Below are 57,671 nucleotides of genomic sequence, written 5' to 3'. Positions count from 1 at the left end.
GCGCCGCGACGTAGTGGTCGAGGAACTCTGCCGCGCCATCGCGACTGAGTACATAGTCTTTCACCTCGGCATCAACGCCGGTTAGCGCCCGCAGGTCGGGCTCCCAGAAAGGATTGGGCAGAAAGCGCATGTCGGCCATCAGGTCGACGTCGGTGGGAGCACCATACTTGAAGCCGAAGCTCACGACCGACAGTTGCAGGCCCGGCGTATCTTCGTCTGAGAAGAGTTCGCGCGTGGCCGTCGACAGATCGTGCACGTTGTAACGTGACGTGTCGATCACAACATCACTCGACGCACGCAGCTCTTGCAGCCGCTCACGCTCGAGACGGATTCCCTCGAGCAGGCTGCCCGATTCACCCTGCAGCGGGTGGGGCCTGCGCACGGCCTCATAGCGGCGTACGAGTATCTCGTCTGTCGCGTCGAGAAACACGACACGCACGGTGGCGGACTCACGCAGCTGCGTCACGGTCGCTTGAATATCTGCAAACAGGTCGCGGCCACGCACGTCAATGACCGCCACAATGCGCGGTAGCGCACCTCCTGAGCGGTCGGCCATGTCTGCGAGCGTCTTCAACATGGCCAGCGGGAGGTTGTCTACGACGTACCAGCCCAGGTCCTCAAGGGTGTTGGCGACGGTGCTGCGACCGGCACCAGACATGCCGGTGACGATAAGAATCTCCTGTTTTGAGACCGTCTCGTTCACTCAGCACCTCCCTCGTTCGTTTCTAATGCTTCGTCAATCTTAGCGTCAGCTGCGCCGTCGCGCGCGCCGGTTTCACTCAGGTGGCTAAGAACTGCATCTGCAAGCGCTTGTCCGAGGCCCGGCACGGAGCCCAGTTCTTCGCGTGAAGCGGCGCGCAGTCGGGCAACTGACCCAAAGTGTTTGAGCAGCGCTGCCACCCGTTTGGGCCCGAGCCCCGGCACCTCGGCGAGCTGACTGGTGATCGCGGTACTGCGACGCTGCCGCTGGAAGGTGATGGCGAAGCGGTGCGCTTCGTCACGCACGCGCTGCACAAGAAACAGCGCCTCGCTCGTGCGCGGCAGGATCACGGGGAACGGATCGGCGGGCAACCACACCTCTTCGAGGCGCTTCGCGATGCCGCACAGCGCAACATCATCGATGCCGGCTTCTGCGAGCGCGCGGGCGGCGGCTTTGACCTGCGGTTCGCCACCGTCGACAATGAGCAGCTGCGGCCTGTCACGATAGATTCCGGTGGGCGCTTCGCCCGCCTCACGAGCCTGGTTCAGCTGCGCGGCCCGGCGCGAGACCACCTGATAGATCGAGTCAGTGTCGTCGGTCGTTTCTTCGATGCGGTACTTGCGATAGGCGCCCTTTGCGGGCAGCCCGTCTTCAAACACCACGAGCGAAGCCACGACTCCCGTGCCCTGCAGGTGCGATACGTCGATGCACTCAATGCGCAGCGGCGGTTCGGTCATATCGAGTGCCTGCTGCAACTCTGCGAGCGCGTCGGTGCGGGCCGTAATATCGGCCGCACGCTTCAGCTTGTACCGAATGAGGTGCTCCCCCGCGTTGAGCACCGCGCGTTCGAGCAGCTGCGCCTTGTCACCGCGCTCGGGCACGTGCACGCTCACTCTGCCACCGCGAGGCCTGCGTGCGCTGAGCGCTGCCTCGAGCTCGGGCTGGTTCGCGGGCCCTCGCGGCACGAGCACCTGCGCGGGCGGCACCCGGTCGCCGTCATAGGCCGACTGGATCACCTGTTCAAGCAGCGTCGCGGGCGAATCATCGAGCTCGACATCGACGATCCAGCTGCGTTCGCCCCGGATCCGGCCGCCGCGCACGATGAACTGGTGCGCGGCAGCCGCCAGTTCGTCTGAGCGCAGCCCAAACACGTCGACGTTCACGTCGTGCGCGAGCACGATCGCGTTCTTTTCGAGCACGTGCTCGACCGCGCTCGCCTGGTCGCGCAGGCGCGCCGCATCTTCGTAGCGCTGTTCGGCCGCAGCGTCGCGCATGCTGCGCTGCAGCACTCGCAGGTGGCTTTGGTCGCCGCCGTTCAAGAAGGCGACGAGTTCTTCGACCCGGGCACGGTGCTCTTCGATCGTGGTGAGCTGCGAGCAGGGGCCCGCGCAGCGGCCGATTTGCCCGGCGAGACAGGGTTTTCCTGAGCGCATGGCGCGCTTGTAGTCGGCGTCGTTGCAGGTACGAATGGGAAACGCCTGCTGCAACAGCGCCGTCGTCTCTTTGAGCGCCCACACCTTGGGGTACGGCCCGAAATAGCGCGCACCTCTGATTTTCTCGTTGCGGGTAATGATCAGCCGGGGGGCCTCCTCTCGCAGCGTGACCGCGAGGTAGGGGTACGTCTTATCGTCTTTAAACTGCACGTTGAACGGCGGCTTAAACTCGGTGATCCAGGTGTGCTCGAGCACGAGCGACTCGGTGTCGGTAGCGACGACTGTCCAGTCCACGCGCGCCGCGAGCGCCAACATGCGCTGGGTGCGGGGCTGCAGCGCATGCAGCGGCTGAAAGTAGTTCGACAGGCGCGCGCGCAGGTTCTTGGCCTTGCCGATATACAGCACACGACCGTGACGGTCACTGAACCGGTAGACCCCCGGGCTAACGGGAATCTCACCCTGGGCAGGGCGAAACTCGTGACGCCGGTCGATCTGCCCAAAAATACCGGTCGCGGGAGCGTCGCTCACGCCGACGCTTTCGCCCGCCCGTGCAGCACCTCTGCCAAGAACCTGCCGGTGTGGCTTTCGGGGTGCTTCGCGAGCTGCTCTGGTGTGCCCTCTGCGATGATCATGCCGCCGCCCGAGCCACCCTCGGGGCCGAGGTCAATGACCCAGTCAGCGCTGCGGATCACGTCGAGGTTGTGCTCGATGGTGATGACCGTGTTGCCCTTGTCAACCAGACCATTGAGCACAAGCAGCAGCTTGCGTACGTCTTCGAAGTGCAGGCCCGTCGTGGGCTCGTCGAGCACATAGATGCTGCGACCGTTCGAGCGCTTCTGTAGCTCGGTGGCGAGCTTTACGCGCTGCGCTTCACCACCCGAGAGCGTCGTCGCGCTCTGCCCAAGGCGCACATAACCGAGCCCCACGTCAACGAGCGTCTTCATGAAACGGTGAATCGACGAGATCGGCTCAAAGAACTTCTCGGCCTCCGCGATGGGCATGTCGAGCACCTCAGAGATGTTCTTGCCCTTGTATCGCACCTGCAGGGTCTCGCGGTTATAGCGCTTGCCGCCGCACGACTCGCACGCCACATACACGTCGGGCAGAAAGTTCATCTCGATCTTGAGGGTGCCGTCGCCCGAGCATGCCTCGCACCGGCCGCCCTTCACGTTGAAACTGAAGCGACCTGGCAGGTAGCCGCGGGTCTTCGCCTCGGGGGTCTCTGCAAAGAGGTTGCGGATCTTGTCAAATACGCCCGTGTAGGTCGCGGGGTTCGAGCGCGGGGTGCGCCCGATGGGAGCCTGGTCGACATGCACGACCTTGTCGAGGTGGTCGAGTCCGGTGACGCGCGTGTGTTTGCCGGGCACGAGCCGTGCACCGTTGAGCTGGTTGGCGAGCACGCGGTAGAGGATGTCGTTCACGAGCGTGGACTTGCCCGAGCCAGACACTCCCGTCACGGCCGTCATGATGCCGAGCGGAAACACGGCGTCGACGCTCTGCAGGTTGTTGGAGCGAGCACCCACAACTTTGAGTTCGCGCTGCTTGTCACGTTTACGTCGCTTCTTCGGCGTCTCGATCTCGCGCCTACCAGACAGGTAATCAGCGGTAATCGAGCGCGTGTTATCGAGCAGCTCGGCGTACTCCCCCGAGTGCACGACCGTGCCGCCCTCGACACCGGCCCCCGGCCCAATGTCGACGATCCAGTCGGCCGCCTCAATCGTTTCTTCATCATGCTCAACCACGATCAGGGTGTTGCCGAGGTCGCGCAGCTTAATGAGGGTTTCGATGAGGCGCCGATTGTCGCGCTGGTGCAGGCCGATAGAGGGCTCGTCGAGCACGTAGAGCACGCCGGTGAGGCCCGATCCGATCTGAGTAGCCAGGCGAATGCGCTGCGCTTCGCCGCCCGACAGCGTGCCCGCACCGCGGGCAAGGGTCAGGTAGCCGAGGCCCACCTCGATCAAGAAGTCAAAGCGAAGCCGGATCTCGCGCAGCACCTGTGCGGCGATCTTCGCTTCCCGCTCGGTGAGCGTGACCTCGTCAAAGAAGCGCTTCGCGTTTTCAAGGCTGAACTCGCCGACCTGCGCGATCGACTCGTCGTTGACGGTAACCGCAAGCACCTCGGGCTTGAGCCGCTGACCGTGGCAGGCGTGGCACGGTACCTCGCGCAGAAACTCGCGCCACCTGTCACGCTTCGTGTCACTCTCGGCTTCGGCGTACTGCCGCTCAATGAACGGGATCACACCCTCGAAGCCCGAGCTGTACTTCACCTCGCGGCCAAAGCGGTTCTTCCACCGCACGTTCACCTTGAAGTTGTTGCCGTAGAGCACGGCCTGCGTTACGTCTTCGGGCAGCTCGCTCCACGGCGTATCGAGCGAAAATTCTAGGTCGTTCGAAAGCCCCACGAGTAGCTTCTCGTAGTACTGGTACAGGCTCTTGCCCTGGCTCGTCCACGGCACGATGACACCCTCAGTGATCGCGAGCTCGGGGTCCCCCAGCACCAGGTCTTCGTCCACTGACATGCTGGTGCCGAGGCCCGAGCAGGTGCCGCACGCGCCAAACGGAGCGTTGAACGAGAACGTGCGCGGCTCGATTTCGGTGAGCTGCACGGGGTGCTGGTTGGGGCACGACAGGTGCTCGGAGTACTGCTGCGTGCGATCCGGAGCCTTGGCATCGAGATCGACATAGTCGATCGTGACGATGCCGCCCGCCAGTTTCAGCGCGGTTTCGAGGGAGTCAGTGAGGCGGCCGAGCACGTCGGGGCCCGCGACGAGCCGGTCGATCACGACCGAGATCTCGTGCTTGACCTGCTTCTTGAGCTTGGGCGGGTCAGACAGCTGCACGAGCTCGCCGTCGACAATCGCGCGCGAGTAGCCGCTTGCAGCAAGCTCTTGGAAGAGCTCTACAAACTCGCCCTTTTTCTTCACCACGACGGGCGCGAGCACCTGGAACCTGGTGCGCTCGGGCAGTTCCATGAGCTGATCTGCGATCTGCTGCACGGTCTGCGACGCGATCTTCTCGCCACACTGGGCGCAGTGGGGCACGCCGATGCGCGCCCACAGCAGGCGCATATAGTCGTAGATCTCGGTGATCGTGCCGACCGTTGAGCGCGGGTTGCGGTTGGTCGATTTCTGATCGATCGAGACCGCGGGGCTTAAGCCCTCAATAAAGTCGACGTCTGGCCTGTCGACCTGGCCAAGAAACTGGCGCGCGTAGGCGCTGAGGGACTCGACGTAACGCCGCTGCCCCTCAGCAAAGATAGTGTCGAACGCGAGGCTCGACTTGCCGCTGCCCGAGAGCCCCGTAAACACAACCATCGAGTCGCGTGGAATCTTAAGGTCGACGTTTTGCAGGTTGTGCACCCGCGCTCCCTGCACGCTAATCTGCGCGTGCGCGGCAGAGGAACGAACGGGAGTGGGGCTGGCTTGAGTGCTTCGCGAGGTCACCGCTCTATCTTATGCCGCCGGGCCTGAATGGTCGAACATATTTCCTATTCGGTTGCGCACGGTCCCCAATCACGCCACTCCGACCCGTCCCGCCCTGCCGAATTCTTCTCGTAGCCTGCAAGCGCTCGAAAAGTCTGCGCGTATCAGAATCGACCGCATACCGCGCACTGGCGATGACGTGGTGACACATCCGCTTCAAGTCAGAACGCACTTCTAGCTTGCGCAGTATCACCCAAAGAGAAAGCGTCATATCGTCCTCTGACACCTCATCGCCCGCTTGCGCTCGACCCTGGTCGTCAAAATGAGCATCTTCTTCAAGCATCGGCACGCGCGGCAACAGTTCTACCTCGATCAGATTCGCAAACGCGGGCTCCCATGCCGGATCAGAACGCCCCGATTCGTTCTCCTGCAAAATGCGAAAGCGGCACCAGTCGTCTGGCAGGTGCAGCCACATTTCGGAGCTAAAGAAAACTTCGATACTGCAGCCGACGCCCAAAGCTTGAAGTCGGGCACACGCAAACGCGCGTGCCGCATCCAGTCATCCAGTCATACAGTCATCCAGGATTTGAGGCGCACCGTCGTCGGAGCGTATGTCAAGGTCGTCGCTGCGCCGGTCAAACCGGGTCGAAAGGTAGGCGGTGGCCTCCCAAAATTCCTCGTCCGTGAGTGACGCCGCAGCAAGCAGCCGGTTTGCGCGTCCCCGTGAATAGGTTGATTCAGACATGCCCCAAGTGTGACTCACGCGACAGTCGCACATAAGGGGGTTTAGGGAATCTGTGGAGAACGGGTCGAATCCGCATCAAACCTGCGCCTGTGAGCGACTCGCTACGGTCATTCCAACAGCGCTCGCCCCGGGTGCCCTGCGGCGAGCGCTGTTGACTTTCTGCCTTACAGATGCCCCGCCGCGTCCATGCTGCGCAGCTCGCGCTTCAGTTCTGACACCTCGTCGCGTAGCCGCGCGGCGAGCTCGAACTTCAGCTCGTCGGCCGCGGCCAGCATCTGCTCGGTCAGCTCCGAGATGAGCGTCTCCAGCTTTTCGGCTCCTTCGCCCGCGATCGCCCCGGCGCGCGCCGCTGCCTTGCCCTTGGCGCGCTGCGGTGAACCACCCTTGCGCTGTGCGTGCGCGCCCGAGCGCGAGAGCACATCTTCGGTGTCGGCGGCTTCGCGCGCCAGCATCTCGGTGATGTCGCCGATCTTCTTGCGCAGCGGCTGCGGGTCGATGCCGTGCTCGGTGTTGTACGCCACCTGAATCTCGCGGCGCCTCGTCGTCTCGTCGATCGCCTCGCGCATCGAGCGTGTGATCTTGTCGGCGTACATGTGCACCTGGCCCGAGACGTTACGCGCGGCACGGCCGATCGTTTGAATCAATGACGTCGACGAACGCAGGAAGCCTTCTTTGTCTGCGTCGAGGATCGCGACGAGCGACACCTCGGGCAGGTCGAGCCCCTCGCGCAGCAGGTTGATGCCGACGAGCACGTCGTAGACGCCGGCGCGCAGTTCGGTCAACAGTTCGACGCGGCGCAGCGTATCGACGTCGGAGTGCAGGTAGCGCACGCGCACGCCCGCCTCTTCCATAAACGTGGTGAGCTGCTCCGCCATTTTCTTGGTGAGCGTGGTCACGAGCACGCGCTCGTCACGCTCGGCGCGCGCCCGCACCTCCTCGAGCAGGTCATCAATCTGTCCCTCAGAGGGTTTCACAATGATCTCGGGGTCGACGAGCCCGGTCGGGCGAATGATCTGCTCGACGACGCCGTCTGCACGCTCCATCTCGTACTTGCCCGGGGTGGCCGACAGGTACACGACCTGGCCCACCCGGTTCTGAAACTCAGAGAATTTGAGGGGCCGGTTATCGAGTGCGCTGGGCAGCCGAAACCCGTGATCCACCAGCGTGCGTTTGCGCGACGAGTCGCCCTCGTACATGGCCCCGATCTGCGGCACCGTTACGTGTGACTCGTCGATCACGACCAAGAAGTCGTCTGGGAAGTAGTCGAGCAGGCAGTGCGGCGCCTCCCCTTGTTTGCGGCCGTCGATGTGACGCGAGTAGTTCTCGATGCCAGAGCAGAACCCAATCTGCTCCATCATTTCGAGGTCAAAGGTGGTGCGCATGCGTAACCGCTGCTCTTCCACGAGCTTGTTTTGCTGCTTCAGTTCGCGCGTGCGCTCATCGAGTTCGGCAGAAATGGTGCCCATCGCCCGGTTCATCACCTCGCGGCTCGCGACATAGTGGGAGCCGGGAAACACCGACACCGTCTCAACCTGCTTCACGACGTTACCCGTCACCGGGTGCAGGTAGTACAGCGCCTCAATCTCATCGCCGAAAAACTCGATCCGGATCGCGAGCTCCTCATACATGGGGATGATCTCGACCGTGTCGCCTCGCACGCGGAAGTTGCCGCGCACGAACTCAATGTCGTTGCGCTGGTACTGCATGTCGACGAAGCGGCGCAGCAGCACATCGCGGTCGAGGCGGTCGCCGACGACGAGCGGCACCATCGCCTCGTAGTATTCCTCGGGCTTGCCGAGGCCATAAATGCACGAGACGGTCGACACGACGACGGTGTCGCGGCGACTCAGCAACGCGTTGGTGGTCGAGTGCCGCAGCCGCTCGACTTCGGCGTTCACCGACGAGTCCTTCTCAATGAAGGTGTCGGTCTGCGGCACGTACGCCTCGGGCTGGTAGTAGTCGTAATAGCTGACGAAGTACTCGACCGAGTTGTTGGGCATCAGCTCACGAAACTCGTTCGCGAGCTGCGCCGCGAGCGTCTTGTTGTGCGCGAGAATCAGCGTGGGCCGCTGCACCTGCTCGATCAACCACGCCGTCGTCGCAGACTTACCCGTTCCGGTCGCTCCGAGCAGCACCACGTCGGTCTCGCCGGCATTAATGCGCTGCGCGAGCTCTGCGATCGCTTTGGGCTGGTCGCCACTGGGTTCGTACTCAGAGATAACCTCGAACGGCCGTACGCTGCGTGTGGGCTCCATGCTTTTGAGCTTACTCTGCCCATGCCGGCAGGGGCTACATCGTTGAATTGATGCGGTTCTTGCTCATATCGTTGCGGCGTGGGCGCAGAAGCGCCGGCAACGCTCCGTAACCGATGCCCGCCATTGTATATAACGCCCCGATCCCCATGGGTAACCCCAACGCATCCGGCTGGTCAAGGGCGCTCTGTGCTGCACTAATCCACGTGGCAGACGAGGTGGCCGCCATCGACCCCCCGAGCGCGATCACCCACCGTGATGCCAGCACACCAGGGCCCGTCACAAAGTACCCGACAACCGCGATCAGCAGACCAACCAAAGCCACAACACCGCAGCTGACGAAGCGGTGCTCTGGTCGTGTGCGGGCCTGCGATCGTCGCGCTCTCTCCCAGTGACGACAGTTCTCATTTGCTAGGCGCCCTTCGCGGGGATGTCGCCCGTTTGCCGGTCTGCCGACTCGAGAATCTCGTCTAGCGCTCGCCGCGAGACGCGAGAGTGGCGCACCGCACCGACCGTGGTGTCGAGGTGCTCGCGCACACCGTCAGCGACCTCTTGCACAACAAGCCTGACCCTTTCTGGGTCAAGCCCCGCGTCGACAGCTGATTCGGTCCAATCATCGGGCGTGATGGTCAAGAAGTGGTCCATGTACCCGACCGGCATTGCGAGTGACTGGCCGTATTCAGGGAACATGCCGATCGGTATGGCGTCGTACAGGGGTGACAGGGTGATGCTTCCTTCTTGGTGCAGCAGCGAGTAGTTCTTGCCGTGCGCGTCGGCGTTACCGATGATCGCGTTAAATGCGTACTGCCGATAGAACTCATACCCCAGCTCGTCGTCACCGGTCTCGCGCCGCAGCATCGCGGTGATTTCGTCAGGCCCGACCAGGTACTTCTGATCCGGCGAGACCCCGAGTGCTTGGGTCATGTCTTCGGCGTGGATCCGACGACCTAACTCCTCTGACTCAGCGAAGCGGTCAAAGCGTGTGATCTGAAAGGTCGTCTCACCCGCAAACTCCACCTGCGCCGACCTCGGGGCAGCCACACCAGACAGATTAGCTAGACGCAATGTGGCGGACTCGATCTGTTCAAGCCCGCTGTGTTCACGCGACTCCGGCTTGAGTATGTGCGTTGAGGGCGTCCAAGCGTCCGACCAAAAGTCCCCGAAAGAAGTACGAGTGAGCGCGAACTTGGATTGCGCACCCGCGAGAGAAAACCTCGGCGGCACACCTGAACGAGCGAAACCCGTGCCGCCCCGGCGGATCTGAGCAATGCGATCCGCTATCTCATCTTCAGTAGCCGCGTACAAGAATGGCTGCCCCTGCACCGGGCCCACCAAGTCAGAGTGCAGCACGATTCCACCGGGCAGGTCCCCTCCGATCGCCGTGAGGAGATCCCAGGACGACGTACTTCGCGCGCCGGTCGACGCTTGAATTGCATCGCGAGCAGCTCCACTTTCAGGCAACAGTGCCTCTAAGAAATTGTCTGCCGCCTCGGGCGAGACCGCTTCGCCATACGGGAGTGAGATAGACAGTCGAGCGTCAGACCCAGAGCTGTAAACAAACCTCGATCGCTGAAACGCACCTGATGCACGTTCAAATCGGCCTATCAGCTCCCCACAAACCCAAGCATGCAAAACTTCTGACATCAGAGCCCCCGAGATACGTTCATTTTTGTTACGGGAATGTCGAGAGCGCGCGCGATTCTCCACGCGATAGGTGGGCTCATAGCCTCATAGGTTCCCCGCTCGATTTGTCGCACCTCGTATGCAGAGAGCCCCATGCGCACAGCAAGCTCCTCGGACGAGACACCTCGCAGAATCCTAAAGTCCACGATGCGCTGCCCAAAGTCTCGAGCCGAGCGAATATGGATCACCGGCCGTCTACTGATCGTCAGCCTCACTTCTTCGTCCAGGTGCATACGAGCCGCGAGCACAACTGCCGCCCCAGCAGGAGCCGTGGGCAACGCTTGCCCATCGAAGTAATCACGAATCAAAGCTGCAGGGTTGCTTGACTGATGCAGTTGACGCACAACACTCGCTAACCGCTGCTTGCGCATCCCTGTCGCGTGACTCAAACTTCGGGTAAGGAAGAATTGCGCCAGGTCGGCTTGAGTGTTCGCACCGAGCGGGCGACGGGTCTTCTTAGGCGCAGAAGCCGACTCAACAACCCAGGCTCCCCCTACTCCCTTGTGGGCAGGCACTTTGCCGGCACGCGCTAGCCTGCGAGCGTGCTGAACCGTTACGCCCCGACCCCGCGCGAAGTCAGCAATGGTTGTAGACATAACACTTATCGTTCCACGCAACATTGGGAACGTCAAGTGTGACGCCTGCGCCCACAGGGCACTCGCGGCGTGTTCGAATAGACATTCGACACACCTTGCCGCCACACTGAACTCATCATGATGGGCTACAACCACGCACTCTCGGGAGCGGCCGCCTGGGTCGCTATCGCCAGCAGCGCCTCCTCTCTCCCTGCTCTCGGCCTCGTCGAAATGTCGCCGTGGCAGTTGGCGGCGGGTGCAGTCGTGTGTGCGGGTGCCGCCCTGCTACCCGACACCGACCACCACAGCGCCACCATCGCCCACTCCATCCCCATCGCGGGGCGGGCCGCGACAGCCCTCGTGGGCTCAGTCTCTGGCGGGCACCGCAAGGGCATGCACTCGCTTCTTGCCGTGATCGGCTGCTGGTACCTGAGCGGCTGGGTCGGAACCTTCCCCGTCGCGGGGTCAGTTGCGATCGCCGCTCTTCTGGCGTTCGCCATCAAAACCATTGGAATCGTCAAGAAGTGGTGGCACGCGTGGGCGCTCGGCGTGCTCGCCGCAACCGCCTTTGCAGTCTTACTGCCGCAGCATGCCGACTGGTTTCAACCCGGCTGGTTTCAACTCTGCGTCACCGTCGGGTTCGCCGCCCACATCGTCGGCGACTTTCTCACCACCGAGGGCGTGAACTGGACCTGGCCTCTGACGTTCAAGGCACCCCGCGCCATCAGCCGCACTCCGGGCCTGGGTCTCATCTGGAAGCGCAACGGCTACCTTGCGCTGCCCATTCTCGGCAAAACCGGATCACGGCGCGAAAAGATTCTCGGTTCCTTACTCGGCCTCTATGCGGTCTGGGGCATCACCGAGAGCGTGATCGTGAGCGCCAGCTCCGCGATCGGCGCGCACTAGCAACTACCTAGAATTCTTGCCAGGCCTCAGCCTGGGCAAGCAGCGCCTTCCGTGCCGTCTGATTGAGCCCTACGCACCACGCCGGGTATACGCGAAAACCTCGCTTGCCCGGTCTGCCCGGTGCACTGGAGACCCCGAGCCGAGCCAGGTGCTCGGCCGTGAATCGAAACCGGCCGCGTCTGTCTCCCTCTGCCAAAAACACGAGCAACCCGGCCACCGGCTCGGCCGACGGGAACGGCTCGGTGTCGCCTCGCTCGCCGCGCCGCCACACGGCAACGAACCCGCCGGGCTTCACCGGGGTGACCCTCGCCGTGCGCAGCCGCCACCGCTCGGGGCCGATATGCGCGAGCCCAGCTTCATAATCACTTCCTTGTTCCTCGGGGGTGACGTGAATGTCTACCGCCGAAAGCTCATCCCTAGAAGACAGGAAAGCTGCAAACGCGGGGTATGAAGTGAATGACACCACACGAATCTAGCACCGCCCGAACACCCCGCCGTTTAGATCCACACTGTAACTAAGTGCTACTGTCACAGTCATGGAGCCCACTATTCTTGACCGTATTTTGGCGGTTGAGGCAATGTTTGAACGCGAAACCCAGCTGGTGTTTGCCGACACAGGCCTCACTGAAACCCGCGTGCACGCGCTTCGCGTACTGCACCACGGCGGAGCTTCAACCCAGCAGCAGCTTGCCAAGGTTCTGGGCACCACTCCGCGCAGCGTCTCAGCTCTCGTCGACGGGCTCGAGGCGGCCGGATTCGCCCGCCGCAACCCGCACCCGACCGACCGGCGGGCCGTACTTGTAACGCTCACCGAACAAGCCGAGCGCGCCATGCTGCAGGTCCAGGCCAGCCGCGAGTGGCTCGCCCGTGAGCTGCTCGGCGCAGTCGCGCCGGAAGACCGTGACGCGTTCGAGCGTGGACTCAACGCCGTGTTCTGGCACATGAACAGTCGCGCGCAGCAACTCCACGACGAGCCGGACTCGCAGTCGTAACACGCTAGCGGCGCGGCGCGCGAGCTGCTTATATATGCGTATGAGACGGTTCGTGCTGGCCGCGGGTCTCACCGCGGCCCTCTTCACTCTGACAGGCTGCGCGAACACCACGGCTGAGCCATCGGCACCTTCCGTTCACCACAGCTCGCCCGAGAGCGGCCATGAGACACCGAAGGCTACAGACGCCGCGCTTAGCGCTGCGTTCGAAGAGGCGCTCACGTCCGCCGGAATCCCCGGTGGCACGCTCTACGTCACCACGCCTTCCGGCGACATAACTGATTCCTGGGGTACCGCCAGTGTCAGCCCCGATGCGCGTGTGACAGCCGGCACCGTCTTCGCCTACCGCAGCATCACTAAGTCGTTCATCGGCACCGTCATGTTGCAGCTCCAAGACGAGGGTGCGCTTTCACTCAGCGACCCCATCGCAAAGTACGTCCCCGGCGTGCCCGGCGGCGATGAGATTACCCTCGATGATCTCGGTCGCATGCGATCGGGGCTCGCCAACTACACCACACTGCCCGCGCTCCAAGAAGCGCTCGCGACGCGGGCTGCCGATCCGGTCCCCACCGACACCCTGCTCGAGTGGGTCTACGCGGCGTCACCAGATTTCGCGCCCGGTGCGCGCTACGAGTATTCAAACACCAACACGGTACTGCTCGGCCAGGTGATCGAGGCCGTCACCGGTGGCTCCTGGTTTGACGCGGTGAACACGCGCATTCTCGATCCGCTCAAGCTATCGAGCGTCGCCGACGGGTTCACAGCGCGAGAGCACGATGCCACGGGTTTCAACGTGACCGCCGATGCTGATCCGGAGCCGCTGCCCACGGTAGCGCCCGAGTGGTTTGGGGCAGCGGGTGCGCTCACGGGCACCGCGCAGGATCTTGCCGCGTGGGGCGCCGCGCTCGGTGACGACGAGCTGGTGAGCGAAGCGAGCGGGCGCGCCCGCGTCGAGTCGCTCGCCCCGACAGGCGAAGACGCCGCGAGCCCAGCGTACGACCGCTACGGGTTCGCGCTCGGCGAGATCAGCGGCTGGCTAGGCCACACGGGAACGGGCCTCGGGTTTCAGTCGCTCGTGATGCATGACGCCGCTACCGACCGCACCGTCGCGATCTTGGTGAACGGCACCGGTGACGACCCCGACGCCCCCGCGCATATTTTTAAGGGCCTGCTCCCCCTGCTCGATGAGCAGAAGTAGCAGGCCCAACTACTCAGCTACTGCGGCGTAGGTACCGCGGTTCAGCTACCGCGCGTCGTTCCACGACCAGATGTCGTCACCGCGCAGTGTCGCATCGGTGCCGCCATCGCAGTAGATCGTCTGGCCCGCACAGTGCGAGTTCTCGACGCTCGTGAGCCAGATCAGCAGGTCTGCGATCGTCTGAGCCGGCTGGTGGTAGTTCAGCGGCATCGGCGTGTGCGCGTCAACCATCGCAGCGCCCTCGGGCGTCGACAGCATCTCCTTCGTCATGGGGGTGATGACGACGCCGGGCGCGACGGCGTTGAGGGGAATGCCGTTGCCCGCCCATGCCTCGCTGATCGACTCGCGCCTGATCCAGCGCGAAACGCCGCGCTTTGAAGTCGAGTACATCTGGTAGCCGATGCGCGGGCCCTGAGCTTCAAGGCCGGCCGCAATCTCGAGCGCCCGCTCCTCGTCGCCCGAAAGCTGCGCCTCGAGCAGCTCCTCTGACACGGGCTGCATGGTCGCGATCGATGAGACCACCGCGGCGCGAGGTGCCTTCGACGCACGCAGCGCCGGCAGCATCGCCGTAAGGAACTCGGTCACTCCGAAGTAGTTGATCGCGCACGTCTTGGCGATCGGGGCTGAAATGCCGGCGCACGCGATCACGCCGTCCACGACGCCGCCCGCAAGCTCGGTCGCCTGCGCTGCCGCAGCGAGGCGGCCCGCGGGGGTCGAGAGGTCACCCGTCACCTCGACGTCTTTCAGGTCGACCCCGATCACACGGTGACCGCGCTCACGCAGCGTTTCGGCTGTCGTGGCGCCGATTCCTGAGGCTGCTCCGGTGACTACATAGGTACGCGACATGGTGTGGCTCCGTTTCTACACATGACTGGGCGCAAGCTCCGCCCACGCATGCGACTGTACGCCCCCGCCATCTGAGCGCATCTCACCCCGTTCTCAGTCAGATGCTTTACACCTGCAGCGAGAGGTTGCCCACCCCCGAAGTTCGCACATCGGTGAGCCCTTGCCACCGGGCGGCCTGGGTGAGCAGCTGGTTCGCCACCTCGGGCGTGTGCGCGGGCGCCCCTGGTTCTTGCCAGGCGGCCTGCACGAGCAGGGCTCGCTTAGCCCGATCTGCTTTCAGGTCGATGCGGCCGACCAGGCGGCCGCCCACCATCAACGGTAAGCAGTAGTAGCCGTACTTGCGTTTGGCCGCGGGGGTGTAGATTTCGATGCGGTAATGAAACCCAAACAGCCGCTCGGTGCGAGGGCGAAACCACACGAGCGGATCAAACGGGGTGAGCAGCGCGTGCGGGGCAAGCCGCGCTGGTACCCGGGCCTCAGCGTGCATCCACGCTTTCTCGGGCGCGCCGCGCCCCGTCACCCAGCCCGCCACCTGCACCGGCACGAGCACCCCCGCTTCTTGCAGGTCGCGCACGGCACCTCGCGCATCGCTCAGGCGGATCCGGTGGTAATCGGCCAGGTCAGCGAGCGTCGCGACTCCTAGCGACCTGGCAGCGCGCTCGATGAGCACGCGCTGAGCGTCAGCGCGCGGCACGTCGGCCAGAGCGGCCCCCGGCAGCACGTCTTCTGCGAGCGCGTAGCGGCGCTGAAAACCGTAACGCCCGGCCGACGCCACTTCGCCGCGCGCAAAGAGCAGTTCGACGGCGCGCTTCGTGTCGCTCCAGTCCCACCACGGGCCGCGCGCGCCACGAGGCCCCGCTTCAAGCTCGCGCACGAACTGCGGGCCGGCGTCACGCAGCTGCGTGCGCACCCGCTCGATTTCGGGCGCGAGCGCCTCGGCCCGGTCTGCGTGGCGCACACGAAACTCGCTCATGCGCCACTGAAACAGCGGCCTGTCATTCACCGGCACAAACGCTGCTTCGTGCGCCCAGTATTCGGTGTACTCGCCGCTTTCCCACAGGTGCGCATCGAGCGCATCGGTCGGGTATTCACCATGACGTGAAAAGACCGGCAGGTAATGGCTGCGCGCAAACACGTTGACCGAGTCGATCTGCAGAACGTGCAGCCGGTCAAGTGCTTGGTCGAAGGGCCGCCGGGTACGCAAACGGGGCGCAGCGGCGGTAAACCCCTGCGCCCCGAGAGCGATACGGCGTGCTTCAGCGGGGCTCAGTGAAAGAGTGCCCCGGGCGGTCACGAGCTTAGGCGAACCACAGCCCGAGCTCACGCTCGGCCGACAGCGTCGAGTCAGAACCGTGCACAAGGTTCTGCTGCACGGCAAGGCCCCAGTCGCGGCCCAGGTCGCCGCGTATCGTGCCGGGCGCGGCAGTCGTCGGGTCTGTCGTGCCGGCGAGCGCGCGGAACCCCTCAATCACACGGTTGCCCGTCGCGCGCACGGCCACAACCGGGCCCGATGACATGAATTCGACGAGCGGCTCAAAGAACGGCTTGCCCTCGTGCTCGGCGTAGTGCTCGGCCAGCAGCTCGCGGCTGGGCGTCACCATGCGCAGGTCGGCGATCTCGTAGCCCTTCGCCTCGATGCGGCGCAGGATCTCGCCGGTCAGGCCCCGGGCGACGCCGTCGGGCTTCACCAGGATCAGGGTTTCTTCTGCAGACATGCATACTCCTTTTTCAATACAAGAGGTCGGTTTGATTCTATCGGCGCGAGGCTACCGCTCGCGTGCGGGCTACTGTGCGGCGAGCCACGCGGCGCGGTCGCGGTCGATCTTCGCGCCCTTCACCATGCAGAAGATCCACAGCGCGGTGAAAATACCGCCCACAAAGAACGCCATCGGCACGAGAAAGCCCGTCGCGAGCATGAGCGCGTGCAGCACCCAGCCGGTGATAATGCCGGCCCGGCCCACGCGCATCAGCGCGAGCCCCACGATGGTCACTAGGCCCAGCACCCCACCGATCACGAGGCCCAGTGCGCGCGGCTCAAGCGTGCCGAGCCCAAACAGGGTGAGCCCGATCAGCACGACGATGATCAGCTCGAAACCGAGCACGATCGACGCGAGAGCCTTCTGCGTGCGCATCGCGGTATCGCCTGCCGCGGCACCCGAGATGCGCAGTGCGGCGTTGTGCGCCGAGGCTTCTGACGGCGAGAGCGTCAGATCCTCGGGCGCCCGGTCTTGACGCGCCCGGTTATCTCGCTCCGGATCGCCCGGCACGCCGTCTGCGTTTCGCTTCACTTCTCGTTCCACCCTTCGCTGCGGGCGAAGTCAATCGCTTCGCCCGCGAGTACGACCGAGCCCACGACGAGCACGGCACGGCCGCCCGCGCCAGCGGCCCACGCGTAGGCCGCATCGAGCGCCTCGGGCAGCGAGTGTGCCACCTCGATGGGGGTGCCAGGAATCTCGGTCTCGGCGAGAGCGTACAACGCTTCAACGTCGCTCGAGCGGGGCGACGCGACCGGGGTCAGCGTGACCCGGTGCGCGATCGGCGCGAGCTCACGCATCACACCCGCCGCGTCTTTCTCCTCGAGCACACCGATCACGAGCGCGAGCTCGTCAAACGCGAACGACTCTTCGACGGCGCGGGCGAGCGCCCGCGCGCCGTGCGGGTTGTGGGCGGCGTCGACGTACACGATCGGGTCGGCGCTAATCAGCTGCAACCGGCCCGGCGATGTGAGCTGGCCGAGGCCCTCGTCGAGCACCTCACCCGGCAATGGCCGGTCGCTGCCGAAGAACGCTTCGGCAGCGGCAATTGCGAGGGTCACGTTCTCGGCCTGGTGCCCGCCGTGCAGCGGCACAAACGCGGGGTCGTACCCGACGCCCGAAAGCCCGCGCACGTCAATCTGGCGGCCCCCGACGGCCAGCCGGTCGTCCACGAGCGCAAAGTCGCGCCCCAGCACGTGCAACGGAGCGCCATTGGCCTCTGCCGCCGCGGTGATCTCGGCGAGCGCCTCGGGCTCTTGCACGGCCGACACCACAGTTGATGAGGCCTTGATGATGCCTGCCTTGGTGCGGGCGATGCCCGCCAGGTCGTCGCCCAAAATGGCGACGTGGTCGAGGCCGATCGGGGTGAACACGGCGACCTGCGACTCAACAATGTTGGTCGCGTCCCACTCACCGCCCAGCCCCACCTCGATGACCGCCACCTCGACGGGTGCGTCTGCGAAGGCCAGGAATGCGAGCACCGCGAGCGCCTCGAAGAAGGTGATGGGACCGTGGCCGGCGGCCTCGAGCTCGGCATCGACCACCTCGAGCGGCAGTTGCAGCTCACGCCACGCCGACGCGAGTTGCTCTTCGTCGATCGGCTCACCGTCGACCATGAACCGCTCGGTGAAATCGACGAGGTGGGGGCTCGTAAAGAGCCCCGTGCGCAGGCCGTGTGCGCGCATAATCGATTCGATTGCGCGGCTCGTCGACGTCTTACCGTTCGTGCCCGCCACGTGAATCACGGGGAAGTCGAGCTGCGGGGAGCCCGCGAGCTCGGCCAGCCGGCGCACCGGCTCGATCCGGGGCCTGGGGTTCGCCTCGCCTACGCGCGTGAGCAGCGCGTCGTAGACCTCAGTCGCCGCGCTCATCGAGCACCCCCAGCCTGGCTTGCCGCGCCGGTCGCGTCGATCGTGATGATGAACGGCGCCTTCGCGGTGCCGAGCGCCTTTGCGCCGGTGATGAACACGCCGCCGCCGGGCGACGCGATGTCGTCGACGATCGCGTCGATGCCAATCGCCTCTTGCACCGCGATGCCCTCGGCGAGCGTCTCGGCCGCGATCAGCGCGCTGTGCGCGAGCAGTGCGTCGGCGTGTGCGGGCTCGGCGTTCAGCGCGAGCACGATGCGATCGCTCACATCGAGACCCGCGTTCTTACGCGCCTCTTGCACGGCCCGGATCGCATCGCGAGCGATGCCCTCGGCCTCGAGTTCGGGGGTCGTTTCGGTGTCGAGCAGCACGAACCCACCGCCCGCGATGAGCGTAAGCGCCGTCTCGTCATCGTCGCCCGCACGCAGGGTCAGCTCGTACTCGTGGGGCTCGAGGGCGATGCCACCGGCAACGATGACACCGTTCTCTTCGGCCCAGTCGCCCGATTTGGCGGCCTTGATGGCCTGCTGTACCTGCTTGCCGAGGCGAGGGCCCGCCGCCCGCGCGTTGACGGCGAGCTGCTGCACGATGCCGTGCTCGCTCGCACTGTCTTCGTTTTGCTGTGTGAGCGTGACACGCTTCACGTTCAGCTCCTCGCGCAAGATGGCTGCGAAGGGCTCGAGCGCGGCAGGGCGCTGGGTGACGACCGTGAGCTCGGCCAGCGGCAGCCGCACGCGCAGCTTGCGCGCCTTGCGCAGCGCGAGTGACTGTGACGTGATCTGACGTACCTCGTCCATCGCGGCGACGAGCTCATCGTCGACGGGAAACTCGCTCGCATCGGGCCAGTCGGTCAGGTGCACCGAGCGGCCTCCCGTGAGTCCGCGCCACAGCTCTTCAGTGACGAGCGGCGACATGGGGGCCGCAACCCGCGCGACCGTCTCCAGCACGGTGTAGAGGGTGTCGAAGGCCTGCTTGTTCTCGGGCTTGCTGTTTGCGCCGTGCACGCCCTCCCAGAACCGGTCGCGCGAGCGGCGCACGTACCAGTTGGTGAGCACCTCGGCGAAGCCGCGCAGCGCGTCTGCTGCGCTCGTCGTGTCGAGTCCCTCGAGGTGATCGCCCACCTCGCGCACGAGCTGGCCCGTCTTCGCGAGAATGTAACGGTCGAGCGGGTCACTCGAGTCGGTGCGGCGCTCGGCCGTCACGCCGTCGGCGTTCGCATACAGGCTGAAGAAGTACCAGGTGCTCCACAGCGGCAGAATGAACTGGCGCACGCCCTCGCGGATCCCCTCTTCGGTGACGATCAGGTTGCCGCCGCGCACCACGGGTGACGCCATCAAGAACCAGCGCATCGCGTCTGAGCCGTCGCGCTCAAACACCTCGTTCACGTTGGGGTAGTTCTGCAGCGACTTCGACATCTTGTTGCCGTCGCTGCCGAGCACGATGCCGTGGCTGATCACGTTCTTGAACGCGGGGCGATCAAACAGGGCGGTCGCGAGCACGTGCTGCACGTAGAACCAGCCGCGCGTCTGCCCGATGTACTCGACGATAAAGTCGGCGGGCTGGTGCGTGTCGAACCACTCCTGGTTCTCGAACGGGTAGTGCGCCTGCGCGAACGGCATCGATGCCGAGTCAAACCACACGTCGAGCACGTCTTCGATGCGGCGCATCGTCGACTTGCCGGTGGGGTCGCTCGGGTTGGGGCGGGTGAGGCTGTCGATGTAGGGCCGGTGCAGGTCGATCTCGCCGTCGGCATTACGCGGTAGCTCACCAAAGTCGGCTTCGAGCTCGGCGATCGAGCCGTAGACATCGATGTGCGGGTACTCGGGGTCGTCGCTCTTCCACACCGGAATCGGGCTGCCCCAGTAGCGGTTGCGGCTGATCGACCAGTCGCGTGCACCCTCGAGCCACTTGCCGAACTGGCCGTGCTTCACGTTACTCGGCACCCAGTTGATGTCTTCGTTGGTCTCGAGCAGGCGATCCTTGATCTGCGTGACGCGCACAAACCAGCTCGAGACGGCCTTGTAGATGAGCGGGTTGCGGCAGCGCCAGCAGTGCGGGTACGAGTGCTCGTAGCTCGCTTCGCGCAGCAGCCGGCCCGCGGCCTTCACCATGCGAATCAGCGGACGGTTGGCATCCATCCACAGCGCGCCTGCGACGTCGCTCACCGCGCTCAAGAAGCGGCCGCCCTCATCGAGGCTGAGGATCGTGGGAATGCCTGCCGCCTGCGCGAGTCGCTGGTCGTCTTCACCGTAGGCCGGGGCCTGGTGCACGATGCCGGTGCCGTCGGTCGTGAGCACGTAATCGTCAACGAGGATCTGCCAGGCCGAATCGGTGCCCCACTCCTCGGTGTCGGTGTAGTAGTCAAACAGCGGCTCGTAGCGCACGCCAGCGAGTTGCGCGCCCGTGACCGTGCCAGTGATGGCTTCGGCGGCCTCGGCGGCGTTCTCGTAGCCCAGCTCTTTTACGTGGTTCGCCACGAGATCTGATGCGAGCAGGTACGAGGCGTTGCCTGCCTCCCCGCCGTCTGCGGCGCCCGCTGGCCCAGCGGGCACCACAACGTACTCGATCTGCGGCCCGACCGCGAGCGCAAGGTTCGTCGGCAGAGTCCAGGGGGTCGTCGTCCACGCGAGAGCGCGGGTGCCCGCAAGCCCCAGCGCTTCGGCCTTTTCACCCGTGAGTGGGAACGTCACCGTGACCGACGGATCCTGACGCATCTGGTACACGTCGTCGTCCATGCGCAGCTCGTGGTTTGACAGCGGCGTCTCATCGCGCCAGCAGTAGGGCAGAATGCGTGAGCCCTCATAGGCCAGCCCCTGGTCGTACAGCCGTTTGAACGCCCACAGCACGCTTTCCATGTACGACAGGTCGAGGGTCTTGTACCCGCCGTCGAAGTCGACCCAGCGCGCCTGGCGCGTGACGTACTCTTCCCACTCCTTCGTGTACTGCAGCACTGACTCGCGGGCCTTCGAGTTGAACGCGGCGACGCCCATATCTTCAATCTCAGACTTCTCGGTGATGCCGAGCTGCTTCATGGCTTCAAGTTCGGCGGGCAGCCCGTGAGTGTCCCAACCAAACTTGCGGTCGACGTGGCGGCCGCGCATCGTCTGAAACCTGGGAAACACGTCCTTCGCGTAGCCCGTCAGCAGGTGGCCGTAGTGCGGCAGCCCGTTCGCGAAGGGCGGGCCGTCGTTAAACACCCACTCTTCGCAGCCCTCGCGCTGGCGCAGCGACTCGGCAAAGGTGTCGTCTTTTGCCCAAAAGTCGAGCACACCGCGTTCGACTGCAGGAAGCGACGGTGACGGAGTCACGCTGTGGGCGTGGCCCTCGCCGGGAAGCGCGGCGTCGCCGGTGGGCTGCTGGGGGTACGGCATGTGGATCCTCACTCGGTGCTGTTCGTGCCGCACGCGGGGCGTGCGGTGTTTCGCGCCGGGACGAGTGAGACTGTGCGCATCACCCGCGGTACCACCCCGCTTGCAGTGCCGCCGCCGCTTTCGCGGCCGCAACACTCACCACTTCATTCGGCGATAACGGGCCGTGACCGTCTGAATCTACTGAGTGAGCGGGGCGTATGCCTCGCTCACTGTTCTGCCAGAAACTCCCCGGTGATTGCCGGATCAAAGTCGTATGCGTGCAGTCTACCAGTGCTGCAATCGACCGCTTCAATGTAACAACGGGGTAACGATCAACGAGTATGAAAATACCTGATCACAGCCCCAAGTGAGTGTGCTACGCGCGCCCGAACAGCCCAGCACCCCTTGCGCCCCGGCAACAAGCGTTGTTAGCGTCGAAGACAGCGTTGTGTGCGAAGGGTGTGATTCATGCCACTCGTCCGCGGGCCGAATCGTCGAGAGCCGGCGACCCGCGTGTGACCCCCCCGGTCAGCGAACACCTTTTGCCCCGCAATACAGATTCAGGTTTTTTGAGAAGCCTGCGCCGTACGCCGCGCACGTCTGCCTGGCGAGCGCGAATTTGGCGTACCCATCAACCATTTAGAAACCGCGGCAAGTGCCGCGCAGGAGATCACTATCGTGACCAACACATCACCCAAGAGCGCATCCCATGCGCCCGATTCGCCCGCGATTGAGGTGACCGGGGCATATAAGGTCTTCGGCCGCCGCGCGAAAGAGGCCGTCAAGCGCCTGCGCGCGGGCGCCTCACGCGAAGACGTCAAGCAGCTCGGCACCGCCGCGGTGATCGACGCAAGCTTCAGCGTGCAACCCGGCGAGATCTTCGTGGTCATGGGCCTTTCAGGCTCGGGCAAGTCGACACTCATTCGCATGCTCAACGGCCTCGGCGAAACCACCGGCGGCTCCATCTCGGTGTTTGGGCACGAGATCGTAGGCATGAACGCGGCAGAACTGCGCGCGGTACGCCGCGACCGGCTCTCAATGGTGTTTCAGCACTTCGCTCTGCTTCCCCACCGCACCGTGCTCGACAATGCCGCATACGGCCTCGAGATCCAGGGCGTCGGCCTCTCAGAACGCCGCGAGCGGGCACAGCACTGGCTCGAGCGCGTCGGCCTCGCAGGCTGGGAAGATCACCTCCCGGGCGAACTCTCGGGCGGCATGCAGCAGCGCGTCGGCCTCGCCCGCGCGTTCGCCGCGGACACCGAGATCCTACTCATGGACGAAGCGTTCTCGGCGCTCGACCCACTGATCCGGCGCGAGATGCAAGAGCAGCTCGTCGAGCTGCAGCAGGAACTCGGCAAGACGATCGTGTTCATTACGCACGACCTCAACGAGGCGATGTTTCTCGGCGACCGGATCGCGGTCATGCGCGACGGCCGGATCGTGCAGGTCGGCACCCCCAATGACATTCTCACCGACCCGGCGAATGACTATGTGGCGCAGTTCGTGCAAGATGTCGACCGCGCACGCGTGCTCACCGCGGGTGACGTCATGGAGCCACCGCGCGCTGTCGTGCCCGCGACCGCTGGCCCCCGCGCCGCGCTGCGCATGATGCGCGACCTGCAAACCTCGGCCTGCTTCGTGACCACGGGCAGCCGCAAGCTGCTCGGTGTCGTGCGCGACAAAGACATGCTGCGGGAGGTGCGCGAGGGCGGCACCGATCTCACCGAGAAGCTGCGCCCCACGCCCTCAATCGTGGGCCGCGACCAGTACATTGCCGACCTCTTTGAGCTCGCGGTCGAGAGCCCCCTGCCCGTGGCAGTCGTCGACGACCAAGACCGACTCATTGGCGTCGTGCCGCGCGTGACGCTGCTCGCGTCGCTCACGAACGTGCCCGCAGTCACCACGGAGATTCCCATTATTGAACCGACGCCCGATGTACCGAAGGCGGTGATCACCGAGACGCTCGCGCAAACACACCCCGGGCAGCCGCTCGGCGACGCGACGCCCGGCCCGGCTGCAACGAGTGAGGTGGCACAGTAATGACTGACTTCAGACTTCCCCTGGGCGACGGCGCGAACGCCGTCGTCGACTGGCTGACGAGCTCGGCCGACGGTCTATTCACGGTGATTCGCTCGGTGTTGAACTCGGCATACGCCGGCCTCGACTTCGTGTTTGCGACTCCCCCGTTCTGGGCGATCATCATCGTGCTCGCGGCCATCGCGTGGCTTGCAAAGGGCTGGAAGCTCGCGCTCGGCACCACGATCGGCCTGCTCGTGATCGTGGGCGTTGACCAGTGGGACGAGGCGATGAGCACGCTCGCGCTCGTGATTCTCGCGAGCGTGATCGCGCTACTGATTGCGATTCCACTTGGTATTCTCGCCGCCCGCAATGACTCGGCATCGAAGGTGATTCGACCGATTCTCGACTTCTTGCAGACGATGCCGGCGTTTGTGTACCTGATTCCTGCGCTCATGTTCTTTAGCGTGGGTGTTGTGCCCGGCATCGTCGCCACGATCGTGTTTGCGCTCGCCCCCGGTGTGCGCCTGACCGAGCTGGGTATTCGCGGCGTTGATAGCGAGGTCGTTGAAGCGGGCTACGCGTTTGGTTCGACCCCCGGCCGCATTCTGCGCCAGATTCAGCTGCCGCTTGCGATGCCCTCGATTATGGCGGGCGTCAACCAGGTGATCATGCTGTCGCTGTCAATGGTCGTCATCGCCGGCATGGTTGGCGCGGGCGGGCTCGGCGGTGAGGTCGTCAAGGCCCTCAACCGCATCGACATTGGGCTCGGCTTTGAAGCCGGCGTCTCTGTCGTGATTCTCGCCATGATTCTCGACCGCACCACCGGCGCACTCGGCACACGCAAAAAGAAGCGTAAAGCCCCCACTACTTCCAGTACCCAAAACGAGCCGGTCGCAGCGTAACCGCTGCGATTCGGATACGAAAGGAACACCATGAAGAAGCGTTTTCTCACCGGAGCAATCGCACTCGGCGCCGCCGCGGCGCTCGCGCTGACGGGCTGCTCGGCGGGCGACTCGGGCGACTCTGACAGCAAGGCCGGCGGTGACGACAAGGGCACCGTCACCATTGGTATGTTCAACTGGGACGAAGATATCGCGGTAACGCACCTGTGGAAGACCGTGCTCGAGGAGCAGGGCTACGACGTCAAGATCGAAGCGGCAGACCCCGGCCCCGTGTTCCAGGGGCTCGCCGACGGCGCCTACGACACGGTGCTTGATGTATGGCTGCCGCTCACCCACGCGAGCTACCTCGAAAAGTACGGTGACGACATCGTCGAACTGGGCGCCTGGAACGACGAGGCGAAGCTGACCATCGCGGTCAACGCTGACGCCCCGATCGACTCACTCGACGAACTGGCAGAGAATGCCGACCTGTTCGACAACAAGCTCGTGGGCATCGAAGCGGGTGCCGGTCTCACCGAGACCACTGAGAACGCCGTGATCCCTGAGTACGGTCTCGAGAAGATGGACTACATCATCTCGTCAACCCCGGCAATGCTGACCGAGCTTGACTCGGCCATGTCGAAGGGCGACAACATCGCCGTGACGCTGTGGCGCCCGCACTGGGCTTACGATGCGTACGACATCAAGGATCTCGAGGACCCGAAGGGCGCGCTCGGCGAGGCAGAAAGCCTCTACTCGTACGGCAGTAAGACCTTCAAGGAGGACTTCCCCGAGGTCGCCGAGTGGATCTCGAACTTCAAGATGAGCTCTGACCAGCTGCACTCGCTCGAGAACATGATGTTCAACGAGTACGACGGCGACGACTACGAGCCGATCATCGCAGACTGGATCTCGCAGAACCAGGACTACGTGGACTCGCTGACGAAGTAGTTCGCACGAGACCAACGAATATGCTGCCGCGCACCTGCGCGGCAAGGAAGGGCGCCTCCCGCGTAGCCATGCTCGCGGAAGGCGCCCTTCGCCGTAGAAACGCAATGCGCCTGTGGCGCGGGAAACGAAAAGGGTACGACGTCACCATCGACGCGGCAGACTTGAGCCCGGTGTTCATTGGATTGGCCGATGGCAGCTACGATTTTGCGACCCAGGTCACCCTGCCCGAAATTCACAAGTCATTCGTAGACGAGTATGGCGACAATCTCGTCGACCTCGGGGCTTGGTATGACCAGGTGCAGATCACCGTCGCGGTCAACGAAGACGCCCCGATCGACTCGCTTGCGCAGCTTGCTGAGCACGCCGATGAGTTTGACAATAAGATCGTGGGCATCGAGCCGGGCGCGGGCCAGACGATCCTTATGGATGAGACGGTCATTCCGGGTTACGGTCTTGAGGGAATGGACTTTGTAACCTCTTCGACCGCGGCCATGCTCGCGGCGCTGGAGGGCGCGACGAATGCGGGCGAGAACATTGCGGTCTCGCTGTGGGAGCCGCACTGGGCGTACCGCGAATATCCGATCAAGAATCTCGAGGACCCCGAGGGCCTGCTCGGTGAGACCGAGTCTGAGCACGTGTTCTCGAGCACCGAGCTGCCCGAGCGCGAACCCGAGGTTGCCGAGTGGTTACGCGCGTTCAGCATGACGCCAGAAGAGCTGACCGAGCTCGAACACGAGGTCTTTGTGACGCACGCTGACGAAAAACCCGCGGTGGGCGTCGCTGCGTGGGCCGAGAAGAACCCCGAGTTTATGAAGCAGCTCACCCAGTAGGCCTTGTGGCCTCACCGTCCCCGCGTGCCACACCAGCTGTGTAGCACGCGGGGACGGTAGACTAGTGGGGTTGACCATTAGGCACCCCGGCCCTGCATGCCGACGACACGGTGCCGCCTACATCGAACCGACTACACGTCGAGACCGGAGCAGCACGCATGAGCGCGATCCCCGACAAGCCGAAACTCGAAGGCCTCGAGGAGAAGTGGGGCACCGTCTGGGACGAAGCCGGTACCTACGCGTTTGACCGCAACGGCGCAGGCGAGGTGTACAGCATCGACACGCCCCCGCCCACCGCCTCAGGATCACTGCACGTCGGTCACGTCTTCTCGTACACGCACACCGACACCGTGGCCCGCTATCAGCGCATGCAGGGCAAGCGCGTCTTCTACCCGATGGGGTGGGACGACAACGGCCTGCCCACCGAGCGTCGCGTGCAGAATTACTATGGCGTGCGCTGCGACCCGACGCTCCCCTACGTCGATGGTTTCGTGCCCCCGCACGACGGCGGCACCGGCAAGAGCATCAAGGCCGCCGACCAGCAGCCCATCTCGCGTCGCAACTTCATTGAGCTGTGCGAGAAGCTGACGATCGAAGACGAGAAGCAGTTCGAAGACCTCTGGCGCACCCTCGGCCTGTCGGTGGACTGGGCGCAGACCTACCGCACCATCGGCCAGGACTCGCTGCGCGCCTCACAGCTCGCGTTCATTCGCAACGTCGAGCGTGGCGAGGCCTACCAGGCGCAGGCTCCTACCCTGTGGGACGTCACGTTCCGCACCGCCGTCGCACAGGCCGAGCTTGAGGATCGCGAGCAGCCGAGCGCCTACCACCAGCTTGCCTTCCACCGCACCGACGGTGGCGGTGACATTCTGATCGATACAACACGCCCCGAACTGCTGGCGGCCTGTGTCGCGCTCGTGGCACACCCCGATGACGAGCGCTTCCAGCCACTCTTTGGCACGACGGTGCGCACGCCGCTCTTCGACGTCGAGGTGCCCATCATGGCGCACCACCTGGCGCAGAAGGACAAGGGCACGGGCATCGCCATGATTTGTACGTTCGGTGACGTCACCGACGTGGTGTGGTGGCGCGAGCTGCAGCTGCCCAACCGCGCGATTCTCGGTTTCGACGGCCGCATCATCTCTGAGGCCCCCGAGGCGATTACGAGCGAGGCTGGCCAGGCCGCCTTCGCCGAAATCGCTGGCAAGACCGTGTTTAGTGCGAAGCAGATCGTGGTCGATAAGCTCACCGAGTCGGGCGAGCTCGTGGGCGACATTCGCAAGATCACGCATCCCGTCAAGTTCTTCGAGAAGGGCGACAAGCCCCTCGAGATCGTGTCGACGCGTCAGTGGTACATCAAGAACGGCGCGCACGACGAGGGCGTGCGCGAGCGGCTGCTCGCGCACGGCCGCGAGCTCGACTGGCACCCCGACTTCATGCGCGTGCGCTACGAGAACTGGGTCGAGGGGCTCTCGGGTGACTGGCTGATCTCGCGCCAGCGCTTCTTCGGTGTGCCGATTCCCGTCTGGTACCCGCTCGACGCCGACGGCAACCCCGTCTTCGACCAGCCGATCATTCCCGCCGTCGACCAGCTGCCCGTCGATCCTTCGAGCGATGTGCCCGCGGGTTACACCGAGGAGCAGCGCGGCAAGGCTGGCGGTTTCCAGGGCGAGGTCGACGTCATGGACACCTGGGCGACTTCTTCGCTCACCCCGCAGCTCGCGGGCGGCTGGGAGCGCGACCCCGAGCTGTTCGCACAGGTCTACCCCTACAGCCTGCGCCCGCAGGGCCAAGACATCATCCGTACCTGGCTGTTCTCGACGCTCTTGCGTTCGGAGCTCGAGTGCGGCCAGCTGCCGTGGAAGAACGCGGGCATCTCGGGCTGGATCCTTGACCCCGACCGCAAGAAGATGTCGAAGTCGAAGGGCAACGTCGTCACGCCCGCGGGCATGCTCGCGCAGCACGGTTCTGACGCCGTGCGCTACTGGGCTTCGTCCGCGAAGCTCGGCACCGACGCTTCGTTCGATCCGCAGAATCCCACGCAGATCAAGATCGGCCGTCGCCTCGCGATCAAGCTGCTCAACGCGGCGAAGTTCACGCTGAGCTTTGACGCTTCGGGCGCCGGATCAGTCACCGAGGCGATCGACCGGTCCATGCTCGCGAGCCTCGCGACCGTGATTGAGAACGCGACCCGCGCGTTCGAGAACTACGATCACGCCAAGGCGCTCGAGCTCACGGAGTCGTTCTTCTGGACGTTCTGTGACGACTACCTCGAGCTCGTCAAGGAACGCGCGCACAACGCGACCGGGCAAGATCAGGCCTCCGCCGTTACGGCCCTGCGCACCGCGCTTGGCGTATTCGCGCGCCTGTTTGCACCGTTCCTCCCCTACGCGACCGAAGAGGTGTGGTCGTGGTTCAATGAGGGTTCGGTGCACCAGGCAGCCTGGCCCGTCGCGTCTGAAGCGGCAGACCTCGCCGGTGATGGCGCAGACGCTGGCCTGCTCGACCTCGTGGGCGGCGCGCTGATTCGTGTGCGCGGCGCAAAGACTGACGCGAAGGCGTCGCAGCGCACCCAGGTCACGCTCGCCGTCGTGCAGGTGCCCGCCGCTGATCGCGATCGGCTCGCTCTCGCGGCCGGCGATCTTTCGGCTGTCGGCCGCATCACCGAGCTGCGCATCGAGGTGGCCGACGTTGATCACGTCACGGTCGCCGAGATTCAGCTCGAGCAGGCAGAGGGCTAGACCGTGCAGCTGGGGGCGCGTTGGCGCGCAGGTGATGCACCGCACCGCGGCGTGCCCCCGGTGCTGTACTCGGCCATCGCCGAGCAGGAGGCCGCCTATCCCGCGGCCTCCGCGTGGACGCTCACCTTTCTCGAGGGGCGCCCGCGGTGCACGCTAGACGATGCGGTCACGGTGGGCCTCGATGCGGCGGGCGCCGTAACCGTCGAAGCCGTGCAGTCGCTTACCACGGGTGGGTCTGCACCTGGATCCGGAGCAGCAGCTGACGCTTCGACAGTGAGCGGCGTCCCAGACGACGATGACGACGATTGGCTGAGCTAGTGGCGGAGGTGGCGCCTGCCGCGCGGGGCCCATTCGCGCTCGTGATTGGTGAGGCGCTCATCGACATTGCCGAGCATGAGGCCTCTGACGCCGCTCCCCTAGAGTACGTCGGCGGCAGCCCGGCCAACGTCGCGATGGGGCTCGCGCGCCTCGGCCACCCGGCGCTGCTCGCCACCCACCTGGGGGCAGATGCGCGCGGCGCCCGGATCCGTGACGCCCTCACTCGCGAGGGTGTGCAATGTAGTGCCGGATCTTTCCAAGCTGCCCGCACATCGACCGCGCGCGCCATCATCGACGCCGCGGGCGCGGCCCGCTATGAGTTCGACATTGACTGGCGGTTCGACGCCGCTACGGTGGTGGCCGAACATGGCGCTGTGGCGAGCAGCACTCTCGACTACGCGCTCGTGCACACCGGATCGATCGCGCTGTTCCTTGAGCCTGGCGGAGCCGATGTAGTTCACTACCTCGAGGCGCTACCCGGTGACGTTGTCGTGACGCTTGATCCCAACGTCAGACCAACGCTGATGCCCCCGCACGAGACCGCGCTTGAACGCTTCGAGCGTGCGGCGCGCCGCGCACAGATCGTCAAGCTCAGCGACGAAGACGCCGAGTGGCTCTACCCTGGCCTCTCTCCTGAGTCTGCTGCGAGGCAAATCCTTGCGCTCGGTGCCGACGTGGTCGTCGTAACGCTGGGGGCCGCTGGCGCCCTCGCAGTGACAAAGACTCAGCGCATCGAGGTTCCCACAGCGGCGACCCGCGTCGTCGATACGATTAGCGCTGGCGATTCGTTCATGGCTGCGCTCATTTCAAGCGCGCTCGAGCTCGGCGTTGCAGGGCTGACATCACACCTGGACGCTGTGATGGATCGCGCTTCGCGCGCTGCCGCGATTGCGGTGTCACAGGCGGGCGCGAATCCACCGCACCGCGCACAGCTCGACGCCGATTAGCCTGGTCATTCTGCGCAACCTCACCCGTCATTCTGCGCAACCCCACCCCGTCATTCTGCGCAACCCCACCCCGTCATTCTGCGCAACCCCACCCCGTCATTCTGCGCGACGAAGGAGTCGCAGAATCCAGTCTTCACCCTTCGGCGCTCTCGCCCTCGAAGGGTCACGGCTGATGCCTGCGCTTCTACTGGTTGCGGTCAGGTGGAGGGCGGCTTCGAGCACACCTGTGGGCAAAGGTTGAATCTCACTATTCACCCGGGTGCCAGCGCCCACCCGCGTCACGAGTAAGCCCTCCTCCTCTAGCGCCTTGTACGCCTTCTCGACGGTGCCGGGAGCAACACTAAGTCTGACGCAAGTTGCCTCACTGATGGCAGACGCTCACCAGAGGCCAATACGCCCACCGAAATGAGCCCCAAGAGCTGATCCCTGATTTGCTCGCTCAGGCCCAGAGCCCGTAGCAAAAGAAGGCCCCTCTTGGCATCAGCACCTCGGACTCAAGTGGACACGCTTCCTTTCGTTACACCACACAAGCCCCGCCCTTCGCCACACTGCGCGAGCACGCCCCCTATGGCCACGCGGTGCGAGTGCACCCCCTATGGTCATGCTGCCACCCCCTATGGTCATGCTGCGCGACGAAGGAGTCGCAGTACCCATTCCACTCCCAGATCGGCCGCTGCCCGCCTTCCGACGCACATCAGGTCGAGTCGTCCACAGCCCCCTGTTTCGACCGAAAATTGGCGTGATTACGCCAAATCTGTGGATAACTTCACTCGAATAAATCTACGATCCGTGAAACAATAGGGTATGGAAGCCAAACCCTCACCACAGCACGAAGAACCCCTCGCGGGCCTCTTCACTGAGGGCGAGGGCGCTGGCACTGGGGCGGGCGCGAACGACCCCGCCACAGACGGTGCTCCGGCTACGAGTGCTACTGCGGGCGGGCTCGGTGGTGCCACCGCGGGCGGGCTGGGGATGCAGGCGAAGTGTGACGAGATCGTGCAGCTCGTGGCGCACGTGCAGGCCCTGTTCCCAGCTGACTGCCCCGGCTCCGACGCCCGTGCGGTCGTGAACGAGCTCACCGACGAGGGTGTCATCGATTTCGTGAAGATCGTGGCGCAGGTGATGCGTCGATGTGCAGAGCTCGAGGCACTCAGTGCGGGGGCGGTGGGTGCGCGGTCGGTGAAGCGGGGCGGGCGGCCCGGGGTGGCGCAGGCGAGTGGTTTTAAAACGAGTGTTGAGATGATGCAGTACCTCACGGGGAGTTCGTGGGGTGAAATGTCTCGCAAAGTGCGGGTGGGTCAGAGCATGCTCGCTGGTGAGACCGCGGAGCGAGAAGCCCGTGTACAGCGTGAAGAATTGGCGAGGCTCGCCCGCGAAGCAAACGGCAGCGACGGCGACAGTGACAGCGATGGTGCTGATGGCGATGCGGGTGCGTCCGGTGTTGACGCTGAAGCAGCCGCGGCGGCGGCCGCCGAAAGAGCGGCGGCAGAAGCGGTGCTGGTGTTGGCGGTGCCGTGGCATACGGTGCTTGACCGGGCTGTGTCGCGTGATCTCCTCACCGACCCGCAAAACGATGCGATCAGGCAGGGCCTCGGTGCGCCGCCGCGCGCCCCCGAACCAGACACCCACACTGCAGACGCCCCCACAGGCGCCACGGGTGCTACGACAGGCGCCGTGGCAAACGCTGCAGCAAGCAGCACTACATCTGCCGCCGCGGCGGCTGCGGTAGCGCCAGCGTGTGCGTTCCACACGGCCGCCTACGCGGCCCTCCACACTTCCCACCCCCAAAACAGGACTGCCGGCAATCCCGCCGACGGCACTACCGAGAATCCCGCCGGCGGCACTACCGATGGCACTGCCAACGGTTCTACCAGCGCTTTTCTCACCACGAGTGCGGGTTTCTTTGACGCGGGCTCGTGTGGGGGCCGATGTGAAGCGGCCCTGCTGGTGTTGTGGTGGCAGGCCGGGCTCGACCTGATCGGGGCGGCCCAGCACACCCGGGTGGAAGAGCTACGCCGGCAGGCGCGAGCGATTCGTGATCTCCTCGACCCCGACGGGGCCACCCTGCGCCGTAACCAACGGTACGAGGCGCGCTCGTTCAGGTGGTGGACGGATCAGAAGGGGCAGTTCCATGCCCGCCTCACCTGTGACGATGACGCGGGGGCGTGGATTCAGACGATCTTTGCGAGCGCGCTGCGCCCCCGCCGGGGCGGGCCCCGCTTCATCGACCCCGACGAGCAGGCCGCGGGCGAAGAACTCGTGCAAGACCAGCGCAGCCACGAACAAATCTCACACGACCTCCTCATCGACCTGCTCCAGTCGGGCGCGGTCGCTGATCAGAAGACCGTGTTTGGTACCCGGCAGGTGGGGGTGCGGGTGGTGCAGGTCGTGAACCGTGAAGCATACCTCGCCGAGCAGGCTGAGGCCCGCGCCGCTGAAGCGGCCGCGCCGCTGAAGCGGCCGCGGAAGCCGCGAAGGCCGCGAAGAAAGCGGCCCGGCAGGCGGCCCGCGGCAAGACTCCCGCAGCTCCGGCGGCTCCAGCGGATCCGATCGGGGTGGTCGCCTGGTACGAAGACGGCCTCACCATCACTTCTGACGCGGTTGTCGCGCGGCAGCGCTGCAACGCCGGTGTCGTGTACGTCACGGTCGACGAAGACTACAACCCCCTCGACGTGGGGCGCGAACAACGGCTCTACAACGGGTCCCAACGCATCGCCCTCGCCACCCGTGATGGCGGGTGTCGCTGGCCGGGCTGTGACCGGCCCTCTTCCTACTGTGAAGCGCACCATATTGACCACTGGCACTCCGACCAGGGCCGCACCGACATCGATCGAGGGATCGCTCTCTGTAAAGCGCACCATTTGCAGCTCCATAACTACGGATGGAAGATCACCCGCGACGGGCGCGGCCCCTTCATGCTCCATCCACCACCAGACACCGAGGGGACAACTCCGCCCATCATCCTCGAAAACCCACCCCCATCAGTCACCCGGTCACCACAATCACCACCGGGCGCGACCAGGCGACCCGACCTCGCCGCGGCAGGGGCAGGGGCGGCAGGCGTAGGAACAGGCGCAGCAGGAGCATCCGCAGGGGCAGCCGCGGCCCGAGCGGCAGCACCCACCTTCGAGCTCACCCAGACCGAGCTCGCGACACCACTTCCCCTCACCTACGGGATGCAACTCGGCGCCGCGAGAGCGCGGCGCTTCAAACCAGCCGACCAGCGGGCCTACGCACAAGCCAACGGGTACGCATAGGCGCGGGCGGGCAACAACGAGCTATCCAATCAGGCACGAGCAGACACCAGCAGGCACCAGCAGACACCAGCAGACACCAGCAGACACGAGCAGACACGAGCAGACACGAGCAGACACAGGCGCCCGAGCCGGCATAGGAGCTTACGACTTGCAGAGTCCAGGTTCAAGGCTCAAGCTTTGGCTACAGAGGCTCGCAAGCCCCGTGCGCTCATCCGCCCGAGGCAAGAGACGCTGGCACATCATGGTTCCGACTCCCCCTACACAGAATGCCGAACCCGGGCATTGCCGAGCCGCCTTGCAGCGTGGGATAGCCTCTGGGCTGATCCTGCAGAACGACGATGCAAATCGCACCACGCGGCGCGCGTTCACGCCATCGCTCCCCTTCACAACAGGCCCCACGAGCATGCACGAAGCTTCGCATCACGTTCACGCGCCACGCACCCGACGTCCGCCTTAAAGTCGCGAGCGCGACATCTCACTTGGACAGACTAATCAGGTCTTAGACAATCCGAGAGAGGGCAACATGCCGCAGTCGATTCGCACCACCGTTCGCAGTTCCATCATCGCCGCGTCAGTCCTTGCAGCGATCACCCTGACGGGCTGTCAACAAGCGGCGGCACCGTCCGCCATGAGTGCACCAGCAGGCGCCGCTGACATCGGCGAGGTGTCAGTCACCACGCCCCGCCTCAAAACCGCCGACAACTTTCGTGACGTTGCCGGCACCGACACCGCGCTCGGAGTACCCGGCGGGTACCTCGCTTCTGGCGTAGCGTACCGCTCTAACGCCTTAGACGTCGACGATAGCGATCTTGCTACCTTGAGCGACCTCGACATCGACACAATCATCGACCTGCGCACCCCCGAGGAAATCACGAAGCAGCCCGACCGGGTTCCTGAAGGCACCAAGTATGTGAACATCGATATCTTGGGCGGCAGCACTACCGCAGCCAACCCCAACGCTGATTTTGCAGTAAGCACGCCAGAAGACGCAGCCCAGAAACTGATCGATGTCAACAACGGCTTTGTGCGAGACGCAGGTCAACGTGCCCGGTTTGGTGAAGTTCTCACCACCATCGCCGAGACCGAGGGGCCCGTGCTGTTTCACTGTACCGCAGGCAAAGACCGTGCCGGTTGGACAAGCGCCCTTCTCCAACTCGCCGCTGGCGCCGAAGAAGCCGATGTCATGGACAACTACTTGGCCACCAATGCATACTCCGCTGAGCGAGTCGCAGCCACCAAAGAAAAGGTCGTTGAATCGCGTGGCCCTGAGGCAGCCGAAGCCATCGGGGTGCTGCTGGGAGTGCAATCCGAATTCCTGCAAGCCAGCCTCGACGCCGTACACGACGAATTCGGCGACATCGATGGCTACCTGACCGACGGCCTCGGTCTTTCCGATGAGACCGTGACTCAGCTGCGTGAAAAGCTCACCGTTTGACGCGATCACACAAACATGCCCCGGTTCACCGCTGTGTTGCGGCGAACCGGGGCGCGCTAATTCTAGGTGTTCGCTAGTTAGGCGCTCTCGCGCCCCAGCTGATGCGACTCGATCACCCGCGGGGCCGCTTCGCCCAACACTGACTCCCGCGTCACGATGACCTTCGTCACGGTGTCGCTGGAGGGCACCTCGAACATCACCGGACCAAGTAGGTTCTCGAGGATCGCGCGTAGACCGCGTGCTCCGGTCTTGCGTGCCACCGCGAGCTCGGCGATCGCCTGCAGCGCCTCGGGCTCGAATTCAAGGCTGACGCCGTCAAGCTCGAACATGCGCTGGTACTGCTTCACGAGCGCGTTCTTAGGCTCCGTCAAAATCTCACACAGTGCCGACACATCGAGCGGGTCCACCGTCGCGATCACGGGCAACCGCCCAATGAACTCGGGAATCAGCCCGTACTTATGAAGGTCCTCAGGCTGCACCTGTGAGAAGAGCCGGTCGCTGTCACGCTTGCTGGCGACCGTCGCACCAAACCCGATACCGCCCTGCCCCAAGCGCGAGCCGATAATCTCTTCGAGGCCAGAAAACGCGCCCGCGACGATGAACAATACGTTGGTTGTGTCCAGCTGCAGAAACTCTTGATTGGGGTGCTTACGCCCACCTTGAGGGGGGATCGATGCGACCGTGCCCTCAAGTATCTTCAACAGGGCCTGCTGCACGCCCTCACCCGACACGTCACGCGTAATCGAGGGGTTCTCGGCTTTGCGAGTGATCTTATCGATCTCGTCGATGTAGATGATGCCCGTCTCAGCCCGCTGCACATCGAAGTCTGCCGCCTGCAGCAGCTTCAGCAGGATATTCTCTACGTCTTCGCCGACGTAGCCCGCTTCAGTTAGGGCAGTCGCATCTGCTACCGCGAAAGGTACGCCCAGTTGGCGAGCAAGGGACTGCGCGAGGTAGGTCTTGCCACAGCCGGTCGGGCCGATCATCAGAATATTCGACTTCGCGATTTCGACCTGTTCCGCGGCACTCTCAGCGCTCGTCAGGGTCGAAAGCGCACGCACGCGCTTGTAGTGGTTATAAACCGCTACCGCGAGCGACTGTTTGGCCCGCTCCTGACCCACAACATAATCGTCGAGGAAGTCAGAAATCTCGCGGGGCTTATGCAGAGTGAAGTCAGAGGGCTCAGCGGGTTGATTCTCGGTCAGCCGCTCTTCAATAATCTCGTTGCACAGCGCGACACACTCGTCACAGATATAGATCTGCGGGCCGGCTATCAGCTGCTGTACTTGCTTCTGCGACTTACCGCAGAAGGAGCACTTGAGCAGGTCGCTGCTTTCGCCGATCTTCGCCATGCGGAGGCTCCTTTACGCTCAAACGAGAACTACTGAAGACACTAGCGCGCACCGCCGACAAAGCCAGACGGCACGCCGCGGGCCCGGGAGCACGCTCCCGGGCCCATCGACTTATTCTCCCAGAACCGGCTGAGGGTTCTTGCGGCTCGTCAACACCTGGTCGACCAGACCGTACTCGAGAGCCTCCTGGGCGCTGAGAATCTTATCGCGGTCGATATCGGTGTGCACCTGCTCGGGGGTACGCTTCGAGTGCTTCGAAAGCGTCTCCTCGAGCCACTCCCGCATACGCATAATCTCGCGCGCCTGAATCTCGATGTCCGAGGCCTGGCCGTGACCACCCTGCCCGGTCGAAGGCTGGTGGATCAGCACGCGCGCGTTCGGCAGCGCGAGGCGCTTGCCCGGCGTACCACCCGCGAGCAGCACGGCAGCGGCCGAGGCAGCCTGGCCGAGGCACACCGTCTGCACGTGTGGGCGAATGTACTGCATCGTGTCGTAGATCGCCGTCATCGCCGTAAATGACCCACCGGGCGAGTTGATGTACATAGTGATGTCGCGCTCAGGGTCCTGGCTCTCCAGCACGAGCAGCTGTGCCATCACATCGTCGGCCGAGGCGTCGTCCACCTGCACACCGAGGAAGATGATCCGGTCCTCGAAAAGCTTCGCGTAGGGATCCTGGCGCTTGTATCCGTACGCTGTGCGCTCCTCAAACGTGGGCAGCACGTAGCGCGAGCCGGGCATTTGCAGCTGCGAGCCGCCGGAACTTGGCATGTGGTTCATGTTCATAGAATCTTCTGTTCCTGTTCTGACTACTTGCTCGTACCGCCGCCGCCGATGACGTCGGTAGCGGAGTCGCGGATGAAGTCAACGAAACCGTAGGCGAGAGCCTCATCGGCCGTAAACCAACGATCTCGGTCGCCGTCTTCGTTGATCTGCTCGACCGTCTTGCCGGTCTGAGCAGCCGTGATCTGTGCGAGGCGGTTCTTCATCGACGTGATCAGCTGAGCCTGCGTCTGAATATCGCTCGCCGTGCCACCAAAGCCACCGTGGGGCTGGTGCAGCAGAACGCGCGCGTTCGGCGTAATGTAGCGCTTACCCTTGGTGCCTGCCGTCAGCAGGAACTGCCCCATCGAGGCGGCCATGCCGATACCAACGGTAACAATGTCGTTGGGCACAAATGACATCGTGTCGTAGATCGCCATGCCAGCGGTAATGGAGCCACCGGGCGAGTTGATGTACAGGTAGATATCGGCCTCGGGGTCCTCGGCCGCGAGGAGCAGGATCTTGGCACAGATCTCGTTCGCGTTATCGTCGCGAACCTCTGACCCGAGCCAAATGATCCGGTCCTTGAGCAGTCGTTCAAACACGCTGACCGGTGGTGTCTGTTCAGCCATTCGGCGCTCCATTCGTTGTCGTCTGGTACGAGAGTATCGAGTTCTTCGGGCCGAAACGGGCATGTTCGCCGTCGGCACACACGCCGCTGACGCGAGAATCCCCCGCCCCGATACCGGGGCGAGGGATTCTCGAACTACTGCGGCGTCAAGCAGATGCTTACTCTGCAGCCTTCTCAGCCTCAGCGGCCGCCTTCTTGGCAGCGCGGGTTGCTGCAGCCTTCTTGGCTGCTGCCGAACGAGCGGCCTTCTTCGCGGCCTCCTCGTCTGCTGCAGCATCTGCTGCGGGTGCTTCTTCAGCCGGAGCCTCAACCGGAGCTTCGGCAGCTGCCTCAGCATCTTCGTCGGCGTCGTCCTCAACGGGATCGTTGTCGACAGCCGTGAACTCGGTCAGATCGACCTTGTTGCCAGCCTGGTCGACTACCTCAGCCTTTGCGAGCGCGATAGCCAGCGCCTTGTTGCGGGTAACCTCGCCGAGGATGACACCCATCTGGTTGCCCTGGCTGATCGCCTGGAGGAACTGGGTGGGCTCCATGCCGTACTGCTGCGCCGACTGGAAAATGTACTGCGACAGCTCGTTCTGCGTCGGGGTCACTTCTTCAGCCTCGACGAGCGCGTCGAGCAGCAGCTGCAGCTGGATCTGCTCTTCAGCCTGCTTACGAACCTCTGCACGGTGCTCGTCGTCCTCGAGACGACCCTCACCCTCAAGGTGACGGTGCACTTCTTCTTCCACGAGCTCCTCAGAGATCGGGATACCGGCCTGCTCGATGAGCGTAGCGGTGAAGAGGTCGCGTGCCTGCTGACCCTGGGCGAAGACCGACGCACGGCCGGCCTGCTCCTTGAGGCTCTCGCGCAGCTCGTCGATCGTGTCAAACTCGCTTGCGAGCTGTGCGAACTCGTCGTCAGCCTCGGGAAGCTCGCGCTCCTTGACAGCGGTCAGCGTCACAGCAACTTCTGCGTCGCGGCCCTCGTGCTCGCCACCCAGCAGCTGTGACGTGAAGGTCGTCGACTCACCGGCGGTGAGCGTCTCGATGGCCTCATCGGTGCCTGCGAGCAGGTTACCTGCGCCCACCTCGTACGAGATGCCGCTTGCCTGGTCAACTTCTTCGCCGTCGATCGATGCGGTGAGGTCGAGCTCAACGAAGTCGCCGGTCGCTGCGGGGCGATCAACAGTCACGAGAGTGCCGAAGCGCTCGCGCAGCTTGGTCATTTCTGCCTCAACGGCAGCCTCATCGACCTCAGCGTTGTCAACGGTCAGCTTGATGCCGTCGTAGGTGGGCAGAGTGAACTCGGGGCGCACCTCAACCTCGAACACGAGAACGAGGGTGCTCTCGGGATCCTTAGCTTCGATCCACTGCGCAACATCAGCGGTGGGACGCCCCATGGGCTGCTCCCCCGACTCTGCGAGTGCCTGCTGGAAGAAGGTGTCGAGCGAAGCGTTCACGGCTTCCTGGATCACTGCCTCGCGGCCAACGCGCTGATCGATGATCTGGGCGGGAACCTTGCCCTTGCGGAAGCCGGGCACCGAGACCTGCTCGGAGATCGTCTTGTAGGCCTGCTTCAGGTGCGGCTCGAGCTCGTCGAGCGTAACCTCCACGCTCAGCTTGGCGCGGGTCGGGGTGAGCTTCTCAGCAGTCGTCTTCGGCAATTTGGCCTCTCATCGGGTTGAAATCTTGGATTATGCCTGAGTCGGGCCAAATGACCCTGGTCGGGGCGACAGGATTTGAACCTGCGACCTCCCGCTCCCAAAGCGGGCGCTCTAGCCAAGCTGAGCTACGCCCCGAAACCTGTAGGTTTCTGGTGTTGTTGGCACTCGGAAGTGCGCAACCCGAGCAAGTCTAGCCGAAGGAAGACCGTTTGCGCATATCGTGTGCGTCTCGCGTGTGGCGCCAGGCCCCAGGGGCCACAACACGCTGAAGACTCCAGTAAATAGGAGCGGCGCTCTGCCGAGAAATACTTGGAGGGGCTGACGGGAATCGAACCCGCATAACCAGTTTGGAAGACTGGGGCTTTACCACTAAGCTACAGCCCCGAACCGCTGATGCGGTCGGGTGGCGCTTGCGCCTCAACGATCATACTGCACATGGAGCGCGAGATTGCACACGGGCAATGCTAACCGCGTGTCGCGTCGCGGTGGGCTGCGGTGTAGCCGGCGTAGCGCTCGGCGTTGAGTCGGACGGCTTCGCGATCACCATGACGCAACTCACGAACGATACGTGCGGGCACCCCAGCTACGAGCGACCCCGGCGGCACGCGCATCCCCTGTGGCACGAGTGCCCCCGCTGCCACGAGGGAGCCGGCCCCGACGACCGCACCGCTGAGCACTGTCGCGTTCATGCCCACCAGGCACCCGTTTTCGATTTGTGCTCCGTGCACGACCGCGCTGTGCCCCACCGAGACGTCGTCACCGATGACCGCGGGGTTGCCCGCTTGAGTGTGCACGACCACACCGTCTTGCAGGTTTGTACGCGCCCCAATGCGCACCGCATCCGAGTCGCCGCGCACGACCGCGTTGTACCAAACGCTGCTGCCTTCGCCGACTTCTACGTCACCGACCACGACCGACCCCGGCGCAAGCCAAACCGTCCCGTGAAGGCGGGGTGATCCGTAGGGCGGCACAGCGATAACAAGTCCGTGCCGATCGCGAGACTCTCCGCTGCTCCCCTGCTCGTCGCTCGCCTGCTCAGCAACTGAGTTCTCCACCATGAGACCCCCTTCTCAAACAATCCTGAACTCCGCAGAAAAGCGAAAGGCCCTCACCGAAGTGAGGGCCATTCTTGTGTTGCTCCCCCGGCTGGGCTCGAACCAGCGACATCCTGATTAACAGTCAAGCGCTCTGCCAACTGAGCTACGGGAGATCATTGCGTTGCAACGAGATTTATATTAGCTCGGGCTCGAAAGCGTTTGCAAATCGAGGGCCCCGCATCACTGATCCCGGGCGAGCCGCCCGCTATTCCTCAGCAATTTCGTCGTACGCGTTTGCCCGCAGCGCCTGCGCAAGCAACTGAACGTAGCCGTGATCGGCGTGCCGAAAGATCTCGTTAATGTCGCCTCGGCCGATGAGCTGGCCCTCCTGCAACACCATCACTTCTGACACGAGCGCTTCGAGCATGCCAATGTCGTGGCTGATGAGCAGCATGGTTGCGCCGGTGCGCTCCCGGTACCACTTCAGCAGGTTGACGATCTTTGGCCTGTTGTTCGCGTCGACCCCCAGCGTTGGTTCGTCTGCGATGAGTAGCTTCGGGTCAAGCATGAGTGCCCGAATGACAGCGATGCGCTGCCGCTGACCCTTCGAGAGCTCGTACGGATACTCCTGCAGCTTCGCGAGCGGCATCGCAACAATGTCCATCATCTCGGCGATCTGCTCGCCCACTGCGTCGCGATCGAAGTTCTTTGCGCGCTCGGTGATGGGTTCCAACAAGATATCGCCCACGTTGAGCTCTGGTGTGAGCGTCGCCCCCGCTTCCTGCGACAGGAATCCGGTGTAGGCCGTGAGCCTCGCACGGTTGCGCCGCCCGAGGCGTTTCATGGGCATGTCAAGCACGGTGGCAGACCCGCCCACCAGTTTGATGCGTGACGATTTATCGCCAGCGTCTTCGGCGCGTCCCGCAAGAAATTTCGCGAGGGTAGATTTGCCCGAACCACTCTCGCCCAGCAGTGCGACGACCTCGCCGCGGCGCACATCGAAACTCAGCCCCTCCAGCGCCTGAAACGCCCTACCGCCCCCGTGGGCCGGGTATGCGAGTGACAGGTCAGAGACGCTAATGCTGGGATCAGCGTCTGGAACCGGGTGTGGCATCTACAATCTCCTTGATCGGTAACAGTCAGCCCTAGGCTACTCGGCGCGCAGCCCGCGACGGGCCGCTTCGAGCGCGACGAGCTGCTCTTGGATGCGTCTGGAGCCCGGGTCCGCCGGGTCTGGGATGCGCTGCAATCTCGCGCGCAGCTCGCGCCCCAGCGACACAAGGTCGCGGTCGAGCAGCGAAATCACTACGTCGCGTGCGTACACGGCGACCTGATTCGCTCGCCGCTCTGGTATCGGCGCGATCGCCAGCTCCCGGATCAGCCCATGGTGGGTTTCGGGCGCGGCGTTCAGAACATGCTCAAGCCCGCAATCGCCTGTCGCGGCGAGCGAAGCGCCAATCGCGTCACGCACTACGGCCAGATCCGGATCAAAAACCTGCGCCGTAGCGGCCTGCAGCAGCAGGTCGCTGCCGACGCCGGCGGGCTGCTGCAGCATCGCCATGAGCGCGTCACGTTCGAGCCAGGTCGTGGGCTGCTGGCGCAGCATCGACATGCTGATGCGGCGGGCGGGGGGCTGGGGGGCCTCGGCCCCGTAGGGGGTCGGCCCGTCGAACTGCGGCTGCTGGTCGAAAGGGTCACGCTGGTCAAATTGGCCGCGCGACGGCCTCTGCCCCGGCCGTGCTGCCCCCTCGGCGCGCCGAATCGCCTGCCCCACCTCAGCGAGCTCGAGCCCCAACATGCGGGCGAGCTCGCGGGCGTAACCCGGCTTCAGCGATGCGTCCTTTATCTCGGCCACGATTGGCGCAGCCTCGCGCAGGGCGAGCGCGCGCCCCTCGACGCTGTTGAGATCGAAACGCGACACGGCCTGCCTGAGCGCGAACTCGAACAGCGGCACCTTTTGGGTGAAGAGGTCGCGCACGGCTTCATCGCCGCGCTGCAACCTCAGATCACTCGGGTCAAGGCCTTCGGGCGCCACCGCGACGTAGGTTTGCGCGGTGAACCGCTTTTCTTCCGAGAACGCCCGCAGTGCGGCCTTCTGCCCCGCTTCGTCGGGGTCGAACGTGAAAATGACCTCGCCTGCACTGTCGTCGCCCATGATGCGACGCAGCACCGAGATGTGGTCTTTGCCAAACGCGGTGCCACACGTGGCGACCGCCGAGTCAATACCGGCAAGATGGCAAGCCATCACATCGGTGTAGCCCTCGACGATCACTGCTCGTTTGCCACGTGAAATCGCTTTCTTGGCGAGGTCAAGCCCGTACAGCACCTGCGATTTGTGGTAGACCGGCGACTCGGGCGTGTTGAGGTATTTGGGGCCCTGGTCGTCGTCATACAGTTTGCGCGCGCCAAACCCGAGCACCTGACCGCTCGTGTCACGAATCGGCCACACGATGCGGCCACGAAATCTGTCGTACGCGCCGCGGCGCCCCTCGGAGGCGAGCCCCGACTGAATCAGCTCGGGTGCCGTGTACCCCTGCTGCGCCAGCGCGTTCGACATGCCGTCCCAGCCGCGCGGCGCATAGCCCACCCCAAACATTTCGCACGCGGCGGCATCAAACCCCCGCTGCGCGAGAAACTCGCGCGCCGTGAGCGCCTCTTCGCCCGCGAGTTGTGTGACGAAGAACGCTGCCGCTGCCTGGTTCGCGGCGAGCAGCCGGGCACGGTTCGGCCCGTCTTCGCGGCGCGTCGTACCCTCTTCGTAGGTGAGGGCGAAGTGAATGCGCGCCGCGAGCCGCTCGACCGCTTCGGTGAAAGTGAGGTGATCGGTGCGCTGCAAGAACGTGATGGCGTCGCCCGACTCACCGCAACCAAAGCAGTGATAATAGCCCGCCGCCGGGCGCACGTGAAAGCTGGGGCTGCGCTCGTCATGAAACGGGCAGAGCCCCTTCATCGAGTCAACGCCCGCGTTCTTGAGCGTCACGTGATCGCCCACGAGATCGGCGAGGTTTACGCGACGCTTCACCTCTTCAATGTCGCTCGCGCGAATCCGTCCCGCCATAGCGCTCTAGTCTAGTCGCTGCACGATTTCTTTGAGACCAGCCGGCGTAGTGACGCCGCTACCTCTGGTCCGAAATCGCTGCGCGATTTCTTTTAGACCAGCGGTACCTGACAGAGCCGCTGGTACCAGGCGATCGCCGACTGGTCGGTGAGCGACGCCACCTGGTCGACGATCGCGCGCCGCGCGGTGCCCTCGGTCGTGGCGGCCCTAAAGTCTGCGGCGTAAGCGGGTTCAAGCTCCGTGGGCCCAGCTTCCCACAGCGTGTGCATCAGCTCAATAAGCAGGGTGCGCTGTCTGCGATAGGTGGGCTGCCTGCGCCCCGCTTGCATCACAAACGCTGCGACAATGCCTTTGAGCACCGCAATCTCTGCCTGCACCTCGCGCGGTACCACGACGTCGCCGCCGTAGCGCGCAAGCGGGCCCTGAGTGTGGGCGAGCGTCGCGCGAATGGATTCCCTGGCGAACCTGCCGATCATGTCGCTCGTAAAGTTTTTGAGCTGCGCTTGGTGCCTGCGCGAACCATCCCAGCCGCGCAGCCAGGTCTCGCTACTCGACATCCGGTCAAACGCGGCCCCGAGTTCGTCGCTCGTGAACTCTTCACCTGCCCATGCCGCGACGGCCCGAATCAGCGCAGCGTGGCCTGAGCGCGCCGTGAGTATCTCGGGATCAATATGCTCGCTCACGATGGCATCTTCGAAGTCGTGCACCGAGTAGGCAATGTCGTCTGACAGGTCCATGACCTGCGCTTCTGCGCACTTGTGCCGTTCGGGCGCACCCGCCCGCAGCCACGTGAAGACTTCGGTGTCTTCGGTGAGGTAGCCAAACTTCATACTTCCCGGGGCTGCGTCTTGGAGCGCCCAGGGATACTTGCAGCTCGCGTCAAGCGTTGCACGCGTCAGGTTCAACCCGACACTTTCGCCTGCCTCGCTGAATCGCTTTGGTTCGAGGCGCGTCAAAATGCGCAGCGTTTGCGCGTTACCCTCGAATCCGCCGAAGCCTGACGCCCATTCGTTGAGCGCTTTCTCACCGTTGTGCCCAAAGGGCGGGTGGCCGAGGTCGTGCGCAAGGCACGCAGTGTCAACCACGTCTTGTGACAGCCCCAGCGACGCTGCCAGTTCGCGGCCAATCTGGGCAACCTCAAGCGAGTGGGTGAGCCTATTGCGCGCAAAGTCGATGCCGCTCGTGGGGCTGAGCACCTGAGTCTTGGCAGCGAGGCGCCGCCACCCACTCGAGTGCAGCACACGTGCTCGGTCTCGCGCAAAATCACTGCGTGCCCCGCTGTGCGTCTCGGGCGAGAAGCGCTCGGCGTCTGCGGCGGTATACCCGTCGGGCAGTGGTGAGCTAGCCACCGTCAACCCCCAGCCCGGCGACCTCTGCTTCGGCGAGGGCGGCGCGGTCAATGTTGTCACTCGTGCGACTGTCGAGCCAGCCATCGGGCAGGTGCACCCGCTTGGGGCTCCCCGCGCGGCCACGCTGCCCCTCTGCACCAATACCGGGGTAGGGCATGTCGGCGTCCATAGTGGCGAAAATGTCGTCCATCTGCGCGAGCGACTCGACCGTGGCGAGCGAGCGGCGCAGGTCGCCGCCCAGCCCGTAACCCTTGAAATACCAGGCGACGTGTTTACGAATATCGCGGCACGCCCAGTCTTCTTCACCATCGAAGAATTCGGTGAGCAGCTCGGTGTGGCGACGCATCGTTTGCATCACAAAGCCGAGCGGTGGCTTAGCGATGGTGCGCGCTGCTTCCTCGGCCGTGATCTCACCGTACTCTGCACGAAACGCTGCCGTGAGGTCGCCAAACAGCCACGGGCGCCCCAGGCAGCCACGGCCCACGACCACTCCGTCGCAGCCGGTCTCGCGCACCATGCGCACAGCGTCTTCGGCCGACCAGATGTCACCGTTGCCGAGAATGGGTACGCTCGTGATCGTCTCTTTGAGCGTCGCGATCGAGCTCCAGTCTGCGTGCCCCGAGTAGTGCTGGTTCGCAGTGCGGCCGTGCAGCGCGATTGCGGCGACCCCCGCCTGCTCGGCGGCGCGCGCCGCGTCGAGGTAAGTCATATGGTCTTCGTCGATGCCCTTGCGCATCTTAATCGTGAGCGGCACGTCGCCTGCCGCCTGCACCGCGCCCTCGACGATCGCGCGAAACAGATCCTGCTTCCAGGGCAGTGCCGACCCGCCGCCCTTGCGCGTCACCTTGGGTACTGGGCAACCGAAGTTCAGATCGATGTGGTCTGCGAGATCTTGATCAACCAAAAACCGCACAGCCTCAGACACGGTCTTCGGGTCGACACCGTACAACTGAATCGACCGGGGCGTCTCGCTCTCATGATGTTTGATGAGCCGCAGTGACGCTGGCGTGCGTTCAACGAGCGCGCGACTCGTGATCATCTCGCTGACGTAGAGGCCCGCGCCGTGCTCGCGGCACAGCCGCCGAAATGCGGTGTTCGTAATGCCGGCCATGGGGGCGAGCACCACGGGCACCTCGAGCTCGAGGTTGCCGATGCGCAGTCGCTGGGCGGTCGCTGGGTTCTGCGGAAGCGTGAGAGAAGACATCACCGGCCATTCTCTCACGCTGAGGCGGGTTTCTCCCCTGGCGCGTCGATGGCGCCGCCAAAGCGCCTGTCTCGGTCATGATAAATCTGTATCGCGCGCCACAGCTCGGCCCGCCCGAAGTCGGGCCACAGGGTGTCAAGAAACACCATCTCGGCGTACGCCGACTGCCAGAGCATGAAGTTTGAGGTGCGCTGCTCGCCCGAGCTGCGCAAGAACAGGTCGACGTCGGGCAGTTCGGGCACGTACAGGTGGCGCTCAATTGTGCGCTCAGTGATGCCTTTGGGGGTGAGTCTCCCCGCCTCAATCTCAGCCGCGATCGACCGCACCGCGTCGGTAAGTTCGTTACGACCGCCATAGTTCACGCACATCGTGAGCGTCAGGCCCGTGTTGTGCGCCGTCTCACGCTCAGATGCTCGCAGCTCATTGATCACCGATCCCCACAGCTTCGGCCGGCGCCCCGCCCACCGCATGCGTACGTTCCAAGCATCAAGCTGCGCGCGCCGCCTGCGCAGCACGTCACGGTTGAACCCCATTAGAAACCGCACCTCGTCGGGTGAGCGCCGCCAGTTCTCGGTCGAGAATGCGTACACGCTCAGGTGCGTAACGCCAGCCTGGATCGCGCCCGCCACGACGTCGAGCAGGGCCTGCTCGCCCATGCGGTGCCCCTCGACGCGCGGCAGCCCCCGCTTGTTCGCCCACCGCCCGTTGCCGTCCATGACGATCGCGACATGCTTGGGGGCTGCGCCGCGAAACGCGGGCGGCTGCTCGCCCGTCCAGTCGACGGGCACAAGGGTCTGGGGAGCTACGGGCATGCTTCAAAGTCTAGGCCGTGTTCATGCTCCGGATCACCGACGCGCCACTCCCAGCGACCGCAGCCCCCGCTCCAGGTGCCACTGGGCATAGGCCGCGGCAATGCCGGCGGCCTGATCGCGCTGCCGCGCGGTCGCCGCCACGGCGGTCTCCCAGTCGCCCGCGAGGAGCGCTCTGAGCAGTGCGATGCTTTCAGGATCGAGTCTTGGCAACCCCGGCATGCGGCATTCTTCGCACAGCACCCCTCCCGCCTGCACTGACACGAGCGTGTGGGGCGCGGGCGCCCCACAGCGCACACAGTCGTCAAACCCGGGGGTCCAGCCAGCGGCCGACATCGCACGCAAGAGATAGCCGTCCCGTACGAGATCCGGCGCAATTTTGCCCGCCGCGAGCGTGCGCAGCGCGCCGATCAGCAGGGCGTAGAGCGGCAGCGATACGCCGCCTTCCCCCAGCCGCTCAGCCGCCTCGACAATCGCACTGCCCGCGCGGTAGCGGTCGTAGTCGGCGCTGATCGCCGCACCGTACGCGCCGAGTGTCTCGGCCTGCGTCACACTGTCGAGGCTGCGCCCCTCGTAGCATTGCAGGTCCACGACCATGAACGGTTCGAGCCGGGCCCCAAACTTCGAGGTGGTGCGACGCACCCCCTTCGCTACGACGCGCAGCACGCCACGGCTGCGCGTAAACAGCGTGACGATACGGTCGGCTTCGCCGAGCTTGTGCGTGCGCAAGACGACGCCTTCTTCGCGATAGAGGGGCACAGAGCAAGTATCTCGTACGCCGCTGGGCGATGCGGGAGAGCCAGCCGCCACGCGCGGCGCCACCATCATGAGTTCGGTTCAGCCAGATACGGGAAAATAGGGGTGTGCTCGATGAGACTTTCGTTATTCCCCTCCCCATCGACCTCACCGCCGCCGCGGTGGGTGCCCTGCAGGGCGCTATGTTTGCCGCGGGTTTTAAACGCATCGATCTGCTCGGTGTCGCCATGATCGGCATTTTCACGGGCATGGGCGGCGGGTTCTTGCGCGATATTTTGCTGGGGGTCAGCCCAGCCGCGTTCTCGAACAACCTCTACATCATCGTGGGTACCCTCGCTTCGCTCGCCGGCATGCTGCTCGCGCGCGGGCTCGCCCGCGTCGACCCGATCATTACGGTGTTCGACGCGATCAGCATCGGCATATTTGGTGCGCTCGGCACTACCAAGGCTCTCGCCTACGGCCTGCCCGTCGTGCCCGCGCTATTCATTGGCACCATCGCCGCCGTGGGGGGCGGGTTCCTGCGAGATCTTATGCTCAATATTCCGATCGCGCTGATGCATGTCGGATCGCTGTACGCCGTCGCGAGTCTCGCCGGGGTGGGCGTGCTCGTCGTGCTCCTCGCGTTTGATGTGCCCGTGATGATCGCAGGTGTCGTGTGCATTATCGTGACGACCGTGCTGCGGCTGCTCGCGGTGCGCTTCGGCTGGAGCCTCCCCGAACAGCGGGCGCTCGACCGCATTCAGCTGCGCCGCCAACGCCAGGTCGAGCGCGCCGTCGAAGAGGCACTCGCGACCGGAGCCATCACGCTGCCGCAGATGCCGCAGATGCCGCAGCAGTCGGAGCGCCCCGACGGGCGCACCGACGGGCGCACCGACGGGCGCACCGAGGAGCGCCCCTAAAAGCTGAGCGCCGCCCCGATCCGGCCCAGGAGCGGGACGGCAGGGTCGCCGAGATCGCCGCCGCCAGCGGCTCTTTACCCTCGAGGGCCGCGTTTTGCGCCCGCGCGCTGCTCAGCTTCGCGCCAGGCGCGCTGGGCGGGTGTCTCCCCTCGCGGCGGTGCACCCAGACCCTCTCGATCCGGAGCGCCACCTCGGCCCAGGTGCCACGCGTGCGTGATCGCGAGCGCGAGCGCGTCGGCCGCATCGGCCGGGCGCGGCGGCGCGGCGAGCCCGAGCAGGCGCGTCACCATGGTCGTGACCTGCGCTTTCTCGGCACTGCCATAGCCGGTGACCTGGGCTTTCACCTCGTTGGGGGTGTACATCGCAACCGGTATGTCGCGCTGCTGGGCAAGGTACATGATGATGCCACTAATCTGCGCAACCCCCATCACGCTGGGCAGGTTCTGCTGCGCGAAGACGCGTTCGAGCGCGATCGCGTCGGGCTTCTCGCCGTCGAGGATGCGTGCGATGCCAGACCCCAGTAGGTGGAGCCTGCGCGGCAGGCTCTCGGTTGCGGCGCTCTGCAGCACCTCGACGTGCTCGAACACGACTTTGCGGCCCACTCCAGATGAGACGATCCCGACCCCACAACGCGTGAGGCCGGGATCGATTCCAATAACGCGCACGTTACTCGTCGTTCGCCAGCTCCTCCTGCACCGAAGCAGGCAGGTCGAAGTTTGAGAACACGTTCTGCACGTCATCGCTGTCTTCGAGCGCATCGATGACACGGAACACCTTGCGGGCCGTGTCTGCGTCGATCTCGACCTTCATGCTCGGCACAAACTCGGCGTCGGCCGAGTCGTAGTCGATGCCCGCCGCGACGAGCGCGTCGCGTGCAGCGCCAAGGTCAGTTGCCTCGGTGATGATCTCGAAGGCTTCACCGTTGGGGGTCTGTGCGACCTCTTCTGCGCCAGCTTCGAGTACCGCCATCATGACGTCATCTTCGGTCGTGCCCTCCGCCGGCACGGTGATGACACCCTTGCGCGCAAAGTTGTAGGCGACGCTGCCGGGGTCTGCGAGCGTTGCACCGTTGCGGCTGAGCGCTGTGCGCACTTCAGCGGCCGCGCGGTTCTTGTTGTCGGTCAGACACTCGACCATGAGTGCAACGCCGTTGGGGCCGTACGCTTCGTACATGATCGTGATGTATTCGACAGCCTCGCCATCGAGACCCGCACCGCGCTTGATCGCGCGATCGATGTTGTCGCCGGGCACCGAGTTCTTCTTCGCCTTGTGCACGGCTTCAGACAGCGCCGGGTTACCCGCGAGATCAGGCCCGCCGATGCGCGCTGCCACCTCGATCACCTTGATGTACTTCGCAAACGCCTTCGCGCGACGCGAGTCAAGGATTGCCTTCTTATGCTTGGTGGTTGCCCACTTGGAGTGTCCTGCCACTGGAGCTCCTCTTTCTTCAGTTCAAACGTATGGATATCAGTCTAGGGCGCAGTGCTGCTGCAGTGCCGCAGGGCGGCACTGCAGCTTGGCGGCGGGTGACGCCTCGCCCCGCGTGGCCAGCGAGTTAGGGCGTCGGCCACGCGGCCGCCATCGCTTCGCGCACATCACCGAGAAGCTGTGGCAGTGCCTTCGTCTTCGCGATGATGGGAAAGAAGTTTGAGTCGTTCTGCCACCGCGGCACGACGTGCTGATGCAGGTGCGCCGCAATACCGGCGCCCGCAATCTCACCCTGATTCATGCCCAGATTGAAACCGGCGCACCCAAGCACCTCTCGCGCCACACGCATGGCGGTCTGGGTGAGGGCGCCAATCTCGGCGACCTCTTCGGGTGTCGCCTCGTCGTACTGCGAGATGTGCCGGTAGGGGCACACGAGCATGTGACCGTTGTTGTACGGAAACAGGTTGAGCAACACATACGCGTGCTCACCGCGGGCGACGATCAGAGCGTCTCGGTCGTCGCGCTGCGGGGCCGCACAGAACGGGCAGTCAGTGTGGTCTGGCTGGTGCGTATCTTTCACGTACACGAGACGGTGCGGCACCCACAGGCGCTGCATGTCGTCGGGGGTGCCGACCGCCCCGCTCTGGGCATACTCTTCAGTGCGGGGCAGACCGGTGTCGCCGTTATGCTGCATGCGTGTCTCGACTACTCAGCCCAGGCCGTTGAGACCTGCTCGTGGCTCGCAATCGCTGCCGTGATACGCGCAATTGCGTCTGCGACGGGCACACCGTTCAGCTGCGTGCCATCACGGAAACGGAAGCTGACGGCGCCCGCGGCCCGGTCTTCTTCGCCCGCGATGAGCTGGAACGGCACCTTAGCCTTGGTGTGATTGCGAATCTTCTTGGGCATACGGTCGTCGGAGTGATCAACCTCAGCGCGCACGCCCTGAGCACGCAGCTGTGCGATGACGCCGTCGAGATATTCACCGTACTGCTCAGCAACGGGAATACCCACCACCTGCACGGGCGACAGCCACACAGGGAACGCGCCGGCGTAGTGCTCAAGCAAGATCGCAAAGAACCGCTCAACCGAACCGAGCAGCGCGCGGTGGATCATGACGGGCTGTTTGCGCGTGCCGTCTGCTGCCGCGTAGTCGAGTTCAAACAGTGCGGGCTGGTTGAAGTCGAGCTGCACCGTCGACAGCTGCCAGGTACGACCGATGGCGTCGCGCGCCTGCACCGAGATCTTGGGGCCGTAGAATGCGGCGCCGCCCGGGTCTGCGACGAGCTCGAGGCCCGACTCTTCGCCCACCTCACGCAGGGTTTGCTCTGCGTCAGCCCACTGCTCTTCGGTGCCCACCGACTTCTCGGGGTCACGTGTTGAGAGCTCAAGGTAGAAGTCGTTGAGACCGTATGCACGAAGCGTGTCAAACACGAAGTTGAGCTGGCGCTTGATCTCGTCCTTGACCTGCTCATCTGTGACGTAAATGTGCGCGTCATCCTGAGTCAGGCCGCGCACGCGCGTGAGACCCGAGAGCGTACCGCTCTTCTCGTAGCGGTATACCGTACCGAATTCGGCGAGCCGCAGCGGCAGCTCACGGTAGCTGCGCGAGCGTGCTCGGTAGATCAGGTTGTGGAACGGGCAGTTCATGGGCTTCAGGTAGTAGTCCTGGCCCGGCTTAATCGTTTCGCCCGTCTCGTCGTCAACGACCGAGTCGAGGTGCATGGCCGGAAACATGCCGTCCTTGTACCAGGCCAGGTGCTGGCTGGTCTCGAACAGCGTGCCCTTCGTAATGTGCGGGCTGTTGACGACCTCGTAGCCGTGCTTCAGCAGCTCAGAGCGCATGAAGGTCTCGATCTCATGGCGAATGATGCCACCCTTGGGGTGGAATACCGCAAGGCCAGAGCCGATCTCGTCGGGAAAGCTGAACAGGTCGAGTTCGACACCCAGTTTGCGGTGGTCTCGCTTCGCCGCTTCTTCGAGGCGCGTCTGGTAGGCACGCAGCTCGTCCTTGGTCGCCCAGGCGGTGCCGTAAATGCGCTGCAACATGGGGTTTTTTTCGCTGCCGCGCCAGTAGGCGCCCGCCGAGCGCATCAGCGCCCAACCGTTACCGATCATGCGGGTCGAGGGCACGTGCGGGCCGCGGCACAGGTCGCTCCAGCACACCTCCCCCGTCTTCGGGTCGACGTTGTCATAGATCGTGAGCTCGGCGCCGCCGACCTCGACGCTCTCGTTGTCGTCGCCCGTCGCGCCGCCCTTGAGTCCAATCAGTTCAAGCTTGTAGGGCTCTGCTGCAAGCTCTGCACGCGCCTCTTCTTCGGTCACCACACGGCGCACAAAGCGCTGGCCCTGCTTAATGATCTTCTGCATCTCTTTTTCGAGAGCCTTGAGATCTTCGGGCGTAAACGCAGCCTGGGGGTCGAAGTCGTAGTAGAAACCGTCGGTGATGGGCGGGCCGATACCGAGCTTCGTCTCTGGGTTGACCCGTTGCACAGCCTGCGCGAGCACGTGCGCCGCCGAGTGGCGCAGAATACTCAGACCATCTTCGGAGTCGATGTGCACCGGCTCAACCGTCTGCGTGTCTGTGACCGTCGCGGCGAGATCTTTCAACTCACCGTCGACGCGCATGGCGACGATCGAGCGATCGGTGAACAGGGAGAAGCCATCGGCCACAGGGGCACACTCCTTATAAGGTCGGGTACGAACTCATCGATTCTATCGGGAACCGCTGCCGGTTTCAGCGAGCGTCGCTGGCAGACGCTATTTGTGGCCGCCTATGATTTCGTGGGGACGCGCACTTCAAGGTTTGTGCCGCCGTTTTTTGCGCTAACGCGCCTGAGCTGCATGAGCCCGAGCGCTTCTATGAGTTCACTCAGTTTCCCGTAGCCCCAATTTCTTGGATCAAAGTCGGGAGCTTGCTTACGCATGTTCGATCCCACTGCCGAAAGCCCGGCCCAACCATTGCCGTCTGCGCCGGCCGCGATGCTCGTACGCAACATCCTGACGAGTTTGGTGTCCATCCGCAGCTGGTTTGTCGGCGCCTTAACCGGCACGTTGAGTTGGGGAGTTTCCGTGCCGGGTGTAGAAGACAAGTCAGCGCCTTCTTTTGGGCCGGCAGGTGCTGTCACGGCCGGAGCGCCCGAGGCAATTTCGGTCACGTCGAGTACGTCGAGGTACGTGAACGCATCACACGCGTTCACAAACGGTTTGGGCGTGGTGCGAGCACCAAAACCGTACACCTGGGCACCCGATTCACGCAGCCTGGCGGCAAGCCTGGTGAAGTCGCTGTCTGACGAGATGATCGCAAACGCGTCGAGTTGATTCTGATGCAACAGATCCATCGCGTCGATGATGAGTGCGCTGTCAGTGGAGTTCTTGCCCGCGGTGTACGCAAACTGCTGCATCGGTTGGATCGAGTGCTCGTTTGCCGCTTCCTTCCAACCGCGCAGGTTGCCACTCGTCCAGTCCCCGTACATCCTGCGCACCGAAGTCGTGCCATATCGCGTCAGCTCAATCAGAACCGCCGCAATGTGACTGGCGCTTACGTTGTCTGCATCGATGAGCAAGGCGATCCGCACTGAGGCCTGGGGCATGCCCACAAGTATGGCACACCGGGCAAATTTAGCCCGGCTCGTGTCGCAGGCGCCGCTTTTGTGCGGCCTTAATTTCGGCAAGCGCCCGTTCGAACACCTCTCGTGGCACAACCTGCGCTTCGCGGCGAATAGCCAAGTTATTGATACTCAAGATGCGCTCGGGCGCCAGAAAGCTCTCTCGCCCCGATCGGTCCCAGGCACCGGATCCGAGTGAAACGTACCCTCGATGCGCCTTGGTGCTGAGGTAGCAGCCTGCCGTATGTGCACCATCGATGCGTGCAATGATGAGCACCGGGCGATCTTTGCCCTCACCGTTATTCTCGGCGTAGGGCACCCACGTCCACACCACCTCCCCCGGATCCGCCAGCCCGTTCGGGGCCGGGGCATACCTCGGCTGCAATCCCTCGACCTCCGCCATCGTCAGGTCTCGAGTCGCCTGCGGGCCGTAACGCCCCGGTTCTGGCGCGAAGAGTTCGCGCTCGCCGTCGCCGCGGGTCGAGCGCGGCTTTCTCGCTCCGGATCGCCCCCGCCCACTGCGGCGTCGCAGAGGTAGGGTGATCAGCCACAGGAGCACCCCCGCTGCGAGCAGCCACGCCCAGGTCGGCACCTGTGGCCAAGCGGCGTCGAACATCCCGAGCAGATCATCAATGCGGTCGAGCGCTTCCGAGTCCCCCATGACTCATTAGGGTAATGCATGCGCCGACACTGGCACTCATGCCCGCCAACGCAAAGAGCCCCAACCGAAGTTGGGGCTCTCATCTGTGCGCGATACTGGGATCGAACCAGTGACCCCTTCCGTGTCAGGGAAGTGCGCTACCGCTGCGCCAATCGCGCCTGTACAGGCTATTCAGTTGTAGAGAGGTGGCGACGGGATTCGAACCCGTGTATACGGCTTTGCAGGCCGCTGCCTCGCCCCTCGGCCACGCCACCTAAGTGGTTGCCCACGAAGTGTACATGATTTCTCATACACACCAGAGCGGATGACGAGATTCGAACTCGCGACCCCAACCTTGGCAAGGTTGTGCGCTACCAGCTGCGCCACATCCGCACGTCTTACCCGCTCACGTTTCCGTGTTGCGGCGACGTAGATAACTATATGGCGGTCACGGGCCCTCGCGCAAATCACACCGCCAAGCCCGGGCGCGCCGCCCCGTTTCATGCGGATCTTGCCACTTTTGACTCTCGACCACACCCCCTACTCACCGATACGGTGGTGGCATGAGTGGCCGACCGGCCGCACGGGTGCGGCGAATAATTGCGACGGCTTTGGCGTGCGCACTCATCGCCGTCACCGTGTATGCCGTCATGAACCGCCAACTATTACAAGACAGGTTCGCCGCCGCCACTTTTGATGCCCCGACCCCTATCGCCGAACTCAAGCACTCGCTGCAGCTCACAGAAGCCGGCGCCCGTATTTTTCTGGCCGCACAGCCCACCCTGGATGGCAGCCAGAACTTCAACGCCCAGTGCTCTCAGGTACAAGAGGGCGCGACGGGCCACGTGCTTGGCTGCTACATCGACGGCCATATCCACCTATTTGACGTCACCGACCCACGAGTCTCCGGAATTGTCGAGGTCACAGCCGCCCATGAACTTCTGCACGCCACCTGGGCACGCATGCGCCCGGGCGACCGCGCTCTGCTCGCGGAGAAACTGCGCAAGCTTTATGACGAACGCTCCCAAGAGGATCCGGATCTCGCTACGCGCATGGCCATGTACGAGGAACTTCCTGAAGCAGCTTTTGCCGCCGAACTCCACTCGGTGCTTGGCAGCGAACAAGCCGATCTGCCCGACTGGCTTGAGGAGCATTATGCCGAGTGGTTTACTGACCGAGCGAGCATCGTGCAGACCTACCAGGCATATCGCAGCGTTTTTCAGGGCCTAAAGAACGAGGCCTCGCGCCTACAGCACCGCATGCATGCGCTGCGCGTCGACATAGAAGAACGCAAAGTGGCGTACGACGACGCGATCGCCCTGTATGAGACAGATCTCGCCGAGTTCGAACGCCGAGTCACCGACCGCGAGTTCACCAATGACCCCAAATTGCGCGAGTCCTTGAGATCAGATCTCAAGAGCAGGCGGGCAGAGCTCAACCACACACTCGAAGATCTCCAGGGCGACATTGATCAGTACAACGACATGCGCGCCGAGCTCGAAGAGCTCAGCCAACTCAGCATCGAGCTCGAAGAGCAACTTGACAGCGCACTAGCCCCCGTAACGACACGCCCGAGCCAGTAGTGCGCGATCGGCGCGATCTTGCGGTTTTGCTCCCCACGAGCCCGCGCACCCTTGCAATCCGTGTACTATCGAACCTGTTGCTTCCGCACGGAAGTCAGCAGAGACGGGCGTTTAGCGCAGCGGTAGCGCGCTTCCTTCACACGGAAGAGGTCACTGGTTCGATCCCAGTATCGCCCACCAGCAAGAGCCCCAACCACGGTTGGGGCTCTTTCGTATTACACACCAGTGACCCGCGAGAATTGCCAACGCTTCGCGTCGGCCCCGAAATTCTCGCGCTGGTTCGATCCCAGTATCGCCCACCAGCAGGAGCCCCAACCACGGTTGGGGCTCTTTCGTATTACACACCAGTGTCACCCCGCTGGGGCCACAGCCCGGCGTCGAAGAAGCATCGAAGCAATAGTCCAGCCGAGCGTGGCCGCAACAAACATGGGCAATCCCATGCCGGCTACCAGTTCACGACCGATCACCTCCGCGAGACCTCCCCACGAGAAACCCAGGGTTGCGTCTGCGGCCAGTGACCCCAGAAGTCGCACCACCACCGTAAAGGCAGCTGGCACCACTCCCAAGAGCACGCCGAAGATGAGCACTTGCAGCCCGAGCACATAGCGACCGAGGTACCGCGCCACTAACGCCGCCGCCACCCCCAGAAGCACAGCGGGAGCAAAGAACACTCGAGCCAGCGCCAACATGTACTCGAAAAGCGACGCCCCCGGCACCACCGCGTGAATCCCAAACACAATCGCGCTACTTACGAGCGCACTAAGTACGTTGACCACGCCACCGATGAGCCCCACGCGCCACCCGAGGTCCCAACGCAGCGCGCCCTGAGCATCGTTCAGTTCATCGCGCATACGAACCACGGTAGCCCTGCGGCCGCCTCAACCCAAGAGAGGACCCCGCCCCGACATCAGACACACCCGAGAGTCACGCCCCGCAAGCATCGTCGATTGCGCAAAATCCTAGACAACACAAGGGGTCGAGGGCAAAAACCATCGAAACGTAGACGAAGTCTGGTAAATCTACGTCCTTTAATCACCATATACTTAAACACGTCGCCGAGGTTGTAAAAAACGTTCGGAAAGACAGTGCGGATGTGGCGCAGCTGGTAGCGCACAACCTTGCCAAGGTTGGGGTCGCGAGTTCGAATCTCGTCATCCGCTCAGAATACAAATAGTCGCGGACTCTTCTTCAGTCCGCGACTATTTGCGTTTATGGCCGAACCACCTCAAGACGATTCGACTACAACGCGCTCCTACTCATTACCGACTTGCTTGTCGATTGCGTCTCGCACGCTTTCGACCTGATCGGCAAACTTGCCACCGGTGACGCGGTTTGCAAGCCCCGTCGCACCGTCGAGCAGCTTGTCGCTCACGCCTTCTGCCTGCTCACTCTTTACAGCATCTGCGACCTTGCCGGAGTTCTGCTTGGCAAATTCGCCGGCTTGCTTGGCCAGATCTTCGAGCCCCATTGTGTTCTCCATTCCTCGTCTACGTTGACGTCATGCTGCGCCGTGCGCAATTCTCCTGCACCCGGTCCGCAGCTCCGATGCCACTGTCCAGTATGCCGCGCCGCGCCGCAACACGCGAGGGCCTTGCTCACTCACTGACTCGCAATGTAACGCTCCGAGCAGCAACCCTAAAAACCATTTCTGGCCGGTGCTCGTTACAAGATGAGCTCTCTGCCGGGATACACACGGTACGAACCAGGTCACACACAGACGCCAAGACAGCGTGCGGCCAAAAGTGGGTGTTATCAGTCTTGATAACACCCACTTTTTGCCCCACGCCCACGTTGCCGGGGGAATCGAACAAC

General features: G+C 64.0%; 48 protein-coding genes and 8 tRNA genes (1 of these 56 running past the window's edge). 16 read left to right on the top strand and 40 right to left on the bottom strand.

What is annotated here, in order from left to right; translation table 11 throughout:
* The 8 genes from rapZ to ACXR2T_RS04920 form a co-directional block, all read right to left on the bottom strand.
* Window positions 1–703: the 5' portion of an RNase adapter RapZ gene (gene rapZ / locus ACXR2T_RS04955; protein WP_458812590.1), read on the bottom strand. Its footprint begins 176 nt before the window's first position; the window shows 703 of its 879 coding nt (coding positions 1–703); it begins with the start codon at window positions 701–703; the stop codon falls past the left edge of the window.
* On the bottom strand, window positions 700–2,661 hold the full coding sequence (gene uvrC / locus ACXR2T_RS04950) for an excinuclease ABC subunit UvrC (RefSeq protein ID WP_458837797.1): 1,962 nt from the start codon (window positions 2,659–2,661) through the stop codon (window positions 700–702). Before uvrC ends, rapZ begins: the two co-directional genes overlap by 4 nt.
* Window positions 2,658–5,507 carry an excinuclease ABC subunit UvrA gene (gene uvrA / locus ACXR2T_RS04945; RefSeq protein WP_458812638.1) on the bottom strand — a complete coding sequence of 950 codons (2,850 nt, stop codon included), beginning with the start codon at window positions 5,505–5,507 and terminating at the stop codon, window positions 2,658–2,660. The genes uvrC and uvrA overlap by 4 nt, the downstream gene beginning before the upstream one ends.
* 607 nt (window positions 5,508–6,114) lie before the next feature.
* Window positions 6,115–6,300 carry a hypothetical protein gene (locus tag ACXR2T_RS04940; protein ID WP_458837796.1) on the bottom strand — a complete coding sequence of 62 codons (186 nt, stop codon included), beginning with the start codon at window positions 6,298–6,300 and terminating at the stop codon, window positions 6,115–6,117.
* A gap of 164 nt (window positions 6,301–6,464) precedes the next feature.
* Complete coding sequence (gene uvrB / locus ACXR2T_RS04935) at window positions 6,465–8,555, bottom strand: excinuclease ABC subunit UvrB (RefSeq protein WP_458837795.1); 2,091 nt, start codon at window positions 8,553–8,555, stop codon at window positions 6,465–6,467.
* A gap of 34 nt (window positions 8,556–8,589) precedes the next feature.
* Entirely contained in the window at window positions 8,590–8,877 is a 288-nt protein-coding gene (locus tag ACXR2T_RS04930; RefSeq protein ID WP_458837794.1) for a hypothetical protein, read from the bottom strand.
* 86 nt (window positions 8,878–8,963) lie between these two features.
* Complete coding sequence (locus tag ACXR2T_RS04925; protein ID WP_458837793.1) at window positions 8,964–10,196, bottom strand: HipA domain-containing protein; 1,233 nt, start codon at window positions 10,194–10,196, stop codon at window positions 8,964–8,966.
* Window positions 10,196–10,468: a helix-turn-helix domain-containing protein gene (locus ACXR2T_RS04920; protein ID WP_458837807.1), complete on the bottom strand. Its 273-nt coding sequence runs from the start codon at window positions 10,466–10,468 to the stop codon at window positions 10,196–10,198. Before ACXR2T_RS04920 ends, ACXR2T_RS04925 begins: the two co-directional genes overlap by 1 nt.
* A 480-nt stretch (window positions 10,469–10,948) precedes the next feature.
* On the opposite strand from ACXR2T_RS04920, the gene ACXR2T_RS04915 reads away from it, so the two are divergent.
* Window positions 10,949–11,716 (top strand): metal-dependent hydrolase, encoded by a 768-nt coding sequence (locus tag ACXR2T_RS04915; RefSeq protein WP_458837792.1) that lies wholly within the window; start codon window positions 10,949–10,951, stop codon window positions 11,714–11,716.
* A gap of 7 nt (window positions 11,717–11,723) precedes the next feature.
* Here the strand turns inward: ACXR2T_RS04915 and ACXR2T_RS04910 are convergent, their stop codons facing one another.
* Window positions 11,724–12,179 (bottom strand): MepB family protein, encoded by a 456-nt coding sequence (locus ACXR2T_RS04910; RefSeq protein ID WP_458837791.1) that lies wholly within the window; start codon window positions 12,177–12,179, stop codon window positions 11,724–11,726.
* A 73-nt stretch (window positions 12,180–12,252) separates the two neighbouring features.
* On the opposite strand from ACXR2T_RS04910, the gene ACXR2T_RS04905 reads away from it, so the two are divergent.
* Window positions 12,253–12,708, top strand: a complete 456-nt coding sequence (locus tag ACXR2T_RS04905) for a MarR family winged helix-turn-helix transcriptional regulator (RefSeq protein ID WP_458837790.1) — start codon at window positions 12,253–12,255, stop codon at window positions 12,706–12,708.
* A gap of 40 nt (window positions 12,709–12,748) precedes the next feature.
* Window positions 12,749–13,903, top strand: coding sequence for a serine hydrolase domain-containing protein (locus ACXR2T_RS04900; RefSeq protein ID WP_458837789.1), 1,155 nt, complete (start codon window positions 12,749–12,751; stop codon window positions 13,901–13,903).
* 45 nt (window positions 13,904–13,948) lie between these two features.
* Here the strand turns inward: ACXR2T_RS04900 and ACXR2T_RS04895 are convergent, their stop codons facing one another.
* The 6 genes from ACXR2T_RS04895 to ileS form a co-directional block, all read right to left on the bottom strand.
* Window positions 13,949–14,749, bottom strand: coding sequence for an SDR family oxidoreductase (locus tag ACXR2T_RS04895; RefSeq protein WP_458837788.1), 801 nt, complete (start codon window positions 14,747–14,749; stop codon window positions 13,949–13,951).
* Between the two features lie 106 nt (window positions 14,750–14,855).
* Complete coding sequence (locus tag ACXR2T_RS04890) at window positions 14,856–16,043, bottom strand: winged helix-turn-helix domain-containing protein (protein WP_458837787.1); 1,188 nt, start codon at window positions 16,041–16,043, stop codon at window positions 14,856–14,858.
* Window positions 16,044–16,047: 4 nt separating this feature from the next.
* A complete protein-coding gene (gene ndk / locus ACXR2T_RS04885; RefSeq protein ID WP_458837786.1) occupies window positions 16,048–16,464 on the bottom strand; it encodes a nucleoside-diphosphate kinase in 417 nt (138 codons plus the stop codon).
* Between the two features lie 69 nt (window positions 16,465–16,533).
* Window positions 16,534–17,037 carry a DUF4233 domain-containing protein gene (locus tag ACXR2T_RS04880; RefSeq protein ID WP_458837785.1) on the bottom strand — a complete coding sequence of 168 codons (504 nt, stop codon included), beginning with the start codon at window positions 17,035–17,037 and terminating at the stop codon, window positions 16,534–16,536.
* A complete protein-coding gene (locus tag ACXR2T_RS04875) occupies window positions 17,034–18,374 on the bottom strand; it encodes a bifunctional folylpolyglutamate synthase/dihydrofolate synthase (protein ID WP_458837784.1) in 1,341 nt (446 codons plus the stop codon). The genes ACXR2T_RS04880 and ACXR2T_RS04875 overlap by 4 nt, the downstream gene beginning before the upstream one ends.
* Window positions 18,371–21,742 (bottom strand): isoleucine--tRNA ligase, encoded by a 3,372-nt coding sequence (ileS, locus tag ACXR2T_RS04870; RefSeq protein ID WP_458837783.1) that lies wholly within the window; start codon window positions 21,740–21,742, stop codon window positions 18,371–18,373. Before ileS ends, ACXR2T_RS04875 begins: the two co-directional genes overlap by 4 nt.
* Before the next feature lie 657 nt (window positions 21,743–22,399).
* Between ileS and ACXR2T_RS04865 the strand changes: the two genes are divergently transcribed.
* The 9 genes from ACXR2T_RS04865 (at window position 22,400) to ACXR2T_RS04825 (ending at window position 35,100) form a co-directional block, all read left to right on the top strand.
* A complete protein-coding gene (locus ACXR2T_RS04865) occupies window positions 22,400–23,761 on the top strand; it encodes a quaternary amine ABC transporter ATP-binding protein (protein WP_458837782.1) in 1,362 nt (453 codons plus the stop codon).
* Window positions 23,761–24,642: an ABC transporter permease gene (locus ACXR2T_RS04860; protein WP_458812542.1), complete on the top strand. Its 882-nt coding sequence runs from the start codon at window positions 23,761–23,763 to the stop codon at window positions 24,640–24,642. The genes ACXR2T_RS04865 and ACXR2T_RS04860 overlap by 1 nt, the downstream gene beginning before the upstream one ends.
* Window positions 24,643–24,672: 30 nt before the next feature.
* Window positions 24,673–25,572 carry a glycine betaine ABC transporter substrate-binding protein gene (locus ACXR2T_RS04855; RefSeq protein ID WP_458837780.1) on the top strand — a complete coding sequence of 300 codons (900 nt, stop codon included), beginning with the start codon at window positions 24,673–24,675 and terminating at the stop codon, window positions 25,570–25,572.
* 104 nt (window positions 25,573–25,676) lie between these two features.
* Entirely contained in the window at window positions 25,677–26,402 is a 726-nt protein-coding gene (locus tag ACXR2T_RS04850) for a glycine betaine ABC transporter substrate-binding protein (protein WP_458837778.1), read from the top strand.
* A 158-nt stretch (window positions 26,403–26,560) separates the two neighbouring features.
* Complete coding sequence (valS, locus tag ACXR2T_RS04845; RefSeq protein ID WP_458837776.1) at window positions 26,561–29,143, top strand: valine--tRNA ligase; 2,583 nt, start codon at window positions 26,561–26,563, stop codon at window positions 29,141–29,143.
* A 3-nt stretch (window positions 29,144–29,146) separates the two neighbouring features.
* Window positions 29,147–29,461 carry a Fe-S oxidoreductase gene (locus ACXR2T_RS04840; protein ID WP_458837774.1) on the top strand — a complete coding sequence of 105 codons (315 nt, stop codon included), beginning with the start codon at window positions 29,147–29,149 and terminating at the stop codon, window positions 29,459–29,461.
* Complete coding sequence (locus ACXR2T_RS04835; protein ID WP_458837773.1) at window positions 29,449–30,408, top strand: carbohydrate kinase family protein; 960 nt, start codon at window positions 29,449–29,451, stop codon at window positions 30,406–30,408. Before ACXR2T_RS04840 ends, ACXR2T_RS04835 begins: the two co-directional genes overlap by 13 nt.
* An 804-nt stretch (window positions 30,409–31,212) precedes the next feature.
* On the top strand, window positions 31,213–33,474 hold the full coding sequence (locus tag ACXR2T_RS04830) for a hypothetical protein (RefSeq protein ID WP_458837772.1): 2,262 nt from the start codon (window positions 31,213–31,215) through the stop codon (window positions 33,472–33,474).
* A gap of 714 nt (window positions 33,475–34,188) precedes the next feature.
* Window positions 34,189–35,100 carry a tyrosine-protein phosphatase gene (locus tag ACXR2T_RS04825; RefSeq protein ID WP_458837770.1) on the top strand — a complete coding sequence of 304 codons (912 nt, stop codon included), beginning with the start codon at window positions 34,189–34,191 and terminating at the stop codon, window positions 35,098–35,100.
* 77 nt (window positions 35,101–35,177) lie between these two features.
* On the opposite strand, the gene clpX is transcribed toward ACXR2T_RS04825, so the two are convergent.
* The 14 genes from clpX to recO all read right to left on the bottom strand — a co-directional run bounded on the left by clpX (window position 35,178) and on the right by recO (window position 47,704).
* Window positions 35,178–36,452, bottom strand: coding sequence for an ATP-dependent Clp protease ATP-binding subunit ClpX (gene clpX / locus ACXR2T_RS04820; protein ID WP_458812519.1), 1,275 nt, complete (start codon window positions 36,450–36,452; stop codon window positions 35,178–35,180).
* 111 nt (window positions 36,453–36,563) lie between these two features.
* Window positions 36,564–37,235 carry an ATP-dependent Clp protease proteolytic subunit gene (locus ACXR2T_RS04815; RefSeq protein ID WP_458812516.1) on the bottom strand — a complete coding sequence of 224 codons (672 nt, stop codon included), beginning with the start codon at window positions 37,233–37,235 and terminating at the stop codon, window positions 36,564–36,566.
* 23 nt (window positions 37,236–37,258) lie between these two features.
* Window positions 37,259–37,906, bottom strand: a complete 648-nt coding sequence (locus ACXR2T_RS04810; RefSeq protein WP_458837769.1) for an ATP-dependent Clp protease proteolytic subunit — start codon at window positions 37,904–37,906, stop codon at window positions 37,259–37,261.
* Window positions 37,907–38,000: 94 nt separating this feature from the next.
* Window positions 38,001–39,488 carry a trigger factor gene (gene tig, locus ACXR2T_RS04805; protein WP_458837768.1) on the bottom strand — a complete coding sequence of 496 codons (1,488 nt, stop codon included), beginning with the start codon at window positions 39,486–39,488 and terminating at the stop codon, window positions 38,001–38,003.
* 57 nt (window positions 39,489–39,545) lie between these two features.
* Window positions 39,546–39,623, bottom strand: a tRNA-Pro gene (locus ACXR2T_RS04800).
* A 175-nt stretch (window positions 39,624–39,798) separates the two neighbouring features.
* Window positions 39,799–39,872 (bottom strand) — tRNA-Gly (locus ACXR2T_RS04795).
* 80 nt (window positions 39,873–39,952) lie between these two features.
* The gene (locus ACXR2T_RS04790) at window positions 39,953–40,546 is read right to left on the bottom strand and encodes a gamma carbonic anhydrase family protein (RefSeq protein ID WP_458837766.1); all 594 of its coding nucleotides are present in this window, start codon (window positions 40,544–40,546) and stop codon (window positions 39,953–39,955) included.
* Window positions 40,547–40,625: 79 nt separating this feature from the next.
* Window positions 40,626–40,698 (bottom strand) — tRNA-Asn (locus tag ACXR2T_RS04785).
* A gap of 92 nt (window positions 40,699–40,790) precedes the next feature.
* Window positions 40,791–41,639 (bottom strand): ABC transporter ATP-binding protein, encoded by an 849-nt coding sequence (locus ACXR2T_RS04780; protein WP_458812504.1) that lies wholly within the window; start codon window positions 41,637–41,639, stop codon window positions 40,791–40,793.
* A gap of 36 nt (window positions 41,640–41,675) precedes the next feature.
* The gene (gene dnaG / locus ACXR2T_RS04775) at window positions 41,676–43,583 is read right to left on the bottom strand and encodes a DNA primase (protein ID WP_458837764.1); all 1,908 of its coding nucleotides are present in this window, start codon (window positions 43,581–43,583) and stop codon (window positions 41,676–41,678) included.
* Window positions 43,584–43,675: 92 nt separating this feature from the next.
* A complete protein-coding gene (locus ACXR2T_RS04770; protein ID WP_458837762.1) occupies window positions 43,676–44,932 on the bottom strand; it encodes a deoxyguanosinetriphosphate triphosphohydrolase in 1,257 nt (418 codons plus the stop codon).
* Window positions 44,925–46,136 (bottom strand): tRNA dihydrouridine synthase DusB, encoded by a 1,212-nt coding sequence (dusB, locus tag ACXR2T_RS04765; RefSeq protein WP_458812495.1) that lies wholly within the window; start codon window positions 46,134–46,136, stop codon window positions 44,925–44,927. Before dusB ends, ACXR2T_RS04770 begins: the two co-directional genes overlap by 8 nt.
* 14 nt (window positions 46,137–46,150) lie before the next feature.
* Entirely contained in the window at window positions 46,151–46,948 is a 798-nt protein-coding gene (locus ACXR2T_RS04760; protein WP_458812492.1) for an isoprenyl transferase, read from the bottom strand.
* Between the two features lie 33 nt (window positions 46,949–46,981).
* Entirely contained in the window at window positions 46,982–47,704 is a 723-nt protein-coding gene (recO, locus tag ACXR2T_RS04755) for a DNA repair protein RecO (protein ID WP_458837760.1), read from the bottom strand.
* Between the two features lie 104 nt (window positions 47,705–47,808).
* On the opposite strand from recO, the gene ACXR2T_RS04750 reads away from it, so the two are divergent.
* Window positions 47,809–48,600, top strand: coding sequence for a trimeric intracellular cation channel family protein (locus ACXR2T_RS04750; RefSeq protein WP_458837758.1), 792 nt, complete (start codon window positions 47,809–47,811; stop codon window positions 48,598–48,600).
* A gap of 74 nt (window positions 48,601–48,674) precedes the next feature.
* On the opposite strand, the gene ruvC is transcribed toward ACXR2T_RS04750, so the two are convergent.
* The 9 genes from ruvC to ACXR2T_RS04705 all read right to left on the bottom strand — a co-directional run bounded on the left by ruvC (window position 48,675) and on the right by ACXR2T_RS04705 (window position 54,669).
* The gene (ruvC, locus tag ACXR2T_RS04745; RefSeq protein WP_458837756.1) at window positions 48,675–49,265 is read right to left on the bottom strand and encodes a crossover junction endodeoxyribonuclease RuvC; all 591 of its coding nucleotides are present in this window, start codon (window positions 49,263–49,265) and stop codon (window positions 48,675–48,677) included.
* 1 nt (window position 49,266) lies between these two features.
* Window positions 49,267–50,031 carry a YebC/PmpR family DNA-binding transcriptional regulator gene (locus ACXR2T_RS04740; protein WP_458812481.1) on the bottom strand — a complete coding sequence of 255 codons (765 nt, stop codon included), beginning with the start codon at window positions 50,029–50,031 and terminating at the stop codon, window positions 49,267–49,269.
* 124 nt (window positions 50,032–50,155) lie between these two features.
* Window positions 50,156–50,722 (bottom strand): HIT family protein, encoded by a 567-nt coding sequence (locus tag ACXR2T_RS04735; protein ID WP_458812479.1) that lies wholly within the window; start codon window positions 50,720–50,722, stop codon window positions 50,156–50,158.
* A gap of 11 nt (window positions 50,723–50,733) precedes the next feature.
* The gene (gene thrS, locus ACXR2T_RS04730) at window positions 50,734–52,701 is read right to left on the bottom strand and encodes a threonine--tRNA ligase (RefSeq protein ID WP_458812477.1); all 1,968 of its coding nucleotides are present in this window, start codon (window positions 52,699–52,701) and stop codon (window positions 50,734–50,736) included.
* Between the two features lie 101 nt (window positions 52,702–52,802).
* Window positions 52,803–53,621 carry an NYN domain-containing protein gene (locus ACXR2T_RS04725; RefSeq protein WP_458837754.1) on the bottom strand — a complete coding sequence of 273 codons (819 nt, stop codon included), beginning with the start codon at window positions 53,619–53,621 and terminating at the stop codon, window positions 52,803–52,805.
* Between the two features lie 28 nt (window positions 53,622–53,649).
* On the bottom strand, window positions 53,650–54,297 hold the full coding sequence (locus ACXR2T_RS04720; protein ID WP_458837752.1) for a type II toxin-antitoxin system PemK/MazF family toxin: 648 nt from the start codon (window positions 54,295–54,297) through the stop codon (window positions 53,650–53,652).
* An 86-nt stretch (window positions 54,298–54,383) separates the two neighbouring features.
* Window positions 54,384–54,455 (bottom strand) — tRNA-Val (locus ACXR2T_RS04715).
* 25 nt (window positions 54,456–54,480) lie between these two features.
* Window positions 54,481–54,551 (bottom strand) — tRNA-Cys (locus ACXR2T_RS04710).
* A 45-nt stretch (window positions 54,552–54,596) separates the two neighbouring features.
* Window positions 54,597–54,669 (bottom strand) — tRNA-Gly (locus tag ACXR2T_RS04705).
* 170 nt (window positions 54,670–54,839) lie between these two features.
* Between ACXR2T_RS04705 and ACXR2T_RS04700 the strand changes: the two genes are divergently transcribed.
* Window positions 54,840–55,859, top strand: coding sequence for a hypothetical protein (locus ACXR2T_RS04700; protein WP_458837750.1), 1,020 nt, complete (start codon window positions 54,840–54,842; stop codon window positions 55,857–55,859).
* A 105-nt stretch (window positions 55,860–55,964) separates the two neighbouring features.
* Window positions 55,965–56,039 (top strand) — tRNA-Val (locus ACXR2T_RS04695).
* 170 nt (window positions 56,040–56,209) lie between these two features.
* Here ACXR2T_RS04695 and ACXR2T_RS04690 read toward each other — a convergent pair.
* Window positions 56,210–56,710 (bottom strand): hypothetical protein, encoded by a 501-nt coding sequence (locus ACXR2T_RS04690; RefSeq protein ID WP_458837748.1) that lies wholly within the window; start codon window positions 56,708–56,710, stop codon window positions 56,210–56,212.
* A 236-nt stretch (window positions 56,711–56,946) separates the two neighbouring features.
* Here ACXR2T_RS04690 and ACXR2T_RS04685 point away from each other — a divergent pair.
* Window positions 56,947–57,019: transfer RNA gene (locus ACXR2T_RS04685), tRNA-Gly, on the top strand.
* Window positions 57,020–57,111: 92 nt separating this feature from the next.
* Here the strand turns inward: ACXR2T_RS04685 and ACXR2T_RS04680 are convergent.
* Entirely contained in the window at window positions 57,112–57,327 is a 216-nt protein-coding gene (locus ACXR2T_RS04680) for an Rv0909 family putative TA system antitoxin (RefSeq protein ID WP_458837746.1), read from the bottom strand.
* Window positions 57,328–57,671 lie beyond the last annotated feature (344 nt).

It is taken from the genome of Leucobacter faecis, from assembly GCF_054456635.2.
The sequence above is the reverse complement of the archived record's forward strand: the minus strand, read 5'-3'. Positions and strand labels throughout refer to the sequence as shown.

Excerpts from the sequence above, each read along its gene's own strand:
- ACXR2T_RS04815 (WP_458812516.1), bottom strand. The coding sequence starts at position 37,235 with ATGAACATGAACCACATGCCAAGTTCCGGCGGCTCGCAGCTGCAAATG.
- ACXR2T_RS04690 (WP_458837748.1), bottom strand. The coding sequence starts at position 56,710 with ATGCGCGATGAACTGAACGATGCTCAGGGCGCGCTGCGTTGGGACCTC.
- ACXR2T_RS04850 (WP_458837778.1), top strand. The coding sequence starts at position 25,677 with ATGCGCCTGTGGCGCGGGAAACGAAAAGGGTACGACGTCACCATCGAC.
- dusB (WP_458812495.1), bottom strand. The coding sequence starts at position 46,136 with ATGTCTTCTCTCACGCTTCCGCAGAACCCAGCGACCGCCCAGCGACTG.
- ACXR2T_RS04855 (WP_458837780.1), top strand. The coding sequence starts at position 24,673 with ATGAAGAAGCGTTTTCTCACCGGAGCAATCGCACTCGGCGCCGCCGCG.
- ACXR2T_RS04680 (WP_458837746.1), bottom strand. The coding sequence starts at position 57,327 with ATGGGGCTCGAAGATCTGGCCAAGCAAGCCGGCGAATTTGCCAAGCAG.
- clpX (WP_458812519.1), bottom strand. The coding sequence starts at position 36,452 with ATGGCGAAGATCGGCGAAAGCAGCGACCTGCTCAAGTGCTCCTTCTGC.
- ACXR2T_RS04875 (WP_458837784.1), bottom strand. The coding sequence starts at position 18,374 with ATGAGCGCGGCGACTGAGGTCTACGACGCGCTGCTCACGCGCGTAGGC.
- valS (WP_458837776.1), top strand. The coding sequence starts at position 26,561 with ATGAGCGCGATCCCCGACAAGCCGAAACTCGAAGGCCTCGAGGAGAAG.
- ACXR2T_RS04940 (WP_458837796.1), bottom strand. The coding sequence starts at position 6,300 with ATGTCTGAATCAACCTATTCACGGGGACGCGCAAACCGGCTGCTTGCT.
- ACXR2T_RS04720 (WP_458837752.1), bottom strand. The coding sequence starts at position 54,297 with ATGGGGGACTCGGAAGCGCTCGACCGCATTGATGATCTGCTCGGGATG.
- ACXR2T_RS04810 (WP_458837769.1), bottom strand. The coding sequence starts at position 37,906 with ATGCCCGTTTCGGCCCGAAGAACTCGATACTCTCGTACCAGACGACAA.
- ndk (WP_458837786.1), bottom strand. The coding sequence starts at position 16,464 with ATGTCTGCAGAAGAAACCCTGATCCTGGTGAAGCCCGACGGCGTCGCC.
- ACXR2T_RS04905 (WP_458837790.1), top strand. The coding sequence starts at position 12,253 with ATGGAGCCCACTATTCTTGACCGTATTTTGGCGGTTGAGGCAATGTTT.
- uvrB (WP_458837795.1), bottom strand. The coding sequence starts at position 8,555 with ATGGAGCCCACACGCAGCGTACGGCCGTTCGAGGTTATCTCTGAGTAC.
- dnaG (WP_458837764.1), bottom strand. The coding sequence starts at position 43,583 with ATGGCGGGACGGATTCGCGCGAGCGACATTGAAGAGGTGAAGCGTCGC.
- ACXR2T_RS04725 (WP_458837754.1), bottom strand. The coding sequence starts at position 53,621 with ATGCCCCAGGCCTCAGTGCGGATCGCCTTGCTCATCGATGCAGACAAC.
- ACXR2T_RS04780 (WP_458812504.1), bottom strand. The coding sequence starts at position 41,639 with ATGCCACACCCGGTTCCAGACGCTGATCCCAGCATTAGCGTCTCTGAC.
- ileS (WP_458837783.1), bottom strand. The coding sequence starts at position 21,742 with ATGCCGTACCCCCAGCAGCCCACCGGCGACGCCGCGCTTCCCGGCGAG.
- ACXR2T_RS04735 (WP_458812479.1), bottom strand. The coding sequence starts at position 50,722 with ATGCAGCATAACGGCGACACCGGTCTGCCCCGCACTGAAGAGTATGCC.
- ACXR2T_RS04700 (WP_458837750.1), top strand. The coding sequence starts at position 54,840 with ATGAGTGGCCGACCGGCCGCACGGGTGCGGCGAATAATTGCGACGGCT.
- ACXR2T_RS04830 (WP_458837772.1), top strand. The coding sequence starts at position 31,213 with ATGGAAGCCAAACCCTCACCACAGCACGAAGAACCCCTCGCGGGCCTC.
- ACXR2T_RS04825 (WP_458837770.1), top strand. The coding sequence starts at position 34,189 with ATGCCGCAGTCGATTCGCACCACCGTTCGCAGTTCCATCATCGCCGCG.
- ACXR2T_RS04920 (WP_458837807.1), bottom strand. The coding sequence starts at position 10,468 with ATGCACCTGGACGAAGAAGTGAGGCTGACGATCAGTAGACGGCCGGTG.
- ACXR2T_RS04900 (WP_458837789.1), top strand. The coding sequence starts at position 12,749 with ATGAGACGGTTCGTGCTGGCCGCGGGTCTCACCGCGGCCCTCTTCACT.
- ACXR2T_RS04925 (WP_458837793.1), bottom strand. The coding sequence starts at position 10,196 with ATGTCAGAAGTTTTGCATGCTTGGGTTTGTGGGGAGCTGATAGGCCGA.
- ACXR2T_RS04760 (WP_458812492.1), bottom strand. The coding sequence starts at position 46,948 with ATGCCCGTAGCTCCCCAGACCCTTGTGCCCGTCGACTGGACGGGCGAG.
- ACXR2T_RS04790 (WP_458837766.1), bottom strand. The coding sequence starts at position 40,546 with ATGGTGGAGAACTCAGTTGCTGAGCAGGCGAGCGACGAGCAGGGGAGC.
- ACXR2T_RS04915 (WP_458837792.1), top strand. The coding sequence starts at position 10,949 with ATGATGGGCTACAACCACGCACTCTCGGGAGCGGCCGCCTGGGTCGCT.
- ACXR2T_RS04860 (WP_458812542.1), top strand. The coding sequence starts at position 23,761 with ATGACTGACTTCAGACTTCCCCTGGGCGACGGCGCGAACGCCGTCGTC.
- ACXR2T_RS04895 (WP_458837788.1), bottom strand. The coding sequence starts at position 14,749 with ATGTCGCGTACCTATGTAGTCACCGGAGCAGCCTCAGGAATCGGCGCC.